Here is a 55,605-nt window from a genome sequence, read left to right on the forward strand (position 1 = left end):
TTGCGGCCTTCGGCGAAGATCTCGATGCCGTTGGCGAAACGGTAGGCGATCTTGGCGTCGATGAAGCGGGTCGAGTCCTTGAAGTTAGGCGAACCCGGGTTGAACGGGGCGATCGTGTTACGGGTGACGCCCGGCGAGCTCGGATAGTTGTTCACCGTGTTGGCGCCGCAGGCGGCGATACAGGTGAACTGCTGCGCCACGAACTGCAGCGCTACGCGTGCCGAGAACGCACCATCGTCATACCACAGCGCGGCATTGTACGAGTACTTCGACTCGCGGGCCGGCGGCAGCGGCGTGCCGGTGATCAGGTCTACCACATTGACTGCCGAAACAGCCGAGCGCAGCTTGGTGTAGTTCGCGTCCAGGCCGGTGTACTTCAGGACCGAAGGCAGGAAGGTGAACGCGGTCTTGCCTTGGAACTCCACGCCCTTGCGGGTAGTTGCCACGCCGTTGTCGTAGGTGCGATAGTTGAAATCCAGGTCGCCCAGCGATTTGCCGGTGACCGGGTCGACCAGTTCGGTGCCTGAGAACAGCTGGACGTTGCTGCGGCTTACCGGTTCGTTCGGTCCAATGATGCCCTTCTGATGGAAGTAGGACGCGTTGAACGTGGTGTCGCGGTTAGGGTACCACTCGAGCGAGAAGTTCTGGTTCCAGTTGGTCTGCGGGCGCAGCGCCGGATTGCCCATGGTGCCGGTGCAAGTCTGGTCCAGTTCAGTACCGGTCAGCGTGTCGATCTTGCGCTCGTCGTAGGTGCAAGTACCGGCTGGCAACAGGCTGGTGACCGGTGGGCGAGCCACGGTCTTGGCGCGGTTGTAGCGCAGCACGACCTGGTCCGGAATGGCCCACAGCGCCAGGTTCAGCGATGGCATGTAGTCCGTGGTGCTGGCGTTCAGCGTGGTCGGAACGATCAGCGTGTTGGTGATGATGCCGCCGGCCGCGTCCGGGTTGGACGGATTAAACGAAGGCGATTTCTGGATGGTCTGGAGGCCAAGGTTGCCAGTGCCGGATACTTTGGTGTTGACAATGCGATAGCCGAAATTGCCTTCCAGTTCCAGGTTGAACGGCAGCGCCTTGGTGGTGCCGGGCACGTGATCGATGGTGAAATCGGTCATCAGATAGCCGGAGCGCACTTTCTCGTCGAACTTGTTGGACGGCTTTTTGTAAACCTTGCCGTCGCTGGCCAGGCACTCTTTCACGCAATCATAATTGACGTTAGGCACACCGGTCAGGGCGAACACTTTTTCCACGTCGATCTGGGTCCAGCCGTTCAGCAGATTGGAAGGACGGTCTTTGGCGCCGTTGAAGAAGGTGGTGGTTGGCGTGGTCATGGACTGCGTCAGGATGTCCAGGAACTGCTTCTGCGTCATCACGAGTTGGCCCGAGCTGGTGGTGCTGGGATTGACGCTCGGGTTGTAGCCGTATTTGCACGCGGCGCCGCCAGCGCCCAGGGAGCCGGCGGTGTTTTCGCAGCCGACGAAGGACGAGCGGACGATGGTCTGCGGCATGTAGACGCCGGGTATGTAGGCCGCCGTTCCAAAAGTGCCTACCGGCGCTTTGATCACGTAGTCGCCGTTCGGTACCCAGCTTTCGCCGAAGGTGTCGCGCAGGTTGATACCGGTCTTGATGCGCGACAGGAAGGGCACTTGGTCGTTCAGCGCATAGGTTAAGTCCACCTTGGCAGTGCGTTCGCCGCCTTCGTTCAGGCGCGGCGTGAACTGCAGCGACGGCGCCTGGGTCAGAAGCGGCTGCTGGTTGATCGTGTAAGCCGGGATAGCGGTTGGCTGGGTGGCTGACGCATTTACCGCCGCCAGCGCCGCGACTGCGGGCCGCGCTACGGCGAAGTTGGCTGGGTTGGACGAGTCGAAGGTGCTGCCCTGCGGGAAGGTATGGGTCCACAGGCCGTTTGGCAGTACTTCCAGCGTGGCCGGGCCGTAGTTGTAGCTCCACGAGGTACGCTTGTCGCCGCGCGAGAAGTCGGACTTGGCGTTACCAATGAAGAATTCCGCCAGCAGCGGGCCGTTGCGGTAGGTACCGCCGGTCTGGAGATAGGTGCTGCTCGTCTCGATGGTGTTGTGAATCTGGTCCACGCCGACGTTGCCGTCGCTGATAGTGAACTTGGTCACGTGGTGGTTTGCGTCCACCGTCACCGAGCGCGGATCTACGTTGACCGCAGTACCGGCGATCGGGAACAGGTTGCTTCGGAAGCTAGGCGTGTCGTAGGTATAGTAGCCGGAACCCGGAATGGCAACACGCGAGCCGGTGGTGTCGCTGAAGGTGGCGCCGGAGTAGGCTGGCGTGGCGGTGCTGGCCGCATTGGTGGTCAGGCCGCCCAGATTGTAGGTCAGGAAGTTGTCGTCTACCTTGCGGCGCTGAATGCTGCCCTTGGCGTACACGGTCAGCTCATTGTTGACCTTGAAGTCCAGGCGCAGGTCGCCGGAGCGGCGTTTGTCGACCTGCGATTTTTCCAGGTAGCGCACCAGCGACGGCGTGTAGTCGTTCCACTGGTTCAGGCAGGTCAGCAGTTCATTGCCGCGCTGGACGATGGCGGCGTTGCGGGCAGTGGTGCCGTTGATAGCGTTCTGCTGCGCGGTGGTCAGGTTGGGGAAGGCCGCGTAGCAGTCGGCCTTCGAGTTGGCGTTGGCCGAACGCGTCACCAGGTCCAGCGGGGTGGCGGCGTTGAAGAAGCCGCCTGCGGTCAGCGGGCTGGCCAGCAAAGTGGTGGTGGACAGCGGGTCCGTGGTGGACACGGTGCTTGGATTGAACTTGAAGGTCTTTTCCGGCGAGTTGTCGAAGTCGACAGCGCGCGCGTAGCCTTGGTTGGCACTGGTGGCAACCTGGGCCGAGTGGCCCTCGTTGCGGGCCTGCGAGGTGGACACGTTCAAAATGACGCCCAGGCGGTCATCGAAGAACTTGTTGGCCAGGATCAGGTTGGTGTCCGGCGTCCATTTCTCGTTCAGCGAGTTCTGTGCTGCGGCTACGCGCAGCGAAAAGAATGGTTTCTTGAAGTCCAGGCCGGTGCGGGTCTTGATGATGATGCCGCCGCCCAGCGAGCCTTCGGTCATGTCGGCGGTGGAGCCTTTGACCACGTCCACGCTCTTGATCAGGTCGGACGACATTTCGCGGAATTCCACGCCGCGGCCGCTGCCGCCGCCGTTCAGGTCGGTACCGCCGCCTGCTTGCACGCCCTGGCCGTCGATCTCGACGCGGGTCAGGTCGGCGGAGTTGCCGCGCACGGCCACGCTCACGCCCTCGCCGAAGTCGCCTCGGTCCAGTGCAATACCGGCGATACGGGAAATGGCTTCACCGATGTTACGGTCAGGCAGGGCGCCGACGTCTTCGGCTACGATGGAATCCTGTGCGGTGGCCGCGTTCTTTTTGCGGTCAATGCTGCTTTGCTGCGAAGCCCGGGTGCTGCTGACCACAACTTTTTGGACCACTGGGTCTTTGGCCGGCGCGTCGGCCGCTTTCGGTGCTTCCTGTGCGATGGCCATGTTGCTGGCAAGTGCCAGAGCAATGGCGTAGCTCAAACGTTTTGGCCGAAGCTGGCCGTTTGCGATGATGTGCATTCTCTCCGTCTCCCTTTGAGGAATTATTAATTGCGAACTGAGTTTATTGTTGGAGTTTGAATGTGTGTTTGTCGCTCAGGAAATAATCACCCTATTGATTAAGATTGTTGTTTTTGTAGGATTTAGCTATATCGAATCGGGGAATTGCTATATCGGAAGGGCATAGCGGCAAGCATTCAATCAGCAGATTGATTGTTTGATCGGCAAGCTGCTTAGCGGGGTGCAGCCAGTACCTGGGTCCAGTACATAAGCCGCCGGCCGGTATTGAGGGAATAAGCCGCGCCCATTTCGGTGAACGTGGGATTCATGATGTTGGCGCAATGGCCGGGGCTTTCCAGCCAGCCTGACACCGCTTCCTCGGCGGTGTTGATGCCGGAAGCGATGTTTTCGCCGACGATGCGCCAGGCGTAGCCAGCGCGTTGCACGCGGTCCGCCACATAGCTTCCGTCGCGGGCCTGGTGGCTGAAGTAGTGCTTGGACGCCATGTCACCGCTGTGCGCCAGGGCCGCCTTGGCCAGCGCCGGATTGAGCGACAGGGGCGGCGCCGCTGCGAACAGACGGTCCCCGCACAGCCGGGGTGCGGCGCGCGCGGCATTGCTTGCCGCCAGAGCAGCCAAGGCTGCCAAGTCCGCATCGGGCAGTGGAATGGGATGCTGCGGTTCGGCCAGCACCACCTGCCAGGTATCGCCGTCGCGGGCGGCGCCCACGGCGGAGAACTGCGTGCTGAGCAGCTGGTGGCAGTATTTTTCACGCAGTACGGCCATGGCGGCGTGGGCGTCAGCGGCGTTAACGACATAAATGACTGCAGCATGCTCGACCGGGAAACCGGCCCGCTCCAGCGCCAGTTCGATGAAAGCGCCGGTGCCCAGCCGTACACGTGACAGGGCCGGGGGCGATGCCATCGGCGCCATCGGGGATGCGGGCATATCACCGCAGCGTTGCGGCTGGGCGCGATAGCTGTTGATCAGGCCAAGCAGTGCCGGCTGCGGTACGCCCGGCGCCGTGGCCGCCGCAATAGTGGGGGCGGCCAGGGCGGCAAGCATGGCGCTTGCATACAGCGCCGCCCGTAGCCCGGATCGGCTTTCTGGTGGATAATCGGAGAACATAAACAATATTACAACATCCTTCTGACTCCATATTAAGGCGCCTATGCGTTACATCCCGTCCCTGGTTCATGCCGCACTGCTGTTCGCCATAATGATGTCTTCGGCCATAGCCGATAGCCGTGGCTTGCTGTTCCGGGCCACGCTCGACGGGAATACGATGCTGCTATATGGCACGGCCCATTTGGTCAATCAGCAGAACAGCAAACTTGATAGCACGCTGAACCAGGCTATGGCTCGGGCGACGTCGCTTTCCCTGGAAATCCACCCGGACGACAAAAGCGGCTTGACGGGGTTGTTATGGCAAAGCGTGAGTTTTAGCGACGCGCCGGCCTTGAAATTGCTGTCGGAAACAGATCAGGCCCGGCTTGATCGGGCATTGCGCAAGCACGGGATTTCCGCGTTTGTGGCGCGGCATATGAACACCTTTATGCTGGTTGCCTTGCTGACGGCCAAAGAACTGGAACTCAAGGGTTACGACAGCAAATTCAATCCGGATGCGCAATTGCTCAAGCTGGCGAAGCAGCGCGGATTGCCTGTGTACGGGCTGGAGCGTACCGAGGATCAGGCCGCCATCTTTGCCAAAGTCTCGCCCGAGCAGCAGGCGGTAGCGCTTAGCGCCATGCTGGGTGGCTTCGAAGACGGGACCGTGCTGTCGACCTTTACGGACTCGATTAAGCTGTGGGAACAGGCCGACGAGGCCGGCATGGCGGCGAACTTGACAAAAGAAGATGCGGTGCCCGGCAGCGACAAGTTCATGCTGGCGCTGGGCCCGGAGCGTAACAAGCGGATGGCTGAAAAATGCTACGCCATGCTGAAAAACGGCGACGGCGCGCTGGTGTCCGTTGGCGCCGCGCATCTGCTGGGCAAGGACAGCGTACTGGCGCTGCTGGCCGCGCGGGGCGTGAAGGTGGAGCGGGTGGCTGCGCCAGCGCAGCCGTTGTCTGGATCGGCTTTCTAGTGGATAATTGACGCCCATGAACGATACCACCACCCCACCACCACTGCCGGACCGCCTGTCGGTTGATCCGAAAAGCCCACACCACCACCTGCCAGTGCTGCAGCACGACATCGGCATCAAGTTCAACGACAAAGAGCGTCTGGACGTCGAAGAGTACTGCATCAGCGAAGGCTGGATCAAAGTTGCCGCCGGCAAGTCGCTGGACCGCAAGGGCCGCCCCATGCTGATTAAACTGACCGGCAAGGTCGAAGCGTTTTACAAGTAATGTCTCACCTGGCCACGTGCGCAGTCAGCGCGTGGCGTTCTTCCTCGAACCACACTGGCGTGCCCAGCAGCTGGTCGTAATCCCAATATTCCCACTGATTGCCGCCGAGCTCGCGCGCGCCGGCGGGATGGCGCACGGCCCAGCCTTCTGGCGCCGCATAGCGCACCCGGCAAGGCCCGTCGTGCGGCGCCACACGCAGGTAATTTCCCCCGAGCACAATCGAATTGGACTCCAGCCGCAGCGCGGCCATGCGGTAGGACAAGCCCAGCGCATTCGAACGCTGCTGTGCCGTGTAGCACGACCAGCCGTGGCGGTGGATTTCGATGGCCGTGCCGCTGGCGGGATCGAAGGCGCGCACCTCGCGCACGGCGCGGCTGAAACGCTCAAAATCGTAGTCGCCCGGCGCCAGGCCCGGGGCCAGCAGCGTGGTTTCGCGCGGCGTGAGCCCGGCAATGTGCAGCTGCACGCGCAGTTCCAGGAGCCCGGGGTCCAGTTCCACCTGATAGACCGGCTGCATGCGCATCCTCAGTAGCCCAGGTGGTAGGCCGGGTCCAGCCATTGCGGGCGGCGCAGGCCGAAATGCTCCTCCAGCATGCGCTCGGCGGTGCAGAAGGCGCCTTCCACCCAGCCCTGCTGGTCCGAATAGGCCTCGCCCACGATGTGGACCGCTTCGGCGCGGTCCGGCTTGCGCATGAAGGGCATCACGCGGTCCACCGCGTAGCCCGCCTGCCAGGCGTGGTAGCCGCCGCCGTAGGGGTCGGCCGACCAGTCCTTAAACCAGGTGACATAGGGCTGCGGAATGCTCACGCCGCTGCCGTGCAGCTCGCGCAGCTCCTTCATCACTTCGTTGACCATGCGCTGCGGCGCCTGCACGTTCTGCAGGCCTTGCAGCTCGGCGGGCGCCACCAGCGCCGTGGCGCGCGGCTGGAAGCGCTCGGGATGGCGCGCCAGCACCTGCCAGAACGGGGTGGCGCGCATGTCGTTGTAGCTGCCCAGCAGCAGCGAATGGCTGTTGGACGGGTCGGCGCCGAAGTAGTAGCACTGGCGCAGCGGCAGGTCGGTGATGGAATGGCCGGCCTGCGCGCCAAAGCTCTGCTGCCACCAGGGCTGCTCGAAGCCCATCAGTATCTTGTAGGACGGCTCGGGGATCACGGCGGCCAGGTTGCGCTGCAGCTCGTCGTTGCGGAAGAAGAAGCTGTCCTGCGCTAGCAGTTCCAGCGCGCGGCGCGGCATGGCCAGCACCACGCTGTTGGCGTGCACCGCCCACGGCGCGCGGCCCGGACGGTTCAGGAAGTGCAGGGTGTAGCGGTAGCCCGGCTTGCTGGAGCGGGTGAAGCCCAGCAGCTGGTTCTCGCGCCAGATGCAGGCGCCCGGCGCGGCCAGGTAGGCGTCCGCCAGGGCGTAGGCGATGCCGTCGTAGCCGCCGGCGATGGTCTTGTAGGCGGTGCCGGCATTGGAGAAGTCGCCCACCATATAGGGCAGCGCCTCGGCTGCGTTCCAGTTGATGGTGTTGGAGTAGTAGCCGCCGGCGTCGGCCAGGAAATTGTAGCCCTCCTGGCCCACGCGGTCCTTCAGCATGTTCCAGAAGCCCAGCTCGTTCACGAGCACGTCCTGGTAGGGGCCGGCGAAGCAGTAGCGCAGCTGCGGCTTGATGCGGCTCCAGTCCTCGGCGCTGAGCAGGAAGGTGTAGTCGTAGGCGCCGAAGTGCTTCACCTTGTCCGCGTAGCGCGCGTTGAACCACGGGTCGGCGGTCAGCACCTCGTACACTACCTTGTTGAACAGCTGGTCCGCGCTGTAGCCGATGTCGCCCTCGTTCAGCATGTAGCGTGTGAGCTGGCGGTCGCCGCGCGCCTGGGCGCGCTGCCAGGCGTCCGCGCGCAGGTACTGCTTGCGCAGGAAGGCGAACAGATGCGCGTTGTCGCCCATGGGGAAGGGCACGCTTTGCAGCGTTGGGCTGAACACCTGCTCGACCAGCGTGGCGATGATGCTTTGCGAAGCCATATAGCGCATGCCGCCCAGCTCGCCCACCACGTCCATGCCCGGCAGGGTGACCGATTCCAGGCGGCCGCCGATGCGGTCGTCCATTTCAAACAGCTGCACCTGGGAGCCGGGCAAGTCGCCATCGGCCACCATGCGCCACGCACTGTACAATCCAGCAGCGCCGCCGCCGATGATGGCGAGCTCGGTGCACAGGCCGTCCTGATAAGTGCTGTTCAGTGGCAGATTGGTCAGTTCGCTACGTGTTTTCATGTTGCTGCTCCTGCAATTCATCATTACTGGATGTCAATAGCAATCCCCATGCCTGCACGCAATATGGACAAACTGACCTGATTTGCATATTGCAACCCTTTCATTCCGTTAATTGACATGTCAAGCGGCGGGCTTTACATTGTCATTTACACTAGGAGAGAACTTTGGCTGCAGGCTTGAACGATTCCGATTACACGCTGACATCCCCACTGCGCGACGCGGAAGTGACGGGCGGGCCGGTGCTGGCGCTGACGGTGTTGTGGCATCCGGACCCGGCGCGAATCGGCGAACAGTATCTGGACGGCAGCGGCGACGGCGTGATCGAGCTGGGCCGCTTCATGCCCATGTTCAGCCGCCCCGGCAAGGACAGGCTGCCGCTCGGCTACGGCGGCATCTCGCGCCAGCCGCTGCGCATCGCGCGCACGCCAGACGGCGGCGTGGTCATCATGCCGCCGGACAGCCGCATGATCGTGGAGCTGGACGGCGAGGAAGTGTGCGGCGCGCAGCAGCTGGGCGCCGAGCGCGTGGCCGAGGGCGCCGTGCTGGGCCTGGGCCGCGCCGTGCTGCTGTGCCTGCACTGGGCCACCTCGCTGCCGCGCAACAACCCGGTGAAGGGCCTGCTGGGCGTGGGCAGCGCCGCCATCATGATGCGCGAGCAGGTGCGCGCGGCGGCGCAGACCAATATGCCGGTGCTGCTGCTGGGCGAAACCGGCAGCGGCAAGGAAGTGGCGGCGCGCGCCATCCACGCCATGGGGCCGCGCGCGGCAGCGCCGCTGGTGGCGGTGAACATGGCCACGCTGAACGAATCGCTGGCGGCGGTGGAGCTGTTCGGCGCCGCCAAAGGTGCTTATACCGGCGCGCAGACCGTGCGCGTGGGCCTGTTCGGCGAGGCCGACGGCGCCACCCTGTTCCTGGATGAAATCGGCAACACCCCGGCCGTGGTGCAGCCCATGCTGCTGCGCGTGCTGGAAAGCGGCGACTACCGGCCCGTGGGCGCGGCGGGCGACCGCCACAGCAGCGCGCGCCTGATCGCCGCCACCGACCAGGACCTGTACGGCGGCGCCTTCAACCACGCGCTGCTGCGGCGCCTGGAAAGCTATGTGATTCCAATGACGCCGCTGCGCGAGCGGCGCGAAGACATCGGCGTGCTGATCCAGCACTTCCTGGCCGAAGGCGGCGCGGCGCCGGAGGAATTCCCGTTTGCCCTGGTGAGCGACTGCGCCTGCTACGACTGGCCGGGCAATGTGCGCCAGCTGGCGCAGGTGGTGCGGCGCGCGCTGCTGTCGGTGCGCATGGGCGAGGTGCCGCTGCTGACCGCGCTGACGCGCAGCGTGGCGGCGCCGCAGGGCAGCGCAGCCCGGCTGGCTGCTGCTGCGGCCGCGCAGGGCGACGATAATGCTGCGGAAGCGGGCGCGTATCGCGGCGGGCAAGGACGGGTGGGGCAGGGGGCGGCAAGCAATGGCGGCGCCAGCCCGGCCGGGAATGGTTCAGCGGCGCCAGCGGAAGCCAAGCGCGGACGGCGCGCGATGCCGGATCACGCGGAAGTGTTGGCCGCAATGGACGGCAACGGCTGGCGCATCCTGAGCGCCGCGCAATCGCTGGGGATCTCGCGGCCGACCATGTACAAGCTGCTGGATGAACATCCGCAGATCCGGCGACCCGAGCGGATTGCCGAAGAAGAACTGCGCAGCGCGCTGACGGCCTGCGACGGCGCCGTCGACCGCTGCGCCGCGCAGCTTAAAACGCCTGCCGAGGCGCTGAGGCGCTACCTCGGGGCGCTTGGCATTGCGTAGGGATTAGGTGCCGTTACCAACTTCGAGTTCAGGGCCGCCCGCAACTGCGCGCAATTCGTCTTCCGTCAGTGGGCGCATTTCAGGCGCAATATTTTTTGCCGACGTTTCGCCAGCAAAGACTTTGCGAATGCTGGAGAAAATGGATTCGTGTTGTGTGTTTTGCATATTGAGTCCTTAAAATTGATAAGTAGGAACACAACATCATACAGCGTTTTGCGCTAAGGAAATACACACATTGTCATCGTTATTGGCGGCTACGCTATCGAATTCCGATGGCTACATGGTTGCAGTCCCGTTCGGTCACGAATGTGGTGCTGGATGAACGTCAGCAGATCCGGCGACCCGAGCGAGTCGCTGAATTAGAACTGAGCAGCATGCTGGCAGCCTTTGAAGGTGCTGTTGGCCGTGCGCCGCGCAGCTTAAAACGCCATCAGAGGCGCTGCAGCGTTACTTCTAAGTGCTCGAAGTTGCTTAGGTTTTTACTTGAATCTCCGAAGTTGAGCGGTACAATGCGCCACCTGCCTGCAGCTGTACCGCTCTATCTTTACCAATGCCTAAGACACTTGTTCAGATCCTGTGGACTTAACGTTAGACACCGTTTCCGACTTCGAATTCTGGGTCGAATGCGAAAACTCGTTGTTCGCTTGTGGCCAGCCCACCTTGGTTTCGGACTATGGTGGTCGTTATTACGAAAGACATCTCCCAGCGACCAATATTGTCACACTGCATTGGAACATTCGATTGCCACTGTTTTGCAGTGGTTTTGCCAAATCCTTCACATTCGCCGCTACCGAGATCTACAACAGCACCGTACTCGTTAAACGGCGATGGTTCAGGGAACTCGCCGGCTCGCTCAGGATTTTCACGTTTAGTAAACGCACGTGGAATGGTAATCAAATGGCAGCCATCGATATGGACGCTGCCCAGCGGATCTTGTTCGCTCGTGGCGATAACAGTCACGCTCAACTTGTCGTCTTTCTGGAATGCCAAGAGTCCCGTTTCTACTCCTTGACCGGAGATGGGCTTGCCATCCACGGTAAACGCCCAGCTCAGTAGCTGAGAGTCTTGGTCTATATCAAAGATTGCTGTCAGAAGGACATTTCTCATTACTTAACTCCATTCGGTTGGGGGGACAAGTAGCGCGGATCCCTGCGTAATTCCACCAAATCCGGCTCAGATTCGATAGCGCTCACGGGATAGCCATTTTGTTTTGCTCGCGCGATATTACTGAGCGCAAGTTCTCGCTTTCCAAGCAATTCGTATGCCAGCCCGGCGCGAAATTGAATATCAGGGCTATTTGGTGCTAGAGATGTTGCCGTTTTCAGCAGTTCCATGCTGCGCTCGTTTTCCCCAGCGCGCGCAGAAAATAATCCCATGCGGGACATTAAGGTTGCGTCTTTGGGCGCGCGTTGCAGGAGAGGCGTCAAGAGGGTTAATGCTTTCTGGTAAGCCTCACGCGCCTGTGCGGAACGGCCGGGTATCCACAGCAATGTATCTCCCAAATTAGCCCAACGCAGATAGTGATTCGGATTGCCTATCGGAGGAGTGACGGAGCGCTGATAGGCGTCGGCGGCACCGACATAGTCTCCGCGCAGGAATAGTGCCGTGCCCAAGGATGCGTACAGTCCGCCATTTGGTCGTACTTGTAATCCTTGTTGCAGGACCTGTAAGCCCTCGTCCCGGCGATCCTGGCGCTGTAAGGCGGCATTCAAATTGGCGTAAGGTAGTGGTGAATCTGGTTGCAGTTCTATACTGCGGCGGAATGCTTTTTCGGCACTGGCGTAGTTGCCTTGCTCATAAAAAAGAGTTCCTAGTGTATTGGCAAACGCCGGTTCGCCTGGCTGACGCTGTATTGCCTGTTCGGTCCATTGTTGTGCCTCTTCGTACCTGCGTAGTTTGGTTAGTACGGTTGCTTTATTAAGCGTTGCAAAGAAATGACCTGGCTCTAGTGCCAAGGCGCGCTCGCACTCAGCCAGTGCCTCTTCGGATTTTCCTTGTTTGAGGAGTACTACGGCTTGGGCAGCATGACTTAGTGCCAGTTGACTGTCCAGCTTCAATGCCTGCTGTGCGCTCGCGGCGGCGCGTTGTAGCCAAGTTTCATCTTGTTGATCGTTGGCATAGCGGAAGTTGTAGACCAGCGCCATGCCGGCCACTGCAGCGGCATTGTTTGGATCCGCTTCCAAGACGGCACTGAAGTTCTTTGCTGCTTCGTCCAAGCGGTCGGGTTGAGAAAATTGTTGTAGCGTCGTCAGTGCGCGAGAAATAGCCTGGGCTTTGGAGAAGCTGGGAGTCGTGGTTGTGAAAAATGGGGTGCCAGATACAAATAGCCAGCCTCCAGCTGCGAGCATTAGTATTGTCGCAGTAGTGCCGATAATTATCCCGCGCCGTGAGTGGAGCTGCCTTTGAATACGGCTGACCAATCCCTGCCTGCTGCGCCGCCCAAGACCAGTCGAGGTTCCTGTTGACGTTGCTGCAGTGCTATGTGTCAGTTGTTCTGTGCATTTAGTAGTGCGTTGGGCGACTTGTTGCATGGTTGCCAGGCGCTGGTCCAAACGGCGGGCTGTCATGGCGCGGATCAGCTGGACTATTTCTTCCGGCAGCATATCCGGGAACGTCCAGTCGTTGGAACTCGACTGCATCTGCGCCGCAGCCAGGGCCAAGCCGCTCATGTTGCCGAAAGGACGGGCGCCGGTGGCCAGTTCGAACAGGATCACGCCCATGGCATAGATGTCCGACTGCCGGCCCGGCGCGGCGCCGAGCAGCACTTCGGGTGCCATGTAGGCGATGGTGCCTTGCTGCTCCAGCTGCATCACCGAAGTGGTGGCTTGCGCGTCGTCGTGGAAGGCCAGGCCGAGGTCGAGGATGCGGACTTTGCCGGACGGGTCCAGCATCAGGTTGGACGGTTTCAGGTCGCCGTGGATCAGGCCGGACTCGTGCGCCGCTTCCATGGCCACGGCCAGCTGGCCCATCCAGGCGAGCACGGTGGGCAGGTCGAGCGGATGTTCCTTGTCCTGCGCCAGCTGGCGCCAGGTCTGGCCGGCGATCAGCTCCATGACGATGGCCCAGCCCTCGTCGTCCTGCTCAATCGAGTAGATCTGTGCGAACGCCGGGTGGTGCAGCGACGCCGTCATGCGCGCTTCCTTGACCAAGCTGGCCGGGTCGCGCAGCGGGTCGAGCGCGCGGTGGCGCTTGATGGCTACCTTGCGGCGCAGCCGGCTGTCCCAGCCTTCGTACACCTCGCCGTGGCCGCCAGCACCCAGGCGGGCCAGAATTTGATAGTGCTGAAACTGCGGTACGTCTGGCGGCGGGCTGGTGACTTCGGCGGCTTGGTTTTCCATATCTTTCCGTGGACGGCACGGCGCTTGCGTTGCCGAACCGCCTTTCAATAGCAGATATGTGAGTCTCGCATAGCGGACGCAGCTTCGCTAGTGAAATATTGTACTTAGGGAATGATTACGGGGCTGAATGTCAATTTTCATGTAAAAAACCGCCTTGCGGCGGTTGCTTTACACGTCAGTGTTGACAGTCTTGCGTCGCACGGCGATGGCAACAGCGATGCTCAGCGCACCGAGCAGCCAGGAGGGGCGGTCGTTCTTTTCGGCACGCGTAGCTGCTGCGTGGGCAGCAGGCGCCAGCGCCAGGATAGCTCCGGCCACCAGGGCAGTGGTGACGGTCTTGCGGACTATTTCAGTGTTCATTTCCCACCTCGGTTACATACAAAGGCAACAGCGCCGACAGGGGTAATGCAGGATGCATGCCAGGCAAATCAACACTTCATTGCTGAACAGACTTGAAATGGCTGGGACTGGCTAAATATGGGGGCTAGATTAACCAACAAGAAAGTTCCCATGTCCGATCTGCTCGAAGTACTGAAATGGCGCTACGCCACCAAGAAAATGGAACCCGCCAAGGTGGTTCCGCAAGAAAAAGTTGATCGCATCCTGGAAGCGGTGCGCTTGACGGCCAGTTCCAGCGGCCTGCAGCCGTATGAAGTATTCGTGGTCACCAATCCGGAACTGCGCGAGCAGATCAAGCCGCATGCGTGGAACCAGGGCCAGGTGACGGACTGCTCGCACCTGCTGGTGTTTGCCGCCTGGGACAACTACACGGCCGAGCGCATCAACCAGATGTTCGACCTGGTGAACGAAGAGCGTGGTATCAAGAACGAAGGCTGGGAAGCCTATCGCCAGCAGCTGCTCAACACCTACCCTCAGCGCGACGCCGAGACCAACTACGCGCACGCAGCGCGCCAGGCCTACATCGGCGTGGGCACGGCGCTGATCGCCGCCGCGCAAGAGCAGGTGGATTCGGTGCCGATGGAAGGCTTTGATCCAGCCAAAGTGGACGAGATCCTGAAGCTGCGCGAACGCGGCCTGCGCTCGGTGGTGATGCTGCCGCTGGGCTACCGCGCCGGCGACGGCGACTGGCTGGTCAACCTGAAAAAGGTCCGCCGCCCGCGCGAGCAGTTCATCACCGAACTGAAGTAAGCGCCTAAGCCGGGGTCTAAGCCGGGGTCAGTTCTACCATCACGTCAAATGACGCGATGGTAGAACTGACCCCAATTTTATATTGACCCTGGCTGGGGTCAGGGGCGGGGTTGGGGTAGGGCGGGGGGGACGATGATGGTGTCGTTCAAGCGCAGGAATTTGAAGCCGGCGAGCTTTTGGCCGTTTTTGCCTTCGGCGGCGTTGCGCGCTTCGCGCTCGGCGGTGCGGGCGAGGAATTGGTCGAAGCTTTCTTCGCGCACCTTGGGCTCGGCGGAGTTGAGGAACATGCGCTTGCCGTCCGCCGCCGTGACCACCAGCCCGACGTGCGAGGCCCAGTAGGCGCCGTCGCGCGTGGAGATGATGTTGACGAAGTCGCCGTCACGCAGCTTGCCCAGCACGTCGGCGACGCGCTCCTTGGGCACGTAGTATTCGGTGCTGTCCTGCACCGGCATGCTGACCTCGGTGTTGTGGCGCGTTTTCAGGAAACGCTGGCGGTCTACGTGCAGCGGATACGAGGCCACGAAGTCGCCCGCCAGCTCGCGCGTGGCGTCCGTCAGCAGCCAGCCGTTGTTGATGTTCCAGTCCTGCTCGGTGTAGTGGTTGCGCGTGGCGACCCCGATCACGCCGTCCTTGTAGCGGATACGCTGCAGCATCCAGAAGAATTCTTTCCAGTTGCGCGACAGCGCCATGGCGTAAGTGTGTTCGGCGAACACCACGCAGTCGCTTTGCGTGAGGCTGAACATGGGCAGCGTGTCGTGCAGCTCGTAGGGGTATTCGCCCAGCAGGTTGAGCATGTAGGGCTGGCCGATGTTGCGGCGGCCGATGGCGGCGATGCGCTTGCGCAGGTCAGGCTCGGCTTGCTGCATCTGGGCGATGTAGCCGTCCGCTTCCTGCGGCGTCATCTGGTACAGCTGCTTGGGCTGCGGCGCGGTGGCGACAGGCGGGGTGGGCACGCTGGCGCAGCCTGCGAGCATGGCGGCGACGAGTAAGGCGGCGATTCGGGTCATGAGGTGGCGCTCGCAAAAAAAGCTCTACGGTATACCGAATCGTGCAAATAGAAAAGGCCCCCGGAGGGGCCTTGGTGCTGCGTGCTGCGGGGAGGCTTAGAACTTGTAGCGCAGGCCGACCAGGTATTCGCGGCCGGTGACGTTGTTGACCACCACGCTGTTGCGGGCGCGGCTGACGAACTGGTCGTTCGGCTCGTTGGTCAGGTTCACGCCTTCCAGCGTCAGGTCCAGCTTGTCATTGACCTTGTACGAGAACGAGATGTCGACGTTGGTGGACTTGTTCTTGCCTTCCACGTCGTTGTTGTTCTGGCCCGGTACGCGGGTGACGAAGGAGGCGCGCTGCGAGGCCGACAGGCGGGCGCTGAGCTTGCCGTCGTCGTAGTACAGCGTGGTGTTCCACGAGCGCGGCGACAGGTTCAGCAGGTCGTCGGTGATGGTGGTGTTGCTCGTCGGCGAGACCAGGTACTCGATCTTGGACTTGACGAAGGTGTAGTTCATCAAGGTGCCGAAGTTGCGGCCCCAGCTTGGCAGGAAGGTGAACGGCTGCTGGAAGTTCAGCTCGAAGCCTTTCAGCTTGCCGCCGTCGGTGTTGACCGGGGCGGTGACCTGGAAGATTTCCTCGCCGCTGAAGTTGCTCGGCAGCAGCGACATCGGCAGGCCGGTGTCCTTGAAGGCGACGTTGGTGCGCAGGCTCTGGATGTAGGTGCCGATGTTCTTCTGGAACAGGCCCAGGCCGATGAAGGCGTTCTTGCCGTGGTACCACTCGAAGCTGGTGTCGAAGGTCTTGGCGCGGAACGGTTTCAGCAGCGGGTTGCCGGAGGTGATGGTCAGCGTGCCGGTGGTGGCCACGGTGCCGCCCGGCGACAGGTTGCCCAGCTGCGGACGGGTCATCACCTTGGCGGCGGCCAGGCGCACGATGAAGTCCTTGCTCAGGTTGGCGGCCACGTTGAACGATGGCAGCACGTCGGAGTAGTCGTTGCCGACCGTCACTTCGGAGCCGCCGCCGGCCGACTGGTAACCGGTGGCGTTCATGGCGGTGCGCACGTAGCGCGCGCCGAAGTTGCCGCGCAGCGGGATGCCGCCCAGCTCTTCGGTGAACTCGCCCATCAGGTAGATGCCCTTGTCTTCTTCGGTGACGGAGCGGTTGTTGCCGCGCGCGTTGCCGTTGGTGATGGAGGACAGCGTGAAGTCGCCGGGGCCGCCGGCCGGGCCGCTCTTGATGCAGTTGCAGTAGATGTCGTAGGCCTTGGCGATGGCGTTCAGGTCCGGGATCACCCACGAGGTCGGCGTGCCGGCCGGCAGGTTCTGGCCACGGCCGAAGCCGCTGATGGTGGTCATCAGGCTGGCCATGCTGGTGCCGGCGGCCGGCGCGAAGATGGTGTCGCCCTGGTTCACGCGGCGCGACTCGTAGGAGTCGAAGGTGTATTTCTTGTAGTTGGCGCCGGTCTTGAAGCTCAGGCGGTCCGGGAAGGCTTCCCACACCAGGTCGACCTGGCCCACGTCGTTGGTGTTGGTGGCGCCTTGCGGACGGATGCGGATTTCGCTGGTGGTGGTGTTGGTCACGGCCGCCGGCTGGGTGCCGCTGGTGACCACCGGCACGCCCACGATGCCCATCGCCGCGCCCGGATTGGCCGGGTCGAACGGGTAGGTGATGGACGGCATGCGGTCGTTCTGGCGGAAGTCGATGGTGTAGCCGTTGACGTTCAGCGCGTCCAGCGTGGTGGTGGTCTGCACCGGGTTGCGGAACTTGGACTTGGCGCTGCCGACCTTGGCCAGCAGGCGCAGCGAGTCGCCGATGTCCTGTTCCAGCGTCAGCGTGGGCTGGGTGAAGGTGGTGGACAGTTCGTCGTAGCGCGATTCGGCGCGGATGTCGACGCCGTTGAACTTACCGTACAGCAGCGAGCCGTTGGGCGCGAACTGGGCTTCGACCACGCTGGTCTGCGGCTTGCCGCCCTGGGTGGCGGTGCGGCTGAAGGAGATCGCTTCCAGGAAGTCTTCCTGGCGCGTGGCGTCCAGCTTGGAGTACAGCATGTCGAAGGTCAGCAGGGAGCCGCGCGCCGGACGCCACTGGAAGGAGCCGGTCAGGCCCAGGCGGTCCTGGTCGTGCGTCAGGCGGCCGTAGCGCGGCAGGCGCGGCACGAAGTTCTCGGCCTTGCTCGCTTCGTTGTAGGCGGCGGTGGCGGCGGCCGAGGCCGGCAGGCGCGGCACGCCTTGCGCGGCCGGGCCGCAGGTGGTGGCGGTGGAGGTGGTCGGGTTGGCCGGGGTCACGCCGATGGGGGCGCACCAGCCGCCGGACGAGGGGCCGTTATCCCAGCGCACGGTGGAGAAGCCTTCTTCCAGCACCTGGCGCTTGGAGTAGGCGCCGGACACCAGGAAGCCCAGGGTGCGGTCGGCATTGGTGTTGGAGATCAGGAAGCCCAGGCGCGGGTCGGTCTTGCGCGACAGGTCGTTGTACTTGCCCTTGGCCATGACGGTGGCGTTGAAGCCTTTCAGGTCGAAGGGGCGGGTGGTTTGCAGGTCCACGGTGGCGCCCAGCGAGCCTTCGTCGATGTCGGCCGAGGAGCTCTTGCGCACCGTCAGGGAGTTGAACAGCTCGGACGGGAACACGTTGAAGTCGAAGCCGCGCGAGCGGTTGGCGCCGCCCGAGCTGTCGGTGCCGCCGGTGGTGGCCAGACCCTCGATGCCGTTGATGCGCACGCGGGTGAAGTCCTGGCCCAGGCCGCGCACGGTGATGCTCCGGCCTTCGCCGGCGTCGCGGTCGATCACCACGCCGGGCACGCGCTGCAGCGACTCGGCCAGGTTGGTGTCGGGGAACTTGCCCATGTCTTCGGCCTTGATGACGTCGACGATGCCGTTGTCCTCACGCTTCTTGTTCAGTGCGCTTTCCAGCGCGGCGCGCATGCCGGTCACCACCACGGTGGTGGGTTCCTGCGCTGCGGGCGGCGTGCTTTGCGCGTATGCCGGAGCATAGGCGGCGCCGATGGCCAGGGCCATCGCGGTGATCGAGGTGGAGCCTGCCAGGCGCACGTTGAAGCGTGCCGGGCGGCGGGTTGGTTGTTCGCTGTTGTCCATACTGTCTCCCTGTTTAGTTATGTATTTCGAGTACGACGGCGTTTTGAAAATCTATTTGCTGTTACTTTTGCCAGCTCACTTTCACCGGGTTGCGGGCGCGCGCGGCCACATTGCGCACATAGGCTTCCCACTGGGCTTGCGAGGTGATGTCGCCGGAACGCTCCCAGGCGCCGCCCACGTAGTAGGTCAGCGGCTGGCCCGAGGTGGCGTTGGCCACGATCAGTTCGTTGAGCTTGTCCTCGGTGTAGTCGGTGGCGCTCGGCAGCACCATGGCCACGCCGAAGGAGCCCTTGGTGGCTTGCTGTATCCACTGCAGCACGGCGGTGGAGGCCTTGTCCTTGACCACGGCGATCTTGGGGTCTTCGCCCTTGTCGGTCGGCGTCTTGTTCAGGCCGATGGCGATGGGCAGCGTTTTCGGGCCGGTGAAGGTGAAGGTGCTGTCGACCCGGTCCATATAGTGGCCGGCGTCCACGGTGAAGCGCTTCACTTCGCTGACCTGGGTGCCGTTGGCGTTCCAGGCCGTGTAGTTCAGCTCGAAGATGGTGCGCACCGGGCCGTTGGCCAGCACTTTCCAGCTGGCGTAGTTGCTGCTGGTGTACAGGGTGCCGCCCAGCCACACGCCGGCGCCGCCGGCGCCGCGCGACTTGCCGACGTTGTACATGTCCATGCCTTCACCTTCGTCGTGGTGGTAGTGGTCATGGCCCTTGTTGTACCAGCGGTCGACGATGGGATAGTTCACGCGCTTGAACCACAGGTCCAGGCCACTCGTCTCCAGCACTTCCTTGCCGCTGCCCGGCGCGGCCGGGGCGGCCAGCGCGGGGCCGTAGGTGCGGTGCGCCAGCTTGTCGTTTTCCCAGGCGAAGTCGTCCAGGCGTTCCGGCACGTAGCGGGCCGAGGACTGGCTGGGGAAGGGCGGCGCCAGCGCGTCTATGGTTTCGACGGTGTAGCTGGCCGATTTTTCGCCGGCCTTGAAGCTGTGCTGGAAGATCAGTTCGCCATACGCCACGCCTTCGTTCTTCGGGTCCTTGGCCTGCGGCGCCACATTGGTCACCTGGTGCGGCACCACGCGGCCGGACGCGTCCTTCACGGCCAGGCGCTGGATCAGCGCGCCGGGCAGCTGCTTGTTGACCTCGACCCAGGGTATGGTCACGGTTTCGGACGGACGGGCGATATCCAGGTCATGGCTGAGCTTGACGGTGAAGGCGGCGCCCTGGGCCATCGGCGCCAGGGTGGCCAGCATGGCGGCCAGCAGCGGAGTAGTGGTCATGTTCATGGCGTATCCTTAGTGGTGTTCGCGGTAGTCGGTCTGGCCGCTGGTCTTCGGCATGTAGTGGTAGGTGCGCACGCGGTGCTCCACGGCGATGTTCGGGTTCTTCAGCAGCTTGATCATCTCGGCGCCCGCCAGCAGGGTCGGGCCGTAGCCGTGCAGCGCGTTCACGCTGGTGGGGCGGTGGTAGTAGTAGGTCTGGTCGCCGGCCAGCGTGGTGCCCACGCAGATGCCTTCGATCTCGCCCTTGGGCGTGACCTTGGATACCAGGCCCGCCCAGCCCGCTTGTGCGATGGAGCCGTAGGTGGTGGGGCTGATCCAGCCCTGGTTGATGGCGTGCGCCGTTACGTAGACGAACATGGCGCTGGCCGAGGTCTCCAGGTAGGAGTCGTTGCGGTCTATCATCTGGTGCCACAGGCCGCTGCCCGATTGCAGCTCGGCGATGCCTTTCAGGCTCAGGCGCAGCTGGGCCAGCACTTTCGGGTAGCCGGGATGGTCCTTGGGCAGCACGTCCAGCAGGTCGGACATGGCCATGACGGCCCAGCCGTTGGCGCGCGCCCAGTAGAAGCGCGGCGCGTCCGGGATGTTGGCGTGCCAGCCGTGGGTGTACAGGTTCAGCTGCGGGTTGAACAGGTAGTTCGACATTTGCAGCGCGTTCTTCACGGCGTCGTCGAAGTGCTCGCGCTTGCCGGTCATGCGGCCCATTTCCGCCAGCGCGGGTATGCTCATATACATATCGTCGCCCCACAGCGACACCGCTTGCGGACGCTTGCGCGCCATGGTGCCGTCCGGCAGGCGGAACTGCTTGTTGGCCACCCAGTCGCTGCAGGTGGCGATCATGCCGCTCAGGTCAGGGCCGATCTTCAGCGCGCGGGCGCGCATCAGGGCGGCGCACATGGAGCCGGAGTCGTCCAGCGCGCGCGGGTCGAGGAAGCGCGAGAAGCTGTTGTTGCGCTCCAGCTTGAACTGCTGTTCCTGGGCGCGGAAATAGGGCTGCATGTCGGCGAAGAACTGGAAGTGGCGCTTGGTCATGTCGGTGAAGCGCGCGTCGCCGGTGGCTTCGGCCGCCTTGAACAGGCCCGCGTGCACCACGCCCATTTCATACACCATGATGCCGTAGTCGCCCGCGCTGGGCGCGAAGATGGCGTCTTTGTTCGGCTTGCTGAAGTCGGTGATCTGGTTGCCGGTCTTCTTGTCGATCACGCGGGTGGGCGTGGACGCATCCATATAGCCGCGTATGCGGTTCAGCACCTCGGTGATTTCGGACACCACCGGCATCTTGTACGGCACCGGATACGTGCCCTCGCCGGCGTCGGTCAGGCTTTTGTTGTCGGGATTGCGGTAAGGACCTTCGGCGTGGGCCGAGCCCAGCAGCAGGGTGAGGGCGGCCGCGCTGGCCAGCAGTTTCTTGGTGGGGTACATGTGTCTCCGTCGGCGCTTATTGAGATGGTGCGTCATTTGGTCAGGCCATTCTAGTTTGGTCTGACCAAATGTGCAAGGCGGACTAGCCGCCTTGTTGCGCCATTTACAATTTAGGGACGGAGACTGTTGGGTTTAGCCGCGCGAGAAGGTGCGCGTCACGCGTTCCAGGTGGGCACGCATGGCCTGGCGGGCGCCGGCCACGTCGTGCGCGGCGATGGCTTCCAGCACCTTGCGGTGATCCTGCAGCGTTTGCTTGCGCAGATCCTCGGTCTGGAAGTGCTCCTTCAGCTTGTGCCACAGCGTGCCGCGCTGGTTCCACAGGTATTCAATCACGCCCACCAGCGCCGTGTTGCCGGTGGCGCGCGCGATGGCCAGGTGGAAGTTGCGGTCGGCTTGTTCGTTGCTGGTGCGGTCTTCGTGGTGCTGTTCCATCTCCATGACCGCGCGCAGGATGGCGTCGACATGGGAATCGGTGGCCACCTTGGCGGCGATGGCCGCCACTTCGGACTCGATCAGGCGGCGCGCGGCCAGCACCTCGAAGGGGCCGGGGCCGACTTCGGGCATCTCGGCCGGGGTTTCCACCAGTTCGGACACATACACGCCGGAGCCGCCGCGCACCTCGACCATGCCGCCCAGTTCCAGCGCGATCAGCGCTTCGCGCAGCGAGGCGCGGCTCACGCTCAGCTTGGCGGCCAGTTCGCGTTCCGCAGGCAGGCGCGAGCCAGGCTGGATATCTTCGTCCTTGATCAGTTGTTGGATACGGGAGGCTACGACACGGTACAGGCGCGGCTCGGCCACAGTGGCTTCGCGCGGCGCAGGAGGTTTCTTCATTGGATGGACGTGTCCGAGAGAGGTGTTAAAGATGCAAGGTGGACAGATTTTAGTTTGGACAGGCCAATCTTGCAAGGCGGACCAGCCAATACCGGCGCGCCTGCGCTACACTGGGCGCCCAGTTCGGCTGCATTTGAGGACAAATGATGAAAAAAGTATTGATCGTTACCGGCGCCGGGCGCGGCATCGGCGCCTGCATCGCCCTGCGCGCGGCGCAGGACGGCTATGCGGTGGGCGTCAATTACCACAGCGATGTGGCAGCTGCGGCCGGGGTGGTGGATAGTATCGTTGCATCGGGCGGCAGCGCCATCGCGGTGCAGGGCGACGTCGGCGTGCCGGCGGACGTGGCGCGCCTGTTCGCCACGGTGGAGGCGCAGCTGGGGCCGGTAACGGCGCTGGTCAACAACGCGGGCATCACCGGCGGCCTGGGGCGCTTCGCGGACGCCGACCCGGCCGGTATCGCCGCCGTGTTCCAGGTCAACGTGCTGGGGCTGATGGACTGCTGCCGCGCGGCGATCGCCTCCTTCAAGCGCAGCGGGGTGAAGGGCGTGATCGTCAACATCTCCTCCACGGCGGCCAGCAGCGGCAGCGCGGGCGACTATGTGCATTACGCGGCCAGCAAGGCGGCGGTGGAGGCGTTCACCATGGGGCTGGGGCGCGAACTGGCGCCGGACGGCATCCGCGTGTGCGGCGTGGCGCCGGGCATGACGCTGACCGAAATCCACGCCCGCGGCGGCGACGCCTACCGCCTGGAGCGCGCCGCACCCGGCATACCGATGCGCCGTCCGGCCAATCCGGAGGAGATCGCGGAACCGGCGGTCTGGCTGCTGTCCCCGGCTGCCTCTTATATTACCGCCACCACGCTCACGGTCGGCGGCGGCAAGTAAAAAAAAAGCCCGCTACGGGAGCGGGCTAAATCTAATCTCTTGGAGGAGAATAGAGGAGACAGGTGCATCATCTCGCACTGCAGCATATGCGTCTACTTTATCTTCGTGATGAGAGAAATATCTTTTGTGAATGGCGCGGCTGGATCAATTCTCAAATATGCAGCCGACGTAGGCCTTGGTGATGGTTTGCATGCGGTCGGTGTCGCCGATCTGGCCGGGGTAGCGCTGGGCGGTGGCGGTTGCGCAGAGGTCTTCGCGTTCGTGCAGGCGCGCGATGCAGGCACTTTCGCTCAGATTGTATTTGTTGCGGGCGCAGGCTTTTTCCAGGCGGCCGGACAGGCTTTTCAGCATGCTGGTGTCCGCGCCGGATATTTGCAGCGCGGTGTTGGCAATGGCTACGCCGGCGCCGGACTCCGATTGTCTTTCCTCGGCCACGGCGATCTCTGCTTCCGGAGCCACTCTGGACCTGCGATCAAGGGCGGCGTTCAGGCCCCAGCCCAGCGCGACCAGCAGCATGGCTTTGAACAGCCAGCCGAGATTCCAGCCCGTGTCGGCCTGCGCATACGTTGCGCTTGCAGGCCGCACCGGTTCGGCGCCGGGCTTCTGGAACTTGGCGTAGCAAATGCCGCAGGCGGGGCATTGCCAGTCGGGATTGGTGGCGTCGGGTGGCCGCACATGGCTGCATTTCGGGCAGATCACTGTCATGGGTATAAAGATGGCTGCTAGGGTAGGGCGAGTATAGCGGCCGTCGCAGCGGGGAAAATGCGCGGATTGTCACATGCGGCTATCTGAAAAGACAAAAAGCCCCCGGGGCTCACCCCGGAGGCTTTCAGGCACGGCTTCTAGCCGGAATCAGGACCTGGCGAAGGCCAGCAGGTCGGCGTTGACCTTGTCCTTGTGGGTGTCGGTCAGGCCGTGCGGCGCCCCGGGGTAGACGATGAGCTTGGCGCCTTTGATCTGCGCCGCCGAGGCGCGGCCCGCCGCGTCGATCGGCACGATCTGGTCGTCGTCGCCGTGGATCACCAGCGTGGGCTTGTCGAACTTTTTCAGGTCGGCGCGGAAGTCGGTTTCCGAGAAGGCCTTGATCGAGTCATAGGTGTTTTTATGGCCGCCCATCATGCCCTGCATCCACCAGGCGTTGATGATGCCTTGCGATGGCTTGGCGCCCGGACGGTTGTAGCCGTAGAAGGGGCCGCTGGCGATGTCCAGGTAGAGCTGCGAGCGGTCTTTCACCGAGCCGGCGCGGATGCCGTCGAACACTTCGATCGGCAGGCCGCCCGGATTGTCGGCCGTTTTCAGCATCAAAGGCGGCACCGCCGACACCAGGGCCAGCTTGGCCACGCGCTTGGTGCCGTGGCGGCCCACGTAGCGCGCCACTTCGCCGCCGCCGGTGGAGAAGCCGACCAGGATGGCGTTCTTCAGGTCCAGCGCTTCGATCACGGCGGCCAGGTCGTCGGCGTAGTGGTCCATGTCGTTGCCGTCCCATGGCTGGCTGGAGCGGCCGTGGCCACGGCGGTCGTGCGCGATGACGCGGAAGCCGTTGTTCGCCAGGTGGAACATCTGCGCTTCCCAGCTGTCCGAATTCAGCGGCCAGCCGTGGCTGAACACGACCGGCTGGCCCGAGCCCCAGTCCTTGTAGTAGATGTCCACGCCGTCCTTGGTGGTGATGGTGCTGGCGGTCTTGCGGACCGGCTTGCCGGCCGGCGCCGCTTGCGCTTCGCCGGTGGCGGCCAGCGGCAGCATGGCGGCGGCGGCGATGGCGGCCAGGCCGGCGCCGCCGGTCAGGGCGCCGCGGCGGGCGGTGTTGATCTCATTCACAGCTTGATCCTGGGTCTTGGTGGACATGATGGGTTCTTCCTTTTAGTGTATGGAGGGTTGAAAATCGCTGTGCTACATTAGGCAAGATGCTGTTTGAAGAAGGCTGCCGTGCGGCCGTTCGCCAGTTCGGCCGCGGCTGCGTCGTAGTGGTTGCCGCCGGGACGCGCAAAAGCGTGGTTGCAGCCGGGGTAGGTGTGCAGTTCGATGTGCTTGTTCCGGCCCAGCGCGGCGTTGATGGCGGCCTGCGCTTCCTTGCCGATGTATTCGTCCTCGCCGGCCAGGTGGTACAGCAGCGGGTCCTGCACCTTGCCTGCTTCGGACACGAACTTCTCGGTGCCGCCGCCGTAGTAGGCCACGAAGGCATCGGCGCGGCCGCGCGCCGCGCTCAGGTAGGTGAGCAGGCCGCCCAGGCAGTAGCCGGTGACGGCGACCTTGCCGCTTGCGCCCTGCATGGTGCGGGCCGCTGCCACGGTGGCGGCGATGTCGCGCACGCCCTTGTCGAAGTCGTAGGCGCTGTACAAGGCGAAGCCTTTGGCCCAGTCGCCTTCGCTCGCCTCGGACATGTCCAGGCCCGCTTCGGCGCGCCAGAACAGGTCGGGGGCGACGGCGATGTAGCCTTGCGCCGCGTAGCTGTCGGCAATGCTGCGGATGCCGGCGTTGACGCCGAAGATCTCCTGCAGCACCACGATGACCGGGGCCGGCGCGGCGCCGCTGGGACGTGCTACGTAGCAGTTGAAGCTGCCGTCTTCTGCCTGGATGGAAATGCCTGGTTTCATCTGTTTTCTCCCTTGTGTAGTGCGCTTCGATGGATGCATCTTAGGACTGAAAACGCGGCAAGGGAACGGACAAAGCTGCAATGCCGCTTTGTAAAAATGCAGATCTTTCGATAGGGATAGGGGAACAAGCGACGAATGGCTAACGACTTTGACTGGAACGATATTCCGCTGATCTTGTCGCTGGCGCGCACCGGCAGCATGAGCGCCAGCGGCCGCGCGCTGGGGGTGGACGCGTCCACCATCAGCCGCCGCATTGCCGCGGCCGAGAAGTCGCTGCAGCTGCGCCTGTTCATCCGCGATAACACGCGCTACCAGTTGACCGAGGCGGGCCGCGTGTTCGTGGAATACGGCGAGGCGGTGTACGGCAATGTGCAAAGCATGCTGCTGGCGTCGTCGCGCGAGGCCGAGGCCATTAGCGGCACGGTGCGCATCACGGCCATCGATTTCCTGTTCGACTATTGGCTGCTGCCGCAGCTGCCCGGACTGGCTGCGCAGTATCCGCAGCTGGACGTGCATCTGCTGGGCGGCAACGACAACCTGTCCTTCACGCGCCGCGAGGCGGACTTTGCGCTGCGCCTGGCGCAGCCGGGCGAGGACGCGGCGCTGGTGATGCGCAAGCTGGGCGATATCGGCTGGACCGTCTACGGCAGCGCGAACGCGGAACCGGTGCCGCGCGCGCAGTGGGGCGAGCAGCCCTGGATCATGTACGGCGACGAGCTGGCGCATGTGCCGGAGATGGCGTGGATACGCAGCCTGGGGCCGGGCGTGCGCGGCCCGGTGCGGGTGAACAGCCTGACCACCATGCTGCGCGCCTGCGAGTCGGGACTGGGGCTGGCGCTGCTACCCTGCCTGATCGGCCACCCGCCCGGCCTGCGGCGGCTGGGCGGCGAGGCCGAGCTGCAGCGCGAGCTATGGCTGCTGAGCCACCGCGACGCCGGCTCCATCGCGCGCTTCAAGGTGGTGGCGGCCTGGCTGGCCAAGCTGTATGCGGACAGCCAGGAAGTCATGTGCGGCTAGGCCGCGCGGCGGCCACATTGGCACAGGTTGTGGCAATGGTCGCAAACCAGCGCATGGCGTTTTGCTACAGATTAATATTTACATAATCCAAATAAGTAGTTCTACCGAGAAAGTGATCGACAGTTACTGGCGGCTGCGATAAAGTGCCGGGTTCACGCTGGATTCCCCATGACAGGCCCCATCCCGCCTGCTCTCGCCCGGTTACCTTTGGTTAGCCTCCGCCCCCGGCGGCTGGCATGTTGCACTATCGCAGAAAACAAATAATCGTAATGCTGAACGCCTTTTCCGTCCGCCGCCTTGCTGCCAGGCTGCTGTTCTGCCTGCTTTGCGCATGGCAGGGGCAGGCGGGCGCGCGCGAACTGGTGGTGATCGTGTCGGCCAAGAGCCCGGTCATGGCCCTGCAGGCGCGGCAGGTGGCGGATATTTTCCTGGCCGAAGCGGCGCGCTATCCCGCCGGCGGCGAGGCCGTGGCGCTGGACCAGAAACTTGGCTCGGCGGCGCGCAATGAGTTCTACAGCAAAGTGGCCGGACGCACGCCGGAGCAGATGAAGGCGCACTGGACCAAGATGATGTTCACCGGACGCGGCCAGCCGCCGCGCGAAGCGGCCGGCAGCGCCGCCGTGCGCCGCATGGTGGCGGCCGACCCCGCCTTGATCGGCTATATCGACCGCGCCGCGCTCAATGCCAGCGTGCGCGTTGTGCTGGTGGTGAAATAATGGCGGGCGGGAGCAACTGGAGCAAGGCGGGCGCAGCCGGCGGCGCCAAGCGCAAGCGCTGGCTGCGGCTGCTGCTCGAGACCTATGTCTCGCTGCCGTTTTTCACCGTGCTGCTGCTGGGCGCGATCTGGGCCGCCACTTTCCACTTCATCGGCATCGAGCGCGAAGCGGCCGGCAAGGGCGCGGCCGACTCGGTGCGCGAACTGGTGGACACTTACGAAGCCCAGGTGGCGCGCAACCTCGGCGGCATAGACCAGAGCCTGAAAGTGATCGCCTACGCGGTCGAGCGCAGGGGCGCGGCGGACGCGCTGGCGGAACTGAACCAGCACGGCCTGCTGCCGTCCGCGCTGGTGTACTCGATCAGCATCGCCGACGCGCAGGGGCGCGTGGTGGCGCGCAATCCGGCGGCGCGGCCGGTGTCGGTGGCCGGCCAGCCCTATTTCAAATTCCACCAGGAGACGCCGGGGCACAGCGCCATCGCCGGCGTCACCGTGCGCGACGCGGCCAGCGGCGACGCCCGCCTGCATTTCACGCGCCGCCTGGACGACGCGGCCGGCCAGTTCGCCGGCGTGGCCGTGATGGAAGTGGACCCGGCCTATTTCACCAGCGGCTACGAGCGCCGCCGCCAGGGCGAGCAGGGCATGCTGGCGCTGGTGGGCAACGACGGCGTGGTGCGCGCGCTGCGCGTGGGCGACAAGGTGAGCTGGGGCCAGCAGCTGGACCTGCGCGCCGAAGTGGGCGCCGGCCTGGCCAATTCCTGGGACGGCGTGGCGCGCTACACCATGGCCCGCCCCATGCACGGCTTTGCGCTGACGGCGCTGGCCGGCCTGGCCGAGCACGAGCAGCTGGCCGGGTTCGAGCGGCGCCGCGTGGCCAGCCTGTGGGAAGCCGGCGTGGCCAGCGCCGTGGTGCTGCTGGTGGCGGCCTTGCTGTGGATCTGGACCTGGCAGGGCGCCATGGCGCGCCGCCGCATCCGCAACGCGCAGGAGACCTACGCCGCCGCCTCCGAGGGCAGCATGGACGCCTTCTTCGTGCTGCGCGCGGTGCGCGACCGGCGCGGCATGGTGACGGACTTCGACATCGCGGACGCCAACGGCCGCGCCGAAGCGCTGTCCGGCCTGACGCGCGCGCAGCTCAAGGGCATGACCTTGTGCGGCTGGCTGCCGCAGGTGCGCGTGAGCGGCAAATTCGAGACCCTGGCGCACATTGCGCAAGTGGGCGGCGTGTACCAGGAAGAGCAGCGCAACGGCATGCCGCAGCTGCACGCCAACTGGCTGCACTGGCAGGTGGTGGGCGTGGACGGCGGCGTGGTGGCCATCGTGCGCGACATCAGCGAGCGCAAGCTGGCCGAGGAGCGCATCGTCCACCTGGCGCACCACGACAGCCTGACCGGCCTGCCCAACCGCAGCCTGATCGCCGACCGCTTGCAGCAGGCGATACTGCACGGCGAGCGCAACGACCGCGAAGTGGCGGTGGCCTTTATCGACCTCGATAGCTTCAAGCTGGTGAACGACGGCCTGGGCCACACCGCCGGCGACCAGCTGCTCACCGAGGTGGCGGCGCGCATGGTGGGCTGCGTGCGCCGGCACGACACCGTGGGCCGCTTCGGCGGCGACGAATTCGTGCTGGTGCTGCCGGAGCAGCGCGACAGCGAAGGCGCGCTGATGCTGCTGCTGGAGAAGGTGCGCGAGGCGGTGATACGCCCCGTGGTGCTGGGCGGGCAGCCGGTGCAGGTGAGCTGCAGCATAGGTGTGGCCATGTATCCGCGCGACGGCTGCGACGCCGACACCTTGCTGATGAACGCCGACGCCGCCATGTACCGCGCCAAGGACACCGGCAAGAACAATGTGCAGTTCTACACCATGGAAATGAACGCCAGCCTGGAGGAAAAGCTGGAGCTGATGGACGGCCTGCGCACCGCGCTGGCCGAGGAGCAGTTCCGCGTGTTCTACCAGCCCAAGGTGAGCCTGGACACCGGCCGGGTGTTCGGCGTGGAAGCGCTGCTGCGCTGGCAGCATCCGCAGCGCGGCATGATGGCGCCGGACCAGTTCATTCCGCTGGCCGAGGAGAGCGGCGCCATCGTCTCCATCGGCGAATGGGTGCTGCTGACCGCCTGCCGGCAGGCGCGCGCCTGGCAGCTGGCCGGCCTGGCGCCGGTGACCATCTCGGTCAACGTGTCGGCGCGCCAGTTCGACGACGCGCGCCTGGTCATGCGGGTGCAGCGCGCGCTGGAGCTGAGCGGCCTGGCGCCGCGGTGGCTGGAGCTGGAAGTGACCGAAAGCCTGATCATGCGCGACCTGCAGCAGGCCATCGCCAAGATGCGCGAACTGAAGGCCATGGGCATTTCGCTGTCCATCGACGACTTCGGCACCGGCTACTCCAGCCTGGCCGCGCTCAAGTCCTTCCCCATCAGCAGCCTGAAGATCGACAAGTCCTTCATCCGCGACCTGGATGTGAGCAGCGACGACCAGGCCATTGCGCGCGCCATCATTTCGCTGTCGCACCAGCTGCAGCTGCGCGTGATCGCCGAGGGCGTGGAAACCGTGCAGCAGCGCAGCTTCCTGCAGGAGAGCGGCTGCGACGACATGCAGGGCTATCTGTTCAGCCGTCCGGTGATGCCGGAGCAGATCCAGGGCATGCTGGAAGCGCAGGGCGAAGCGCTCGCCACTTAGTTCAGGCTCCCGCTCCGGTTGCATGCGCTACAATTGCTAAATCGCATCTATTAAGATTTCAGCAGCCATGAGCCAACAATTCTCCGACGATATCTACACCGAACCGTCCGACGTGGACGTCAACACCCTGGCCAACCTGGGGCCGCTGACCGCGATGGCCGGCATTTTCGAGGGCGAGCGCGGGCTGGACATCAAGCCCAAGAAAGACGGTCCGCGCAAGCAGGCCTACGTCGAGCGCATCGAACTGCAGCCCATCGACCCGGTGACCAACGGCCCGCAGCTGTTCTACGGCCTGCGCTACGTCATCCTGATCACCAAGCCGGACCAGGTGAAGACCTACCACGAGCAGGTGGGCTACTGGCTGTGGGAACCGGCCACCAACACCGTGATCCAGACCCTGGCCATCCCGCGCGGCCAGATCGCCATGGCGTCGGGCACCGCCGCGCCGGACGCGAAAGAGTTCGAACTGGTGGCCTATCGCGAGTCGGACACCTACGGCATCCGTTCCAATCCCTTCCTCGAATTCGGCTTCAAGACGGTGGAATACCGCATCAAGGTCACCATCAACGACGACGGCACCTGGGGCTACGAAGAAGACACCGTCATGCTCATCCGCGGCAAAGAGGACGAGCCCTTCCACCACGTAGACCGCAACCTGCTGCGCAAAGTGGCCGACGCCACGCCGAATCCGCTGGCGCGCAAATAAACCGGGGCGCAGCATGAAAACCCAATACTACGCAGCGACCAGCCTGGACGGATTCATCGCGACCGAGGACGACTCGCTGGACTGGCTGTTCCCGCTGGGCGAGATCGGCCAGTCCAGCTATCCCGAATTCATTGCCGAAGTGGGCGCGCTCGCCATGGGGGCGACTACCTACGAATGGATGATGCGCAATGCGGACAAGGTGACCGCCGAGGTAGGCTCGCCCTGGCCCTACACGCAGCCGACGTGGATCTTCACCAGCCGCAAGTTGCCCGCCATCGAGGGCGCGGACCTGCGCTTTGCCAGCGGCGACGTGCGCAGCGCGCACGCCGACATGCAGGCGGCGGCAGGCGGCAAGAATATCTGGGTGGTGGGAGGCGGGGATCTCGCGGGCCAGTTCTACGACGCCGGCTTGCTGGACGAGCTGATACTGCAAATTGGTTCGGTCACGCTGGGCCAAGGCAAGCCGCTGTTCCCGCGCCGGGTGCTCAGCCCTGTGCTGCGTTTGACTTCCATGCGCCAGATCGGCACGAGCATGGCCGAACTGCGCTACGACATTCACAAAGACGGCTGAGGCCTGCGTCTATTCCTGGTCCTGCTGCTTGCGGTAGACCAGCCAGCCCGCGACGGCCGTGAACGCGGCCACGATGGTGGCCACCACCCAGAATCCCGACGGATCGTTCGCCATCGGCACGCCGCCCACATTCATGCCCAGCAGGCCGGCGATGATGTTGATGGGCAGGGCCAGCACGGTGACGATGGTCAGCACATACAGGCTTTGGTTGTTGCTCTCGTTGACCTGCGCCGCGATCTCCTCCTGCAGCAGCTTGATCCTTTCCTGCAGCGACGCCATATCATTCAGCACCACCGCAAATTCCTCGGTCGCCGCGCGCAGCTCCTCGCTGTCCACGTCGGCCACCCAGCCGGGCGGCTTTTGCAGCAGGCGGAACAGCGCCGCCGGTTCGGGCGCCAGCAGGCGGCGCAGGCGCACCAGCACGCGCCGCAGCGCGCCCAGATCGGTGCGCTTGCGTTTCAGCTTCCCTTGCAGCAGATTGTCCTCGATGCCGTCCACGCGGACGATGGCGTCGCGCACGATCTTGACCAGCGCGTCCGCCTGGTCGCGCAGCAAATGCGTCAGCAGCTCCACCGGCGAACGTATCGGCTCGCCGCCGCGCACGGCCTGGCGCAAGCCCTCGATGGCCTTGAGCGGCTGGCGCCGCGCGCTGATGACCACTTGCCGGTCCACGCTCAGCCACAAGGTGGCGATGTCGGACGGATCGAAGGAAAAGTCGTGCACCACGTCGTTGACGACTGCGATCAGCGCATTGTCGGCCAGTTCGATGCGGGTCGAGCGCTGGCCCTCGTGCAGGCTCTCATAGAACTCCTCGGCCAGCGTCACGTGCTCCTTCATCCACTTTTCCGTGGCGGTGTTGGCCAGGTTGAAGTGCAGCCAGATGAATTCCCCCTCGTGGTGGCCCGGCTGCGCCAGCCATTCCTGCGCGGCGCCGGCTTCGATCGGCAAGGGCTGATGGTCGCGGCCGAACAGATAGCCGCAAACCAGGCCGGATTGGTCCGATCCGTAGGCGGGCGCGTTGATCAGCATGGGCATCTCCTGGGTTGAGTGCCGCAAGCATAGCAAACGGATGTTACCTGTGGAAGTCCACCTGGAAGCGCACCGGCCCGATCACCTCCACTTCATGCTGGATGCGCGGCTCGACGATGCCCGGCTGCTGCGGCGTGAGGCGTATGGTTTCGCGTTCCGGTTCGCTGATGTGGTACAGCAGCTCCCCCTCGAGGACGGTGATGCGGCCCCACACGCCGGCGGCGGTATTGTGGTTGCGCTGCAGGGCGCCGGGCACGGTGTGCTCGGTGAAAACAGGGGTGCTCTTGTAGTGGGCGACGTGGTCGGGCAGGGTCTTCATCATGGGCTCCTGGTTGAGGTTTGAACCCATTGTAGACCAAAATCATTAAACATGTATTTTAAATGCTTGATTTATTGATGAGGCTGGACTACGATGGCTTGCATGGAAACCTACACCACTTTATTGCTGGCCGCCGCCGCCGTGGCGGGTGTTTTGCTGCTGATATCGCTGATACGGATCTGGAACGCGTCGCAGCGCTTGCAGCGCATGATCGACTCGGCGTCGGACGCCATCATCACCATCGACGCGCGCGGCATCATAGAAACCGTCAACCCCAGCGCCGAGCAGATGTTCGGCTACCGCGTCGACGAAATGAAGGGCAGCAACGTCAAGCTGCTGATACCCGGCCCGGACCACGGCCAGCACGACCAGTACATCGGCCGCTACATGCAGACCGGGGAGTCTAAGGTGATGGGACACCGGCGCGACGTCTGCGCGCGCCGCAAGGACGGCACGCGTTTCCATGTGCACCTGTCGCTGGGCGAACAGGCCGAGCGCGGCGAGCGCAAGTTCACCGCCATCATGCGCGACATCTCGGCGTTGAAGGCCACGGAGGCCGCGCTGCAGCAGGCCAAGGAGACCGCCGACGCGGCCAACCGCGCCAAGAGCGCCTTCCTGGCCACCATGAGCCACGAAATCCGCACGCCCATGAACGGCGTGCTGGGCATGCTGGAGCTGCTGGGACTGAGCCGCCTGGACGCGGAGCAGCGCGCCACGCTGGAACTGGTGGAGCACTCGGGCAAGGAGCTGCTGCGCATACTTGACGACATCCTGGACTTCTCGAAAATCGAAGCGGGCAAGCTGGAAGTGCAGGTCGAGCCGGTCGCCATCGGCGAGGACGTGGTGGAAAACATCTACCGCACCCACCTGGGCAGCGCGGCCAGCAAGGACCTGCTGCTGGCGCGCCACGTGGACCCGCGCATCAGCCCCGCGCTGCTGGCCGACCCGCTGCGGCTGGGGCAAATCCTGCACAACTTCACCAGCAACGCCATCAAGTTCACCGCCAGCGGCAGCGTGGAGCTGCGCGCCGAACTGCTGCGCGCGGAAGGCGGGCGCGAAACGGTGCGCTTCACCGTCAGCGACACCGGCATCGGCATCGCGCCCGAGCAGCAGGCGCGCCTGTTCCAGCCCTTCGTGCAAGCGGAAGGCGACACCGCGCGCCGCTACGGCGGCTCCGGCCTGGGCCTGACCATCTGCGCCGGCCTGGCGCGCGGCATGGGCGGCGCCATTGAAATGGACAGCGCGCCGGGCAAGGGCACGCGCATGTCGCTCACGCTGGCGCTGGCCGTGGCCGACCCGAGGCAGCGGGACGTGGCGCCGGCCGCCGCCGCGCCCACGGCGCCGGTGGCCGCCGTTCCAGCCCGCGCACGCAGCGGCAGCCCGGTGCTGGTGGTGGACGACCATCCCACCAACCGCAAGGTGCTGCTGCGGCAGCTCGAAGCGCTGGGCTTGCAGGCGGAGACCGCCAGCAACGGCGTGGAAGGGCTGCGCAAATGGCGCAGCGGGCGCTACGCGCTCACCATCACCGACTGCGAAATGCCGGAAATGGACGGCTACGCGCTGGCGCGCGCCATCCGCGGCATCGAACAGGAAGAAGGGCGCGCGCGCATGCCGCTGATCGCCTGCACCGCCAACGCCTACGCCAGCGAGATGAGCATCTGCTTCGCCGCCGGCATGGACGACTACCTGGCTAAGCCCACCGCCATCGCGGCGCTGGCGCGGATACTGGACAAATGGCTGCCGCAGCAAGCGCAGGACGAGCAGTTGCTCGACGCCGCCATGCTGGCCGAACTGGCCGGCGGCGACGCTGCCGCCAGCGCCGAGATCCTGGCCGAATTCGCCACCGCCAACGACAGCGACCACGCCGCTCTGGAGCGCGCCTTTGCGCGCGGAGATTTGCAGGCCATCGGCCGCATCGCCCACGCCATCAAGGGCGCGGCGCGCACCATAGGCGCCGTGCCGTATGCGCGCGCCGCCGAACTGCTGGAACGCGCCTGGCGCGACAACGACCCCGGCGCCGCCGAGCGCGCCCGCGGCGCGTTTGAAGAAGCCTACGCGCAGCTGAACGCCCGCCTGCCACAAGCCGTCAATTAGGAAGAACCGCCATGCCGACCGAAACCCTCAACTTCCTAGTCGCCGAAGACCACAGCTTCCAGCGCAAATCGCTGGTGCGCATGCTCAAGCTGCTGGGCGCAGTGCAGGTGGCCGAAGCGGGCGACGGCGCCGCCGCGCTGGAAGTACTGCAGCGCGCCGCCATCGACATCGCCATCGTCGACCTGAACATGCCAGGCATGGACGGCATGGAGCTGATACGCCACCTGGCGGAGCTGCACAGCCCCGCGCACATCATCGTCTCCAGCGCGCTGGACCGGGCCTTGCTGGCCTCGGTGGAAACCATGGCGCGGGCCTACGGCGTGCACCTGCTGGGCGTGATCGAAAAGCCCGCCACGCCGGACAAGCTGCGCCAACTGATCGCGAGCTACGGCCCGGTGGCCGAAAGCCAGCGCGCGCGCCGCGCCGCGTTCAGTGGAGAAGAAATCCGCGCAGCGCTGGAACGGCGCGAATTCCTGCCGTACTTCCAGCCCAAGGTGCGGCTGGCCGACGGCGCCATCGACAGCGTGGAAGCGCTGGCGCGCTGGCAGCATCCGCAAGCCGGGGTGGTGGCGCCGGGCGCGTTCATCGGCACGCTGGAAGCGCTCGGCCTGATCGACGAACTCACCTGGCAGATGCTGGAGCAGTCGGCGGCGGCCTGGAAGGCGTGGGCGGCGCAAGGCTTGCTGCTGCGGATCTCGGTGAACCTGTCGCTGTCATCGCTGGAGCAGCCGGGGTACGCGGACCGCATCATCCACTACCTCGCGGGGCAGGGCATCAGCAGCCGGCATTTTGTTTTTGAGATTACCGAATCGACCGCCATGACCGACTTGCCGCACTGTCTGGAAAACCTCACGCGGCTGCGCATGAAAGGCTACGGCCTCTCGATAGACGACTTCGGCACCGGCTACTCCAGCCTGCAGCAGCTGGCGCAGATTCCGTTCTCGGAACTCAAGATAGACCGCTCCTTCGTCATGGGCGCCTGCGCCAGCGAAACCACGCGCACCATGCTGGCCAGCAGCCTGGATCTGGCCGGGCGGCTAGGTCTGAGCTCCGTCGCCGAAGGCGTCGAGACACGGCAAGACTGGGCGCTGCTGCAGCGCATGGGTTGCGACTACGCCCAAGGCTACTTCATGGCGCGCCCCCAAAGCGCCGCCGAGCTCCCCTGCGCCATCACGCGCTGGAGCGAAACCCACCGCGCCCTGACCGTCGTCGCCGCTTAGCCCTCCCAATCCGGGGTCAGTTCTCGCATCACGTCATGCCTGAAAGCATGACGTGATGCGAGAACTGACCCCAATTTTATATGGCGTGATGACAGAACTGACCCCGGCGGGGCGAAGGTTTATTGGGCGACGACTTTGCCGAAGTAGCCGTATTGCAGGCTGGCGGCGATGCGGCGGGCGACGGTGAGGAATTCGTCGGCGAGCGCGGGGACGAACAGGCGAGCGGCGGTCATTTCGAACAGGGTGAGCCAGCGGCGGAAGTGCTGCGGCTCGATGCCGCTCAGCTGCATGTGCGTGCCGAAGACGTTGCCCTGGAATTGCTTGGTGCCCATCATGACCGTGCTCCAGAAGTCGACCATGCGCGCCAGGTGCGGCTCCCAGTCGCCGCCAATGGCGGCGTCGAATACGGGCTGGAGCTCGGGGTCGGCGCGCACGCCGCCGTAGAATTCGTGGACCAGGGCGGTGATGGTGGCGGTGTTCAGTTCTTGGTACTGCATGGCTTAGTCTCGGACAGGGGCGGGCGGGGTGGGCGCGTTCAGCGCGGGGAAGCGGTAGATGCACCACCCTACGGCGGCGGCCACGGCGACGATGATGAGGAAGGCGCCCGTCAGCGCCTGGTCGTCTTTCAGGTAGGCGTTGCAGAGCTGCTCGGGCACGTCCTGGTAGAGCATGCCGCCGATGGCGGTCATGGCGCAGTAGTTCCCGAGGAAGAACAGCTGGATGATGATGTTGGCGCGCGCAATGGAGCCGGGCAGCACGGCGCCCAGCAGCGCCCAGGAGGCGAATTTGGCCGCTTCGTAGCCTGGCATGGTGAGGCTGAATTCAAGCGCGCGCGGAATCATCCAGTAGCTGCTGATGAGGAGCAGCGCGGTGAGGCCGGTCAGGCCGTGCCTGTCGTAGCTGGCCAGCACGGCGCTGTTGCGCGCGGCGCGCCCGAACAGCAGCAGGCCGCCGAGGAAGATCATGGGCAGCTGCGCGACCATGTGGCCGAGCATGGTTTTTTCCAGCTGCGCGCGGAACAGGAAGGCGCCGGCCAGCAGCAGGGCGCCGCAGATCTGGCCGAACAGCTGCAGGCGCGGGCGGCCGCGCCGCTCGGGTGCGTTGCCGATGGCGCTGCTGCGGCTCATGGCGCACCTCCGGCCATGGCGAGGGCGGTGTCGAGCGCGCCTTTGCCGTCGGTGAAGTCGATGATGCGCGCCAGGCGGCCTTGCTGGTCGATCAGGTGGAAGGCGGCGTTGTGCTCGAATTCGCCCAGCGGCGCGGGCAGCACGACGATGCCGAAGGCGTCCAGCACTTGCCGGCGCTGGGCGGCGTCGGGCAGGGCGAGGAATTGCCAGGTGCCGGGCAGCGCTTTTTGCTTGCCGGCGTAGCTGGCCAGCAGTTGCGGCGTGTCGCGCGGGTCGAAGCTGATGCTGATCAGGCGCACCTTGTCCTGCAGGCCGCGCTGGCGCAGGCTGTCTTGCATCTGCTGCAGTTCGGAGCCGAGCACCGAGCACATGGCGTTGCATTGCGTGTAGATGAAGGTGACGATGGCGACGCGCCTGTCGTCGCGCAGCGCCTGCTCCAGCGTGGCGGGCTGCGGCTGGCCGCTGGCGGCGGCTACCCGCGCGACGGGCAGCGCGCGCGGATGCTCGGCGATGTCCAGGCGCCGCCCGGCTTCCGTGGAGATGACGCGGAAGCCGGAGGTGCCGGTGTATAGGGCCGCCGTGCCGGCGGCCGCCAGCAGCAGCAGGGCGGCGGCGGTGCGGTATTTACTTAAGTTTTTCCAGCTCGTCATCACCATTCCATGGGTCTTTGCGCTCTTTGCCTTCTTCGCGCGCGGCTTTCACCGTGTCGGGACTGACCTTGGGCGCGCTGTTGCCGAACTGGCTGCGGATGTGGCTCAGCACCGCGGCCACTTCGGCGTCGCTCAGCTTGTCTTTGAAGGCGGGCATCTGGCCATTATAGGCGCTGCCTTTGACGGTCAGCTTGCCGGTGATGCCGTGCAGGACGATGTTGGCGGCCAGGCTGTCCTTGCCGGTCACCCATTCGGAGGCGGCCAGCGGCGGGAACACGCCGGGCAGGCCGGCCCCGGTGGCCTGGTGGCAGGCTACGCATTGGGCGCCGTAGATCTGCGCGCCGTCCACCGCGCCGCCGCCGGCCTCGGCGGTCTTGCCCATCAGCGTGGACATGGTGCGGCGGTCGCCCAGTGCGGGGTCGTCGTCGCGCTGGGTGGTGAGGATGTAGCCTATCGCCCAGGCGAACACGGCCGTGACGACCAGCAGCACCAGCTTGGGCACCGGGCGGCCTTGTTCGTGCGGGTCGGCGTTTTCGCGCGCTTGCGCGTCGTGCTGCGGCAGTTCGGTTTTCATTTGGCCGCTCCTTTCGCCGCCGGAGCGGGCGCGGCAATCACCGGGTAAGTGTGGTCCAGCCCTTGCAGGTAGCTGACCAGATCGAGCATTTCCTGCTTGGCGACGACGATCTTGCCGGCCGGGTTGTAGCCGGGCGGCAGGTTGACCACGCGGTCGCCCGGCTCGGCGGCGTCCTTGATGTCGAACAGATAGGGGTAGGACGGCATGATGGAGCCGGGCGTGTAGGCGCGCGGCTGGTACAAATGGCCCAGGTGCCAGTCGGCGCTGGGCTGGCGCGCGCCGATGTTGAACAGGTCCGGCCCGGTGCGCATGGTGCCCAGCAGGTGCGGCTTGTCGTAGAAGTAGTCGCCGGCCACCGAGGCGCGGCCCCAGCCGCGCTTGTCGTCCGGCGCCTGCGCCTTGTCGCGCGGCTGCTGGGAGTGGCAGTACACGCAGCCGTTGCGGATGTAGGATTCGCGTCCGCGCAGCTGGGCGCTGGTGTAGGGCTTGAGCCCGGCCGGCGCTTCGAGTTTGCTCAGCTGGATGTGGGGCACGACCACCAGCGCGGAGGTGGCGAGGGCCAGCGTGACCATGGCGCCGCCCAGCAGTTTCAGTTCGTCTTGCATGCTTATGCTCCCGCCAGGCTGGTGGCCGGCGCGCCGGCGCCGCGGGTGTGCAGCAGGGCGGCGCCGATGCGGCGCGGGCCGTTGCGCAGGGCCATGGCGGCGAAGTGGCCGGCGAATACGATATGCCCCAGCGTCATGATGGCGCCGCCCAGCGAGCGGCTTTGCAGGTAGGGGATGGTGACGGCGACCGAGTCCATAAAGGACTTGGAGGCATCCAGCATGGCCAGGCCTTGCAGCCAGCCGCCGGTCGTCAGGCCGATGAAGTAGATGGAGAAGCCCAGCACCACCAGCCAGAAGTGCACCGCGATCAGGCTGGGGTATGGCCATTCCCAGGCCATGATGCGCGGCATGACGAAGTAGATGGCGCCGAACATGACCATGGTGAAGAAGCCGTACAGGCCGAGGTGGGCGTGGGCCACCGTGAAGTGGGTGAAGTGGGCCACGGTGTTGACGGCGCGCAGCGCTTCCACCGAGCCCTGGATGGAGCTCAGCGTGTACATCATGCCGCCCAGCACAATGAAGCGCAGCGTGGGCGAGTAGATCAGCTTGGAGAAGTAGCCGCGCATGGTGAGGTGCTGGTTGATGGAGAAGGAGATCACGGGCACCACCATCATCACGCTTTGCACGATGGACAGGGTGATCAGCCAGCCGGGCACGGGGCCGCCTATCAGGTGGTGGCCGCCGACCTGGCCGTAGAAGAAGGCCAGGGTCCAGAAGCCGAGCAGCGACAGGTTGTAGGACTGCACCGGGCGGCCGATGATCTTGGGCAGGAAGTAGTAGACCGAGGCCAGCGCCATGGGCGTGTAGAACAGGCCCAGCACGTTGTGGCCGAACCACCAGTTCATGGCGGCCTGCTGCACGCCGAAGTGGACGGCGGGCAGGTTGCCAATCAGGAACAGGATGGGGAACCAGAACAGCGCCGCGCCCATATACCAGACCGACACGTAGAGGTGGTGCACCTTGCGGTTTTGCAGCGTGTACACCAGCGGGAAGCCGACCAGCGCGCCGCCGGCCACCAGCAGCACGTCCACCTGCCAGGGGATTTCCAGCCATTCCATGCCGTCGTTCAGGCCGGCGGCGATGCAGCCCAGGCCGGCGATCAGGCCGGCGTTCCACAGCATGCAGCCGAGGACGGCGTAGCGCGCGCCCACCAGCGGCGTCTTGAGCAGGCGCGGCAGCAGCCAGATGGCGACGCCGAAGGCGGCCATGGGCGCCCAGCCGTAAGCCACGGCGTTCAGGTGGATGGTGCGGATGCGGCCGAAGGTGAGCCAGGCCTGCTGCACCAGCCAGTCCGGTTCGTGCAGCTTGATGGAGCTGGTGAGCCCGGCCAGCGAGGCGACGATCAGCCACACCATGGCGCAGGCCAGGAAAATGAAGGAGGTGAAGGCGCTGGAGCGGTCCGCTTCGATGCGCTCGGCCAGCTCCTGCTGCTGCGCGGCAAGCTGGGCGCTGCTCAGTTCGGGCTTGGTCTCGCCGGCCACCGGCTTGGCCAGGCCGGCGCGCTGGGCGGCGTTGGCGGCGGGTTCTTCGCCGTGGCCGAGTTCGCCGGTGGAGAAGATCACGTGGGCGGCGGCCGAGTCCTTGTCGAACATGCGCTTGCGCAGCGACCAGATGAACACCAGCAAGCCGGTGACGGACAAGATAAACGAGGAGAGCAATATGGTCACGGTGTCCATGATGGGCGTCAACCTTTCCTGATTTAAACTACAACAAGTGTCACAGAAAACGGTGTCCGTGTCTTTATTGAAAATGGGAGAACAATGAGCTACGCAAGCAATAAGCTATATAATGAATGCTACATTAGGGCTGGACTTAAAGCAATACTTTGCATGCATGTTTAAATTCTGGATGGCCACGCCATGAGACTGACTTCGTTTACTGATTACACGCTGCGCTCGCTGATGTATCTGGGTATGAACCGCGACAAGCTGGTCACGATCCAGGACATTGCGGACTTGCACAAGATTTCCAAGAACCACCTGACCAAGGTGATCCACCAGCTGGGCGTGATCGGCCTGGCCGAGACGGTGCGCGGGCGCAACGGCGGCCTGCGGCTCAAGCGCGAGCCGGCCGACATCAACATCGGCGCCGTGGTGCGCGGCAGCGAGAGCGATTTCTACATGGCCGAGTGCTTTGACGGCGAACACAACACCTGCGTGTTCAACGGCGCCTGCTTTTTGAAGACCAAGCTGGAGGAGGCGACGGACGCCTATCTGAAGGTGCTGGACGGGGTGACGCTGGCCGACTTGCTGCCCAAGCGGGGCACGCCGGCCGAACAGCAGCTGCACCCGGTGCAGCTGCATCTGGCCAAGGTGGAAGCCTAGACCAGCATGGTCGCGTTCATGGCCTCGGCGTCCTTGCCGGCCTGGGCCAGCAGTTCTTCCATCATTTCCTCGTCGATAAACAGGTCGATCACCGATTCGGAGTGGGGCGGCAGCTCGCGCGGCGCGGCCTGCAGCGGGGACGCCACCGGCGACAGGTGATTGGCCAGCAGCAGGGTGTCGAGCAGGGTTTCCGGCGGAATCTGCAGGAAGCTGTCGCGCATGCCCTGGATGGCGGTGCTCACCGGTTCCGGGATATTGAGTTTCTTGAGCACTTCGCGGGTGATGATTTCCTCGCTGGCGGGCTGCCAGTTTTCCGGGTCGTCTTCCAGCAGGCCGGGGAATTCGTCGGCGCGCGAGAGCAGGTAGAAGTTGCCCACCTCGTGCACGATGGCGGCGAACAGCGCCGTGTCCGGATTGGTGTAGGTGACGTCGCGCGCGATGATGCGGGCCAGGCAGGCCACGTGCACCGTGTGCTGCCACAGCTGCTCGGCCTTGGCGCGCAGCTCGGGGTCGGCGATCTTGCTGCCGAACTGGCGCACCACCATGGCTGCGGCCAGCGCAAACAGGTTGTGGTAGCCGATGCGCATGATGGCGGCGCGCACATTGGTTACTTCCGGGCCGCCGGTGCGGTTGAACATGGCCGAGTTGGCCAGCGCGACGGTGCGCGCGGCCAGCTGGGGCTCGGCCAGCACCAGGCGGATCGCTTCATCGATGGGACATTCGGGGTCGTCGAGCGCGAGCTGAACGCGCAGCGCCGCGTTGACACTGGTGGGAAACACCAGGTCGCCGCGTATCGCCAGGGCGGCGATGTGGCCGTAAGCTTCTAGTTTATTCATGTAAAAAATTATACGCAGGGCGCGTGGGCCGCACAACGGCCAATCGCACCCGGCGTCCGCCGGTGGTGCCGGCACAACGGCGAGCGCGGCAGTGATAGAGCCGCCAGCCTGCCGTAGGGCGGGTTAGCACGGAGTGCGTAACCCGCCGAGCCGTGCCGCTCAGGCGTTCGCCAGCTGCGGCGCGCGCTGCCCCGGCTGCTTGCTATAGCGGCTGACCGACAGGTCATCGGCAAAAATCGCCGGCCGCTTGGCCGAAATAATATCGGCCAGCAGCTGCGCCGAGCCGCAGGACATGGTCCAGCCCAGCGTGCCGTGGCCGGTGTTGATGAACAGATTGCGCACGGCGGTGGGGCCGACCACGGGCGTGCCGTCCGGCGTCATCGGGCGCAGGCCGGTCCAGAAGCTGGCCTTGGCGGTGTCGCCGGCGCCGGGGAACAGGTCGTTGACCACCATTTCCAGCGTTTCGCGGCGGCGCGGGTTGAGGCGCTTGTCGAAGCCCGCGATCTCGGCCATGCCGCCCACGCGGATGCGGTCGTCAAAGCGGGTGACGGCGATCTTGTAGGTTTCGTCCAGGATGGTCGAAACCGGCGCTTTGGCGGCGTCCACGATAGGCACGGTGATGGAGTAGCCCTTCAGCGGGTAGACCGGGATCTTGACGATGTCCTGCAGCAGCTGGGTGGAGTAGGAACCCATCGCCACCACGTAGCTGTCCGCCTGCACCAGGCCGGCGCCGGTCAGCACGCCCTTGATCTCGCCGCCTTCCATGACCAGGCTGTCGATCTCGGTGTTGTAGCGGAACTTCACGCCCAGCTCCACCGCCATGGCGGTCAGGCGGGTGGTGAACAGCTGGCAGTCGCCGGTTTCGTCATTGGGCAGGCGCAGGCCGCCGACCAGCTTGTCCTTGTCCAGGCCGGGTTCGGCGCCGAGCAGCTGTTCGCGCGTCAGCAGTTCGTAGGGCACGCCGGTTTCCTTGAGCACGTCGATGTCCTTGGCGGCGCCGTCCAGCTGCTGCTGGGTGCGGAACAGCTGGGTCGTGCCTTTCTGGCGGCCCTGGTATTCGATGCCGGTGGCGGCGCGTAGCGCCTTGAAGCAGTCGCGGCTGTACTCGGCCAAGCGCACCATGCGTTCCTTGTTCACGGCGTAGCGGTCGGCATTGCAGTTCTGCAGCATCTGCCACATCCATTGCAGCTGGAACAGGGTGCCGTCGGGCGTGATGGACAGCGGCGCGTGGCGCTGCAGCATCCATTTCATGGCTTTCAGCGGAATGCCGGGCGCGGCCCACGGGGAAGCGTAGCCGGGGGAAATCTGGCCGGCGTTGGCGAAGCTGGTTTCCTGGGCGGAAGCGGGCTGGCGGTCCAGCACGGTCACGTCATGGCCTGCTCGGGCCAGGTAATACGCGCTGGTGACGCCGATGACGCCGCTGCCAAGAATGACGATACGCATAACGCTTCCTTTGTGGATGAGTTTTTATGGCTTGCGCCAGATATAACGCTATGATAAGTTTGTTCTACTAGTGTTTGTTACTATAAAAATTCAACAATTCAGTAAAAAATCATGCGAATTCAGAAGGATTCCGTCCGCATCCTGGACAAGATGGACCGCAAGATCCTGCGCATCCTGCAGGAGGACGGGCGCATTTCCATGAAGGATTTGAGCGAGCAGGTGGGCTTGTCCATCACGCCGGCCATCGAACGGGTGAAGCGCATGGAGCGCGACGGCGTCATCACCGGCTACCACGCCCGCATCGATCCGCCTGCGCTGGGCGCCAAGCTGCTGGTGTTCGTGGAAATTACGCTCAACACCAAGTCGGCCTCGATGTTTGAGCAGTTCCGGCGCGAGGTGCTGCGCATACCGGAGGTGCAGGAGTGCCACCTGGTGTCGGGCGATTTCGACTACCTGATCAAGGCGCGCATCCACGAGATGGCCGAGTACCGCAAGCTGCTGGGCGAGATGCTGCTGCAACTGCCGGGGGCGGCGCAAAGCAAGAGCTACGTGGTGATGGAGGAGATCAAGGAGACGCTGTTCCTGTCCACCGAAGCGGTCTAGCACACGATTGAGCGTTATCAAGGTTGCCACATTCTCCGGGCGAACTATAATGATTTCGACTGGGCGGCAGCCATGCCGGCCCTTGGATCCAATCTGAGCCGGTATGCCGGATGCCTTGAAATTGTTCTCACGAGTACTGGATGGATGCTGAAAAACCCTTAGAAATACGCACGCTGGACGAGCACTTGTCGTCCGACCAGAGCTTCGGCTCGGCGCTGGCGCGTACCGTGGGGGCGCTGGCCGCTGCCGATGGCACCGTCACCCTGGGCCAGTTTGCCGCCGTCGCCGACCTGGCGGGCGAAGGCAAGGCGTCCGCCATTTTCACCGCATTGGTACTGAACGCCATCGAGTCCGGCGTGAGCGTGGACTGGGCGCTGAATGCGCTGGCGCGCTGCGCGCCGGAGGTGGACCAGCAGACCCGCGACAGCGCCTACGCCATGCTGCGCCCGCTGGTGGCGCTGCAAGGCCCCAAGGCGCGCGCGCTGGCGCAGCGCGTGGCGCGGGCGCTGGGCGTGCATCTGCGTAGCGATGAACTGGCCATGCTGCCGCCGGAGGACGAGCGCGGCCTGCTCAGCAATATAGGCCAGCAAGCGCGCAAGCTGGTGAAAGGCCGCAGCCTGGCCGACGCGGTGGCGGACTTTGGCCGCAGCACCGGCCATGTTGAACTGCTGGACGGCGCGCGCCGTTTCCAGAGTGGCAAGCTGGGCGACGAGCAGCTGCGCGGCATGGTGCAGCAGGCCACGGCCACCATCGTGCAGGGCATAGGCGCCTACCAGGAACTGGCCGCTTCGCTGGCCGCGTCCGCCGCCAACGCCGAGCGCATGATGAGCGCCGCACACGAATTGCGCGACCAGGTGCAGCAGCGGCTGGCGCTGGTGGACGCGCGCGTGGCCTACGAGCGCAGCACGCTGTTCCAGGACATAGACGACGCCGTGCACGATGCGGGCAACGCCATCGAGCTGGCCATTGCCGACCGCCTCGCCACCGACCAGTGGAAAGAGGGCGAGGTGTGGGAAAGCATAGGCCGCAACCAGTTCGGACAGGAGATGGAGCGCCGCCTGGACCGCGTGGTGCGGCGCAAGGAGGAGGCGCTCAAGCTGATGCAGCACGATTTGCGCCTGTTCCAGTCCGGCATGCGCCTGGGGCAGACCAGCGTGTTCCAGCGCGAGCACCACGCGGCGCTGGCCAGGCTGATGCCCAGCCTGCGCATCGGCACGCGGATCGCGAACACGGTCGACACCGCCGCCAGCCTGACGCTGATGGGCGGCGCCGTGGCGGCGGCGGGCACCGGCACGGCGGCCTACCTGTTCGGCGTGGCGGTGGTGATGCCGGTGCTGGCGCCGGCCGCGCCCTTCGTGGGCGGGGCGGTGCTGCTGGCCGGGGCGTTCAAGTGGTTCACGGACGGCGGCAAGCGCAAACGCTCGGAAATCCGCGACAAGCGCCGCGCCTTCGAGGACGAGCTGCGCGCGCGCCTGAAGGTGGCGGAGCAGTCCTACCTGGCGCAGCTGGACCAGGTGGCGCAGGGCTTCCACGAGTCCGCCCGGCAGATGCTCACGCCGCTGCTGCTGGAGGCGGAGGCGGCGGGACGGGTGCAGGGCATGCGCGAGCGCATCGCCGGCAAGGTCATCGCGCAGTCGCAGGCGGCCATCGAACAGCTCGAGAACCACCTGCGGCAGCAGGCTTAGCGCACCGTTCAGTGCACCAGATTGCGCGCGATGATGGAGTCCGCCGCCGCGCTGGCCTGCGGTAGCGGCTGGGCCAGCGTGCTGGTGCTGTAGATGGGCGCTTGCGGCATCGGGCTGCCCAGCATGGCGCCATCGGTCTTGCTGATATCCACCTTCACCGTGGTCGACAGGCCTATGCGCAGCGGATGCGCGGCCAGTTCCCTGGCGTCCAGCGTTATGCGCACCGGCACGCGCTGCACCACCTTGATCCAGTTGCCGCTGGCGTTTTGCGCGGGCAGCACCGAGAACGCGCTGCCGGTGCCGGCCGACAGGCCCAGCACCTTGCCGTGGTATTCCACCTTGCTGCCGTACAGGTCCGCCTCCACCGTGGCGGGCTGGCCGATGCGGATGCTGCGCAGTTCCGACTCCTTGAAATTGGCGTCCACCCACAACTGGTCCAGCGGGACGATGGACAGCAGCGGCATGCCGGGCGTGATGCGCGCGCCCACCTGCACGCTGCGCTTGGCCACGTAGCCCGACACCGGCGCCACGATGGCGTTGCGGCGCGCGGCCAGCCAGGCCTGCATATAGTCGGCGCGCGCAGCCTGCACGGCCGGATGTTCGGCCAGCGCCACGCCCGCCACGCCGGCATGCGCGGCTTCGCTTTGTTTCAGCGCGACTTCAATGGCGGCCTGGGCGTTGGCCACGGCTTGGCGCGCATGTTCCACGTCCTCGCCGGAGACGGTATGGTCGGCCGCCAGCGGCAGGCGGCGCGCCAGGTCGTCCTGCGCGTTTTTCAGGGCCAGCTTGCGCTGGGTGACGGCGGCGTCGAACTGGCCCACGTCGGCGTAGCGCTGGCGCTCCTGGCGCACGGCCGCGCCGAGGCGGGCCTGGGCCAGTTCCAGCGCCACTTCCGCGTCCACCGGGTCGAGCTTGACGATTTGCGCGCCGGCTTGCACCAGCTGGGTTTCATCGGCGCGGATCTCGGCAACATTGCCCGCCACCTGGGAGGACAGCGTGACGAGGTTGCCGCCCACGTAGGCGTTGTCGGTCTCCTGCTGCTTGGACAGCACGGTCTCGTAGTAGAAGGCGTAGGCCGCGCCGGCGGCGATGAAGGCCAGGGTGATGCCCGCCAGGACGCGGACACGTTTCTTGTTGTTGGCTGGGGCTGGGCTGGGAGTGGCAGTGGTCATGGCTGGCTCGGCTTATTTCAGGGTGAATGCGGTATCGGCGCGGTAGCCGCCGCCGAGGGAATGGATCAGGGCGACTTCGGCTTGCAGCGAAATTTGCTGGAGCTGCAGGGCCGCGTCCTGCTGGCGCAGGGCGTTCAGGCTGGCGTTCAGCACGGCGCGCTGGCCGGCCAGGCCGCCGGCCAGCCGGGCTTGCGCGGAGCGCAGCAGGGCCTGGGCGCTGGCGCTGGCGGCGGCCTGTTCGGCGGTCTCGGCTTCCAGCGCCTGGACGGCGGCGGCGTCCTGCGCCACGTCGCGCACGGCGGCGACCACGGCGCGGTTGTATTCGGCCACCAGCGCGTTGCGTTCGCTGCGCGTGCCTTCCAGCTGCGCCGCCAGGCGTTTGCTGTCGAACAGCGGCAGCGTGATGGTGGGCCCGGCGAACAGCGTGCGGCTGGGCGCTTCCAGCAGGCGCTCGAAGGAGATCGAATTGAGGCCGGCGGCGGCGCTGATGTTGATGTCCGGGTAGAAGGCGGCCTTGGCGGCGTCGATGCGGCTGAGCGACGCCTCCACGCGCCAGCGCGCGGCCTGCAGGTCCGGGCGGCGGGCCAGCAGCTCCATGCCCAGGCGCGAGGGCAGCGCGTGCGGTCCGGCGGGCAGGGGGCGCGGCTTCAGCGCGGCCAGCAGCTGCGCCGTGCCGGAGGCAGGGCGGGCGCTGGCCTGGACGGTTGGCTGGCTGGCGTCGGCCGCAGGGGCGCTGGAGGCGCTGGACGCGCTGGACGCGCTGGACGCGCTGGACGCGCTGGATATGCTGGATGCGCTGGATGCGCTGGATGCGCTGGCGCCGGGCGCGTTGTCGCCGCCGAGCAGGGCGCGCAGGGCTTCGCGTTCGCGCAGGCTGTCGCCATCGAGCTGGGCGAGCTGCTTCTTGAGCTGCGCCAGCTCGCCGCTGGCTTGCCGCTCTTCGTCGCCCACACCCAGGCCGCGCGCGATGCGCTTGGCGGCGTCGTCGATGACCGCTTGCTGGGCGATGGCCAGCTGCGCCAGGTTGGCGCGGCGCGCCCAGCCGCCCTGCAGGCGGAAGTAGCTCTGCGCGATGGCGGCGGCCAAAGCGCGTTCGGCTTGCGCGTAGTCGGCCTGGTGGGCATGCACTTCGCCCGCCGCCGCCGCCACTTGCGCCTTGTTGCGGCCCCACCAGTCGAAGTTGTAGCGCGCTTCCACGCGCACGGTCTCTTCGCTGAAATAGCTGCCGCCTATGGGCGCGGGGAACAGGCCGGTGGCGGAGTAGCGCTGGCGGTTCATGCCGCCGTACACGCCGGCCTCCAGCCCTGCGGCCGAGCGCGTGCGGTCCAGCGTGGAATGCGCCGACGCGATCTGCGCGGCGGCGGCGTCCAGGTTCGGGTTGGCGGCCAGCGCGGCGGCGATCAGGCCGTCCAGCTGCGGATCGCCGTAGATGCGCCACCAGAGGGCTTCGGGCCAGCCGTCGCGGGCCAGCTTGATGTCGTCCGCGATGACGGTGGTGGCGGCGTCGCGCTGCGCCAGCGGTGCGCTGCGCTCGGCCGGCACGTGGGCGCAGCCGGCCAGTGCGCAGGCGAGCGCGGCCAGCGTGGCAAGGGTGGTGAGCTTGTGGAGGGTGATGTTTTTATTCATGTTCAATCCATGGCCGCATGGTCGATGGGAGCCGGTGCGGCGGTTTTGGCTGCCGGGCGTATCAGCAGCAATAACGGTATCACCGCCAGGGTCAGCAATGTCATCAGCCAGAAGTCGTCCACGTAGGCGATCATCGACGCCTGGCGCGTGACTTCCGCGTTCAGCATGGCCAGGGCGTCCGGCGCGGCGTCGCTGACAACCACGCGCTCGGCCAGCGCCGAGTGCACGGTTTGCGTATTCCGCACCAGCAGCGCCTGCACCAGCGCGATGCCCACGCTGCTGCCGATATTGCGCACCAGGCTGTAGATGGCCGTGCCTTCGGCGCGCATCTCGGGCGACAGGGTGGCGAAGGTGGCTGCGCTCAGCGGCACGAACACCAGTCCCAGCCCCAGGCCCTGGATCACGCCGGGCCAGATGATGTCGCCGGTCTGCAGCACCAGCGTGTAGCCGCTCATCTGCCACAGCGAAAACGCGGTGATGGCAAAGCCGAGCGCCAGCAGCAGGCGCACGTCGTAGCGGCCCACCAGGCGGCCCACCAGCATCATGGCCACCATGGTGCCGAGGCCGCTGGGCGCCGTGACCATGCCGGCCAGCTGCGCCGGGTAGCCCATCAGACCCTGCAGCAGCGAAGGCGTAAGCGCCCGCGTGGCGAACAGCACCAGGCCGACGATGAAGATGAACAGCAGGCCGCTCACGTAATTGGCGTTCTTCAGCAGGCGGTAGTTGAAGAAGGACTGGCCGGCCGGGGTGAGCGCGGTGTGCGCGGCGAACCAGGCGAAGCTGAGCGCCAGCACGATGGCCTCGATCCAGGTTTCGCTGGAGGCGAACCAGTCGTTCTGCTCGCCCCGGTCCAGCAGCATTTGCAGCGCGCCTATGGCCAGGCTGAGGGTGGCGAAGCCGAAGGCGTCGAAACGCATCTTGCGCGGCGCCGCCGTGGGGCGGATGTATTTCCAGATGCCGTAGAAGGCCAGCGCGCCCACCGGCACGTTGATGAAGAACACCCAGCGCCAGTCGTAGCTGTCGGTGAGCCAGCCGCCCAGCGTGGGGCCGAGGATGGGGCCTATCATCACGCCCATGCCCCACACCGCCATGGCCGAGCCGTGTTTTTCGCGCGGGTTGATGTCCAGCAGGACGGCCTGCGACAGCGGCACCAGCGCGGCGCCGAACACCCCTTGCAGCAGCCGCGCGGCGACGATTTCGCCCAGCGTGGCGGACAGGCCGCACAGCACCGAGGCCAGCGTGAAGCCGGCCACCGACACGAGGAAGACGTTTTTTTGCCCGAAGCGGTCGCACAGCCAGCCCGTCAGCGGGGTGGCGATGGCGGCGGCCACGATGAAGGAGGTGAGCACCCAGGTGATCTGGTCCTGCGAGGCGGACAGGCTGCCCTGCATGTGCGGCAGCGCCACGTTGGCGATGGTGCCGTCCAGCGCCTGGATGATGGTGGCCAGCATGATGGACAGCGTGATCATGCGGCGGTTGATCGGCGCCCCGGCAGTGCCCATGGATTTGTCGCCCGCTGCGGTCACAGCTTGGACTCGACGGCGGTCTGCAGCTGTTCCAGGAAGCCGGTGACGATGGCCAGCGTGGCTGGATCGGCGTCGCCCAGCAATTCCTGGCGGAAGGCGTTGGCCTCTTTCTTCACGCGGGTGTAGATGTCGTTGCCATCCGGCGTGAGCGACACCAGCTTGACGCGGCGGTCCTTGTCCGACGGCGTGCGCTGCAGGTAGCCGGCCTTCACCAGGCGGTCGATCATGGCCACCATGGTGGGGTCTTCCACGCCGAGCAGGCGCGCCAGTTCGGTCTGCGACAACGGCTGGCTCTTGGCCACGGCGGCGATCGCCATCCAGCTGGCCTGGCCCATGCCGAGGTCTTTCAGGCGCCGGTCCAGCGCCAGGCGCCAGGCGCGCGCGGTGGTGTGCAGCGCGAGCGAGAAGCGTTCTTCGAGTGTCAATTCCATGCTGAGCCATCTAATGGTTAGGTATCTAACGATTAGTGTAGCATGCTACTTTGCTCGTTAGCAATGGGGCCGGCATGGTAGGCTGGCGGTAGGAATGCGGCTTGAATGTGGCTTGAGTGTGGCTTACGTGCGGAGGGATGATGGGACTGCGGAAAACGATGCGGGTGGCCATGGCGGCGTGCGCCGTGGCGGGGGCGGGCGCGCTGGCGCCGGCCATGGCGCAGCAGGGCGCGGTCGCGGCGGCGGGCGGGCCGGAGCTGCCGCCGGTACTACCCTATCGGCCCTCGGTGTCCAGTCCGGCGCAGCTGCCGGCGCCGGGACAGCTGGAGCTGGAACTCGGCGGCCTGGCCAGCCGCGACGGCGGCGCGCGGCGCGCCAGCCTGCCTTACACCCTCAAGCTGGCGTTCAGTCCGGAGTGGGGCGTGCTGCTGGGCGGCGAGGCCTGGGTGGCGCAGCGCGATGACGGCGCTCCCCGCCTGCGCGGCGTGGGCGACACCCTGTTCGTCGTCAAACGCGCCTGGGCCATGGGGGAAGGCAGCGCGCTGGGGCTGGAACTCGGCGCCAAGATGCCCACCGCCCGGGACGGCATCGGCAGCGGGCGGCCGGACTACAGCGTGAACGGCATCCTCAGCCGCGACTTCGGCAGCGTGCACATGGACGCCAACCTGAACCTGGCGCGGCTGGGCGGCGCGGAACCCGGCCTGGGACGGGTGCAGACCGGCGCTTCGGCCTCGTTCTCGGTGCCGCTGGACGAGCGCTGGGGCGCCACAGCCGAACTGGCCGGCACGCACCGCAGCGGCGCGCCCGGCACCGCGCAGCTGCTGCTGGCGGCGGCTTACAGCCCGCATCCTAGGCTGACCATCGATTTCGGCCTGGCGCGCGGCATTACCCGCGCCGCGCCGGACTGGCAGTTCTTCAGCGGCGTGGTGTTGCCGTTGGCAAACTTTTGGTAGAGTTATGTGCGCAAGCGTACATACATGGGGCGGCTTGCGGTTTAAGATGCTTGCTGTGACACCCAAAACTAGAAGATAAAATCATGAAAAAACTCCTTATCGCCGCCAGCTTGCTGGCAATCTCCCTGACCGCCGCCGCTCAGAATGTTTCCATCAGCGTAGGCCAGCCAGGCTTTTACGGCCGTATTGATTTGGGCAACATGGGCCCGCCGCCGGTCATTTACACGGAACCTGTGATCGTGCACCGCCCCGTGCGCGTGATCGAGGAACCGCTGTACCTGCGCGTGCCGCCCGGCCATGCCAAGAAATGGTCGAAACACTGCGGCGCCTACAACGCCTGCGGCCGCCGCGTGTATTTCGTGCGCGACGACTGGTATGTGAACGACTATGCGCCGCGCTACCGCTCGGAGCATGGCCGCCATGACCGCGACGACCGCCGCGACGATCACCGCGACAAGCATGAAGGCAAGCACGACAAGCATGACAATGGCCACGGCAACGGCAACGGCCACGGCAAAGGCCACGGCAAAGACTGATTTTCCACCGCCTCGGGAGCGCCATGCATAGCAATATCGTGATCGTAGGCGGCGGGGCGGGCGGGCTGGAACTGGCTTGCAAGCTGGGCCGCAAGCTGGGGCCGGGGCAGGTGATGCTGGTCGACAGCCGCCTGTACCATATCTGGAAACCGTCGCTGCACGAGGTGGCGGCGGGCACGCTGGACATCCATCAGGAAGGCCTGTCCTACCAGATGCTGGCCCACGACAACGGTTTTACCTATGTGTACGGCGCGCTGACTGCGCTCGACGCGCCGGGCAAGCAGCTCACGGTGGCGGCCATCGCCACCGCCGAGCAGGAAGAGGTGCTGCCCGAGCGCCGCATCGGCTATGAATCGCTGGTGCTGGCCATCGGCAGCACGTCCAATTACTTCGGCGTCCCCGGCGCCGAGCAGCACACTATTTCCCTGAACGCCACCGAAGACGCCGAACGCTTCCGGCTGACGCTGCTCAAGCTGCTGACCAAGGCCGCGCTGAAAAAGAGCGCACCCGGGCAGGGGCAGGACGGCGTGGACATCGTCATCATCGGCGGCGGCGCCACCGGCGTCGAGCTGGCGGCGGAACTGCGCGAGGCCAGCGGCGTGTACGCCGCCTACGGCTTCGGCCAGCTGGAACCCATGAAGGATGTGCGCATCACCTTGCTGGAAGGGGCGCCGCGCATCCTGGCGCCGCTGCCCGAGCGGGTGTCGGCCGCCGCGCTCAAGCTGCTGCAGGAGCGCGCCATCCAGGTGGTGACGGGCACGCGCGTGACCGCCATCGACGCCGCGCAGGTGACGGCGGGCGAGGGCGGCCAGCCGGAACAGCATTATCCGGCCGACATCGTGGTCTGGGCGGCGGGCATCAAGGCGCCGGCGCTGCTGTCCACGCTGGGCTTGCCGACCGCCAAGGGCGGCCAGCTGGAGGTGGACGGCATGCTGGCCGTCAAGGGCCACGGCAATATCTATGCGTTGGGCGACTGCGCGCTATGCCTGGGAGCGGACGGCAAGGCAGTGCCGCCGCGCGCGCAGGCCGCGCACCAGCAGGCCGATTACCTGGTGCAGACTTTCCTGCGCCAGGCCCGGGGCAAGCCGCCGCAGAGCGTGCCCTATGTGTACAAGGACTACGGCTCGCTGGTGTCGTTCGGGCAGACTTCGTCGGTGGGCAGCCTGATGGGCTCGCTCAAAGGGCTGAACTGGTTCGTGGACGGCTTCGTGGCGCGCCTGATGTATGTGAGCTTGCACCTGATGCACCACCAGGCCGTGCTGGGCACGGTCCGCACCGGCGTGCTGGCGCTGGCGCGCTTCCTGATCAAGCGCAGCACGCCGCTGGTCAAGCTGCACTAAGGCTGGGTTGACGCCCCTCAGGGCTGCTGGGCCGCCGGCTTGGGCAGGATGACGGTCAGGATGGCGCCGCCGCTGCCGTTGGCCGACAAGGTCAGCACGCCGCCCAGATAGGCGGCCCGTTCGCGCAGCACGCGCAGGCCGTGCTTGGCGCTGTCGGCGCCGATGGCGTCCGCCGCTGCGGCCAGTCCCACGCCGTTGTCCTTGACGGTCAGCATGATCTCGTCTTCATTGTCGTCCACCACTACTTCCACCGCGCTGGCGCGCGCATGGCTGGCGATGTTGCGCAGGCCTTCCTCCAGCGCGCGCAGCAGCACCACGTTGTGGCTGCGGGGGCAGCGCGGCTCGTCGTCCGGCAGGCTGCAGCTCGCGGCCAGGCCGTGCTGCTCGCCGAATTGGGCCACCAGCTCGCCCAGCGCCACCTTCACGCCGAGAAACTCCAGCTTGTCGTTCCACAGCCGGTGCTGCATCTGGCGGTTGGTTTCTATGATGGTGTGCAGCAGGTTTTTCATCTGCGTGGTGCGTTCCAGCAGCGCCGGGTCGGGCGGCAGCTTTTGCGTCAGCAGGCCCAGATGCATGGTCAGCGCGGTCAGCGAGGAGCCCATGCTGTCGTGCAGCTGGCGCGACAGCGAGCGGCGCTCGTTGTCCCAGCAGGCGTTGACGTGGCCGAGCAGTTCGCTCAGCTCGGCGGCGCGCTGGCTGTCATCGGGGGCAAGATGTAACTGTGCGGACATAGTGGTCTCAGCGTAAGAAAGTCTGTTTTTATGCGGCGATCATACCTGAGGTTGATTTTGCTTGTCGCACCGGCGCAAGCGTATTCCTTATGCGTGTGCCTATTGGCGCTCGGTGGCCGAGCAGGAGCCGATGGCTTTCATCAAATGGTCGATGTCGACCGGCTTGACCAGGTGCATGTCAAAACCGGCCTCGAGCACGCGGCGCTGGTCTTCGGCCAGGCCGTAGCCGGTCAGCGCGATCAGTTTCATGCCGCGCGTGCCGTCGCCGGCGCGCAGGCGGCGCGCCACTTCGTAGCCGTCTATGCCCGGCAGGCCGATGTCGACCAGCGCCAGGTCGGGCCGGAAGGTGGCCGCCAGTTCCAGGCCCTGCAGGCCGTCGGCGGCATGCCGCACTTCGTAGCCATAGCAGCTCAGCATCATGGACATCATTTCGCGGCCGTCGTCGTTGTCTTCTATCAGCAGCACGGTGGGCTTGCCGGTTTCTATGGGGTCTGTCATCGCTTGCCTCGTTTCGGATGGCTGCTCGCAGCGCGGCAGCCGGATAGTGAAGATGCTGCCTGTGTTGGCGCCGGCGCTGTGCGCGGTCACGCTGCCGCCGTGCAATTCGGCCAGCCGCCGCACCAGCGCCAGGCCGATGCCCAGCCCGCCTTGCGCGCGGTCCAGCGTGCGCGTGCCTTGCACGAACACTTCGAACACATGGGGCAGCAGGCTGGCCGGAATGCCCACCCCGCTGTCCTCGACCGACAGCTGCACTTCGCCGCCGTCGGTTTCGCAGTACACCGTGATGGCGCCGCCCGGCGGCGTGTATTTCAAGGCATTGTCCATCAGATTGCAGAATATCTGTTCCAGCCGCGTGGCGTCGCCGTGCACCCAGCCCGCTTCGGCTTCCAGCGTCACCGTGTGGCCGGTGCTGCGGCCCGTGGTGCGGTAGGTCTCCAGGCAGGTGGCCAGCAGCCCGGCCAGGTCCAGCGGCGCGCGGTTGAGCAATATCTTGCCCGACATGGCGCGGCTCAGGTCCAGCAGGTCGTCCACGATGCGGCCCAGGTGGCGGCTCTGGCGCTGGATGATGTGCTTGGCGCGTGTGACCGCGTCGCCCTGCACGCTGGGCAGGGCGATCAGCGAGGCGGCGCTGCTGATGGCGCTGAGCGGATTGCGCAGCTCGTGGCCCAGCATGGCCAGGAACTCGTCCTTGGCGTGGTTCTGCCGCTCGGCCACCTGGCGCTCTTCGATCTCGCGCGTGAGTTTCTTGTTGGCGGCAATCAATTCCGTGGTGCGCTGGCTGAGCTGGCGCGCCTGCCGCTTCAGCTCCTCGTTTTTCACGGCCAGCGCCACGAACACCGAGATCTTGGCGTGCAGGATCTGCGGAATGATGGGCGTGAACAAAAAGTCGACCGCGCCGCGCTGGTAGGCCTTCAGGCGGTCCAGTTCGTCGGCCACGAAGGCGGTGACGAAGATGATGGGTATGTCGGCCGAGCGGGCGCGCTGGTGGATGGCCTCGGCGGTTTCAAAGCCGTCCATGCCGGGCATGTTCACGTCCAGCAAAATCACCGCGAAGTCGTGCATCAGCACATGGCGCAAGCCTTCCTCGCCGGAG

At 65.3% G+C, this 55,605-nt stretch carries 50 protein-coding genes (2 of these 50 only partly in view); 18 read left to right on the forward strand and 32 right to left on the reverse strand.

Annotation, left to right across the window (positions count from 1 at the left end; genetic code table 11):
- Together AC07S4_RS26855 and AC07S4_RS26860 are read right to left on the reverse strand one after the other, a co-directional pair.
- Positions 1-3,566: the 5' portion of a TonB-dependent receptor gene (locus AC07S4_RS26855; protein ID WP_494989517.1), read on the reverse strand. It extends 127 nt beyond the left edge of the window; only the first 3,566 of its 3,693 coding nucleotides appear in the window; the start codon lies at positions 3,564-3,566; its stop codon lies off the left edge, out of view.
- Positions 3,567-3,778: 212 nt separating this feature from the next.
- Positions 3,779-4,609 carry a CAP domain-containing protein gene (locus AC07S4_RS26860; protein ID WP_494989518.1) on the reverse strand — a complete coding sequence of 277 codons (831 nt, stop codon included), beginning with the start codon at positions 4,607-4,609 and terminating at the stop codon, positions 3,779-3,781.
- Positions 4,610-4,715: 106 nt separating this feature from the next.
- Here AC07S4_RS26860 and AC07S4_RS26865 point away from each other — a divergent pair, with 106 nt between their 5' ends.
- Positions 4,716-5,630: a TraB/GumN family protein gene (locus AC07S4_RS26865; RefSeq protein ID WP_494989519.1), complete on the forward strand. Its 915-nt coding sequence runs from the start codon at positions 4,716-4,718 to the stop codon at positions 5,628-5,630.
- Between the two features lie 16 nt (positions 5,631-5,646).
- Positions 5,647-5,895, forward strand: coding sequence for a DUF3297 family protein (locus tag AC07S4_RS26870; RefSeq protein WP_161075407.1), 249 nt, complete (start codon positions 5,647-5,649; stop codon positions 5,893-5,895).
- A gap of 4 nt (positions 5,896-5,899) precedes the next feature.
- Here AC07S4_RS26870 and AC07S4_RS26875 read toward each other — a convergent pair whose 3' ends face one another.
- Positions 5,900-6,412, reverse strand: coding sequence for a M61 family metallopeptidase (locus AC07S4_RS26875; RefSeq protein WP_494989520.1), 513 nt, complete (start codon positions 6,410-6,412; stop codon positions 5,900-5,902).
- Between the two features lie 8 nt (positions 6,413-6,420).
- The gene (locus tag AC07S4_RS26880) at positions 6,421-8,145 is read right to left on the reverse strand and encodes a flavin monoamine oxidase family protein (protein ID WP_494989521.1); all 1,725 of its coding nucleotides are present in this window, start codon (positions 8,143-8,145) and stop codon (positions 6,421-6,423) included.
- A gap of 176 nt (positions 8,146-8,321) precedes the next feature.
- Here AC07S4_RS26880 and AC07S4_RS26885 point away from each other — a divergent pair, with 176 nt between their 5' ends.
- Positions 8,322-9,938 carry a sigma-54-dependent transcriptional regulator gene (locus AC07S4_RS26885; RefSeq protein WP_494989522.1) on the forward strand — a complete coding sequence of 539 codons (1,617 nt, stop codon included), beginning with the start codon at positions 8,322-8,324 and terminating at the stop codon, positions 9,936-9,938.
- Positions 9,939-9,941: 3 nt separating this feature from the next.
- Here the strand turns inward: AC07S4_RS26885 and AC07S4_RS26890 are convergent, their stop codons facing one another.
- From AC07S4_RS26890 to AC07S4_RS26905, 4 genes are all read right to left on the reverse strand, one after another.
- Positions 9,942-10,103: a hypothetical protein gene (locus tag AC07S4_RS26890; RefSeq protein WP_494989523.1), complete on the reverse strand. Its 162-nt coding sequence runs from the start codon at positions 10,101-10,103 to the stop codon at positions 9,942-9,944.
- A gap of 423 nt (positions 10,104-10,526) precedes the next feature.
- Positions 10,527-11,045 (reverse strand): hypothetical protein, encoded by a 519-nt coding sequence (locus tag AC07S4_RS26895; protein ID WP_494989524.1) that lies wholly within the window; start codon positions 11,043-11,045, stop codon positions 10,527-10,529.
- Positions 11,045-13,276, reverse strand: a complete 2,232-nt coding sequence (locus tag AC07S4_RS26900) for a protein kinase domain-containing protein (protein ID WP_494989525.1) — start codon at positions 13,274-13,276, stop codon at positions 11,045-11,047. The genes AC07S4_RS26895 and AC07S4_RS26900 overlap by 1 nt, the downstream gene beginning before the upstream one ends.
- Positions 13,277-13,444: 168 nt before the next feature.
- Complete coding sequence (locus tag AC07S4_RS26905; protein ID WP_494989526.1) at positions 13,445-13,636, reverse strand: hypothetical protein; 192 nt, start codon at positions 13,634-13,636, stop codon at positions 13,445-13,447.
- Positions 13,637-13,786: 150 nt separating this feature from the next.
- Between AC07S4_RS26905 and AC07S4_RS26910 the strand changes: the two genes are divergently transcribed.
- A complete protein-coding gene (locus AC07S4_RS26910; protein ID WP_132137567.1) occupies positions 13,787-14,425 on the forward strand; it encodes an NAD(P)H-dependent oxidoreductase in 639 nt (212 codons plus the stop codon).
- Positions 14,426-14,523: 98 nt separating this feature from the next.
- On the opposite strand, the gene AC07S4_RS26915 is transcribed toward AC07S4_RS26910, so the two are convergent.
- The 5 genes from AC07S4_RS26915 to AC07S4_RS26935 form a co-directional block, all read right to left on the reverse strand.
- Positions 14,524-15,432, reverse strand: coding sequence for an N-acetylmuramoyl-L-alanine amidase-like domain-containing protein (locus AC07S4_RS26915; RefSeq protein WP_494989527.1), 909 nt, complete (start codon positions 15,430-15,432; stop codon positions 14,524-14,526).
- 96 nt (positions 15,433-15,528) lie between these two features.
- Complete coding sequence (locus AC07S4_RS26920; RefSeq protein ID WP_494989528.1) at positions 15,529-18,504, reverse strand: TonB-dependent receptor; 2,976 nt, start codon at positions 18,502-18,504, stop codon at positions 15,529-15,531.
- A gap of 61 nt (positions 18,505-18,565) precedes the next feature.
- On the reverse strand, positions 18,566-19,777 hold the full coding sequence (locus AC07S4_RS26925; RefSeq protein ID WP_494989529.1) for a BT3233 family polysaccharide utilization protein: 1,212 nt from the start codon (positions 19,775-19,777) through the stop codon (positions 18,566-18,568).
- Between the two features lie 9 nt (positions 19,778-19,786).
- Positions 19,787-21,193, reverse strand: a complete 1,407-nt coding sequence (locus tag AC07S4_RS26930; RefSeq protein WP_494989530.1) for a glycoside hydrolase family 88/105 protein — start codon at positions 21,191-21,193, stop codon at positions 19,787-19,789.
- 132 nt (positions 21,194-21,325) lie between these two features.
- Positions 21,326-22,024, reverse strand: coding sequence for a FadR/GntR family transcriptional regulator (locus AC07S4_RS26935; RefSeq protein WP_161073512.1), 699 nt, complete (start codon positions 22,022-22,024; stop codon positions 21,326-21,328).
- Positions 22,025-22,167: 143 nt separating this feature from the next.
- Between AC07S4_RS26935 and AC07S4_RS26940 the strand changes: the two genes are divergently transcribed.
- The gene (locus AC07S4_RS26940; RefSeq protein WP_494989531.1) at positions 22,168-22,911 is read left to right on the forward strand and encodes an SDR family oxidoreductase; all 744 of its coding nucleotides are present in this window, start codon (positions 22,168-22,170) and stop codon (positions 22,909-22,911) included.
- A gap of 144 nt (positions 22,912-23,055) precedes the next feature.
- On the opposite strand, the gene AC07S4_RS26945 is transcribed toward AC07S4_RS26940, so the two are convergent.
- The 3 genes from AC07S4_RS26945 to AC07S4_RS26955 all read right to left on the reverse strand — a co-directional run bounded on the left by AC07S4_RS26945 (position 23,056) and on the right by AC07S4_RS26955 (position 25,505).
- A complete protein-coding gene (locus AC07S4_RS26945; protein WP_494989532.1) occupies positions 23,056-23,616 on the reverse strand; it encodes a hypothetical protein in 561 nt (186 codons plus the stop codon).
- A gap of 147 nt (positions 23,617-23,763) precedes the next feature.
- Positions 23,764-24,756 (reverse strand): alpha/beta fold hydrolase, encoded by a 993-nt coding sequence (locus AC07S4_RS26950; RefSeq protein ID WP_494989533.1) that lies wholly within the window; start codon positions 24,754-24,756, stop codon positions 23,764-23,766.
- A 50-nt stretch (positions 24,757-24,806) separates the two neighbouring features.
- Positions 24,807-25,505: a dienelactone hydrolase family protein gene (locus tag AC07S4_RS26955; RefSeq protein ID WP_494989534.1), complete on the reverse strand. Its 699-nt coding sequence runs from the start codon at positions 25,503-25,505 to the stop codon at positions 24,807-24,809.
- Positions 25,506-25,640: 135 nt separating this feature from the next.
- Between AC07S4_RS26955 and AC07S4_RS26960 the strand changes: the two genes are divergently transcribed.
- The 5 genes from AC07S4_RS26960 (at position 25,641) to AC07S4_RS26980 (ending at position 31,187) form a co-directional block, all read left to right on the forward strand.
- Positions 25,641-26,522 carry a LysR family transcriptional regulator gene (locus AC07S4_RS26960; protein ID WP_494989535.1) on the forward strand — a complete coding sequence of 294 codons (882 nt, stop codon included), beginning with the start codon at positions 25,641-25,643 and terminating at the stop codon, positions 26,520-26,522.
- Between the two features lie 269 nt (positions 26,523-26,791).
- Positions 26,792-27,238, forward strand: coding sequence for a type 2 periplasmic-binding domain-containing protein (locus AC07S4_RS26965; RefSeq protein ID WP_494989536.1), 447 nt, complete (start codon positions 26,792-26,794; stop codon positions 27,236-27,238).
- On the forward strand, positions 27,238-29,910 hold the full coding sequence (locus AC07S4_RS26970) for a bifunctional diguanylate cyclase/phosphodiesterase (RefSeq protein WP_494989537.1): 2,673 nt from the start codon (positions 27,238-27,240) through the stop codon (positions 29,908-29,910). The genes AC07S4_RS26965 and AC07S4_RS26970 overlap by 1 nt, the downstream gene beginning before the upstream one ends.
- A gap of 67 nt (positions 29,911-29,977) precedes the next feature.
- Entirely contained in the window at positions 29,978-30,616 is a 639-nt protein-coding gene (locus tag AC07S4_RS26975; protein ID WP_494989538.1) for an FABP family protein, read from the forward strand.
- A gap of 13 nt (positions 30,617-30,629) precedes the next feature.
- Complete coding sequence (locus AC07S4_RS26980; protein ID WP_494989539.1) at positions 30,630-31,187, forward strand: dihydrofolate reductase family protein; 558 nt, start codon at positions 30,630-30,632, stop codon at positions 31,185-31,187.
- 9 nt (positions 31,188-31,196) lie between these two features.
- Here the strand turns inward: AC07S4_RS26980 and AC07S4_RS26985 are convergent, their stop codons facing one another.
- Positions 31,197-32,222 carry a transporter gene (locus AC07S4_RS26985; protein WP_187358761.1) on the reverse strand — a complete coding sequence of 342 codons (1,026 nt, stop codon included), beginning with the start codon at positions 32,220-32,222 and terminating at the stop codon, positions 31,197-31,199.
- Between the two features lie 37 nt (positions 32,223-32,259).
- On the reverse strand, positions 32,260-32,538 hold the full coding sequence (locus AC07S4_RS26990) for a TehB family protein (RefSeq protein WP_494989540.1): 279 nt from the start codon (positions 32,536-32,538) through the stop codon (positions 32,260-32,262).
- 99 nt (positions 32,539-32,637) lie between these two features.
- Here AC07S4_RS26990 and AC07S4_RS26995 point away from each other — a divergent pair, with 99 nt between their 5' ends.
- Positions 32,638-34,629, forward strand: coding sequence for a PAS domain-containing hybrid sensor histidine kinase/response regulator (locus AC07S4_RS26995; protein WP_494989541.1), 1,992 nt, complete (start codon positions 32,638-32,640; stop codon positions 34,627-34,629).
- Between the two features lie 11 nt (positions 34,630-34,640).
- Positions 34,641-35,849, forward strand: coding sequence for an EAL domain-containing response regulator (locus AC07S4_RS27000; RefSeq protein WP_494989542.1), 1,209 nt, complete (start codon positions 34,641-34,643; stop codon positions 35,847-35,849).
- A gap of 119 nt (positions 35,850-35,968) precedes the next feature.
- Here AC07S4_RS27000 and AC07S4_RS27005 read toward each other — a convergent pair whose 3' ends face one another.
- The 6 genes from AC07S4_RS27005 to AC07S4_RS27030 are packed head-to-tail and all read right to left on the reverse strand — an operon-like array spanning position 35,969 to position 40,481.
- Positions 35,969-36,346 (reverse strand): group III truncated hemoglobin, encoded by a 378-nt coding sequence (locus AC07S4_RS27005; protein ID WP_494989543.1) that lies wholly within the window; start codon positions 36,344-36,346, stop codon positions 35,969-35,971.
- A 3-nt stretch (positions 36,347-36,349) separates the two neighbouring features.
- The gene (locus AC07S4_RS27010; protein WP_494989544.1) at positions 36,350-36,976 is read right to left on the reverse strand and encodes a hypothetical protein; all 627 of its coding nucleotides are present in this window, start codon (positions 36,974-36,976) and stop codon (positions 36,350-36,352) included.
- Complete coding sequence (locus tag AC07S4_RS27015; protein WP_494989545.1) at positions 36,973-37,626, reverse strand: SCO family protein; 654 nt, start codon at positions 37,624-37,626, stop codon at positions 36,973-36,975. The genes AC07S4_RS27010 and AC07S4_RS27015 overlap by 4 nt, the downstream gene beginning before the upstream one ends.
- Positions 37,601-38,200 (reverse strand): c-type cytochrome, encoded by a 600-nt coding sequence (locus AC07S4_RS27020; RefSeq protein ID WP_494989546.1) that lies wholly within the window; start codon positions 38,198-38,200, stop codon positions 37,601-37,603. The genes AC07S4_RS27015 and AC07S4_RS27020 overlap by 26 nt, the downstream gene beginning before the upstream one ends.
- Positions 38,197-38,805: a cbb3-type cytochrome c oxidase subunit II gene (locus AC07S4_RS27025; protein WP_494989547.1), complete on the reverse strand. Its 609-nt coding sequence runs from the start codon at positions 38,803-38,805 to the stop codon at positions 38,197-38,199. Before AC07S4_RS27025 ends, AC07S4_RS27020 begins: the two co-directional genes overlap by 4 nt.
- Before the next feature lie 2 nt (positions 38,806-38,807).
- Complete coding sequence (locus tag AC07S4_RS27030) at positions 38,808-40,481, reverse strand: cbb3-type cytochrome c oxidase subunit I (protein ID WP_494989548.1); 1,674 nt, start codon at positions 40,479-40,481, stop codon at positions 38,808-38,810.
- A 183-nt stretch (positions 40,482-40,664) separates the two neighbouring features.
- Here AC07S4_RS27030 and AC07S4_RS27035 point away from each other — a divergent pair, with 183 nt between their 5' ends.
- Positions 40,665-41,129 (forward strand): RrF2 family transcriptional regulator, encoded by a 465-nt coding sequence (locus tag AC07S4_RS27035; protein ID WP_494989549.1) that lies wholly within the window; start codon positions 40,665-40,667, stop codon positions 41,127-41,129.
- Here the strand turns inward: AC07S4_RS27035 and AC07S4_RS27040 are convergent.
- On the reverse strand, positions 41,126-41,965 hold the full coding sequence (locus AC07S4_RS27040) for an HDOD domain-containing protein (protein ID WP_494989550.1): 840 nt from the start codon (positions 41,963-41,965) through the stop codon (positions 41,126-41,128). The two genes, AC07S4_RS27035 and AC07S4_RS27040, sit on opposite strands and share 4 nt — an antisense overlap.
- A 159-nt stretch (positions 41,966-42,124) precedes the next feature.
- On the reverse strand, positions 42,125-43,408 hold the full coding sequence (locus AC07S4_RS27045; protein WP_494989551.1) for a D-amino acid dehydrogenase: 1,284 nt from the start codon (positions 43,406-43,408) through the stop codon (positions 42,125-42,127).
- Positions 43,409-43,519: 111 nt separating this feature from the next.
- Between AC07S4_RS27045 and AC07S4_RS27050 the strand changes: the two genes are divergently transcribed.
- Both AC07S4_RS27050 and AC07S4_RS27055 read left to right on the forward strand, forming a co-directional pair.
- Entirely contained in the window at positions 43,520-44,011 is a 492-nt protein-coding gene (locus AC07S4_RS27050; protein WP_161073540.1) for an Lrp/AsnC ligand binding domain-containing protein, read from the forward strand.
- Positions 44,012-44,151: 140 nt separating this feature from the next.
- Positions 44,152-45,696 (forward strand): hypothetical protein, encoded by a 1,545-nt coding sequence (locus tag AC07S4_RS27055; RefSeq protein WP_494989552.1) that lies wholly within the window; start codon positions 44,152-44,154, stop codon positions 45,694-45,696.
- 8 nt (positions 45,697-45,704) lie between these two features.
- Here the strand turns inward: AC07S4_RS27055 and AC07S4_RS27060 are convergent, their stop codons facing one another.
- Genes AC07S4_RS27060 through AC07S4_RS27075 form a run of 4 tightly spaced genes read right to left on the reverse strand, consistent with a single transcriptional unit; the run spans position 45,705 to position 50,451 of the window.
- Positions 45,705-46,868, reverse strand: coding sequence for an HlyD family secretion protein (locus AC07S4_RS27060; protein ID WP_494989553.1), 1,164 nt, complete (start codon positions 46,866-46,868; stop codon positions 45,705-45,707).
- A 12-nt stretch (positions 46,869-46,880) separates the two neighbouring features.
- Complete coding sequence (locus AC07S4_RS27065; protein WP_494989554.1) at positions 46,881-48,494, reverse strand: TolC family protein; 1,614 nt, start codon at positions 48,492-48,494, stop codon at positions 46,881-46,883.
- Between the two features lie 2 nt (positions 48,495-48,496).
- The gene (locus AC07S4_RS27070) at positions 48,497-49,996 is read right to left on the reverse strand and encodes an MDR family MFS transporter (RefSeq protein WP_494989555.1); all 1,500 of its coding nucleotides are present in this window, start codon (positions 49,994-49,996) and stop codon (positions 48,497-48,499) included.
- 20 nt (positions 49,997-50,016) lie between these two features.
- Complete coding sequence (locus tag AC07S4_RS27075) at positions 50,017-50,451, reverse strand: MarR family winged helix-turn-helix transcriptional regulator (protein ID WP_494989556.1); 435 nt, start codon at positions 50,449-50,451, stop codon at positions 50,017-50,019.
- A gap of 140 nt (positions 50,452-50,591) precedes the next feature.
- Between AC07S4_RS27075 and AC07S4_RS27080 the strand changes: the two genes are divergently transcribed.
- The 3 genes from AC07S4_RS27080 to AC07S4_RS27090 all read left to right on the forward strand — a co-directional run bounded on the left by AC07S4_RS27080 (position 50,592) and on the right by AC07S4_RS27090 (position 53,280).
- Positions 50,592-51,404: a transporter gene (locus tag AC07S4_RS27080; RefSeq protein ID WP_494989557.1), complete on the forward strand. Its 813-nt coding sequence runs from the start codon at positions 50,592-50,594 to the stop codon at positions 51,402-51,404.
- An 83-nt stretch (positions 51,405-51,487) separates the two neighbouring features.
- Positions 51,488-51,940: a hypothetical protein gene (locus tag AC07S4_RS27085; protein ID WP_494989558.1), complete on the forward strand. Its 453-nt coding sequence runs from the start codon at positions 51,488-51,490 to the stop codon at positions 51,938-51,940.
- A gap of 23 nt (positions 51,941-51,963) precedes the next feature.
- Positions 51,964-53,280, forward strand: a complete 1,317-nt coding sequence (locus tag AC07S4_RS27090) for an NAD(P)/FAD-dependent oxidoreductase (protein ID WP_494989559.1) — start codon at positions 51,964-51,966, stop codon at positions 53,278-53,280.
- A 17-nt stretch (positions 53,281-53,297) separates the two neighbouring features.
- Here the strand turns inward: AC07S4_RS27090 and AC07S4_RS27095 are convergent, their stop codons facing one another.
- Positions 53,298-54,011 (reverse strand): sensor histidine kinase, encoded by a 714-nt coding sequence (locus tag AC07S4_RS27095; protein ID WP_494989560.1) that lies wholly within the window; start codon positions 54,009-54,011, stop codon positions 53,298-53,300.
- Between the two features lie 99 nt (positions 54,012-54,110).
- Positions 54,111-55,605, reverse strand: the 3' portion of a protein-coding gene (locus AC07S4_RS27100; RefSeq protein WP_494989561.1) for a response regulator. It continues 122 nt past the right edge of the window; 1,495 of the gene's 1,617 nt are visible here — the last part of the coding sequence; its start codon lies off the right edge, out of view — the gene reads right to left on this strand; its stop codon occupies positions 54,111-54,113.

Source organism: Pseudoduganella sp. GW821-FHT05F09 (assembly GCF_059419605.1).

Bases quoted from the DNA above. Each gene is read 5' to 3' on its own strand.
- AC07S4_RS27025 (WP_494989547.1), bottom strand. From the start codon at position 38,805: ATGCAAGACGAACTGAAACTGCTGGGCGGCGCCATGGTCACGCTGGCC.
- AC07S4_RS27065 (WP_494989554.1), bottom strand. From the start codon at position 48,494: ATGAATAAAAACATCACCCTCCACAAGCTCACCACCCTTGCCACGCTG.
- AC07S4_RS27085 (WP_494989558.1), top strand. From the start codon at position 51,488: ATGAAAAAACTCCTTATCGCCGCCAGCTTGCTGGCAATCTCCCTGACC.
- AC07S4_RS26995 (WP_494989541.1), top strand. From the start codon at position 32,638: ATGGAAACCTACACCACTTTATTGCTGGCCGCCGCCGCCGTGGCGGGT.
- AC07S4_RS27070 (WP_494989555.1), bottom strand. From the start codon at position 49,996: ATGGGCACTGCCGGGGCGCCGATCAACCGCCGCATGATCACGCTGTCC.
- AC07S4_RS26900 (WP_494989525.1), bottom strand. From the start codon at position 13,276: ATGGAAAACCAAGCCGCCGAAGTCACCAGCCCGCCGCCAGACGTACCG.
- AC07S4_RS27055 (WP_494989552.1), top strand. From the start codon at position 44,152: ATGGATGCTGAAAAACCCTTAGAAATACGCACGCTGGACGAGCACTTG.
- AC07S4_RS26945 (WP_494989532.1), bottom strand. From the start codon at position 23,616: ATGACAGTGATCTGCCCGAAATGCAGCCATGTGCGGCCACCCGACGCC.
- AC07S4_RS27035 (WP_494989549.1), top strand. From the start codon at position 40,665: ATGAGACTGACTTCGTTTACTGATTACACGCTGCGCTCGCTGATGTAT.
- AC07S4_RS26895 (WP_494989524.1), bottom strand. From the start codon at position 11,045: ATGAGAAATGTCCTTCTGACAGCAATCTTTGATATAGACCAAGACTCT.
- AC07S4_RS27020 (WP_494989546.1), bottom strand. From the start codon at position 38,200: ATGAAAACCGAACTGCCGCAGCACGACGCGCAAGCGCGCGAAAACGCC.
- AC07S4_RS26920 (WP_494989528.1), bottom strand. From the start codon at position 18,504: ATGGACAACAGCGAACAACCAACCCGCCGCCCGGCACGCTTCAACGTG.
- AC07S4_RS26915 (WP_494989527.1), bottom strand. From the start codon at position 15,432: ATGACCCGAATCGCCGCCTTACTCGTCGCCGCCATGCTCGCAGGCTGC.
- AC07S4_RS26910 (WP_132137567.1), top strand. From the start codon at position 13,787: ATGTCCGATCTGCTCGAAGTACTGAAATGGCGCTACGCCACCAAGAAA.
- AC07S4_RS26930 (WP_494989530.1), bottom strand. From the start codon at position 21,193: ATGTACCCCACCAAGAAACTGCTGGCCAGCGCGGCCGCCCTCACCCTG.
- AC07S4_RS26890 (WP_494989523.1), bottom strand. From the start codon at position 10,103: ATGCAAAACACACAACACGAATCCATTTTCTCCAGCATTCGCAAAGTC.
- AC07S4_RS27000 (WP_494989542.1), top strand. From the start codon at position 34,641: ATGCCGACCGAAACCCTCAACTTCCTAGTCGCCGAAGACCACAGCTTC.
- AC07S4_RS26925 (WP_494989529.1), bottom strand. From the start codon at position 19,777: ATGAACATGACCACTACTCCGCTGCTGGCCGCCATGCTGGCCACCCTG.
- AC07S4_RS26975 (WP_494989538.1), top strand. From the start codon at position 29,978: ATGAGCCAACAATTCTCCGACGATATCTACACCGAACCGTCCGACGTG.
- AC07S4_RS26980 (WP_494989539.1), top strand. From the start codon at position 30,630: ATGAAAACCCAATACTACGCAGCGACCAGCCTGGACGGATTCATCGCG.
- AC07S4_RS27040 (WP_494989550.1), bottom strand. From the start codon at position 41,965: ATGAATAAACTAGAAGCTTACGGCCACATCGCCGCCCTGGCGATACGC.
- AC07S4_RS26970 (WP_494989537.1), top strand. From the start codon at position 27,238: ATGGCGGGCGGGAGCAACTGGAGCAAGGCGGGCGCAGCCGGCGGCGCC.
- AC07S4_RS26905 (WP_494989526.1), bottom strand. From the start codon at position 13,636: ATGAACACTGAAATAGTCCGCAAGACCGTCACCACTGCCCTGGTGGCC.
- AC07S4_RS26880 (WP_494989521.1), bottom strand. From the start codon at position 8,145: ATGAAAACACGTAGCGAACTGACCAATCTGCCACTGAACAGCACTTAT.
- AC07S4_RS26990 (WP_494989540.1), bottom strand. From the start codon at position 32,538: ATGATGAAGACCCTGCCCGACCACGTCGCCCACTACAAGAGCACCCCT.
- AC07S4_RS26875 (WP_494989520.1), bottom strand. From the start codon at position 6,412: ATGCAGCCGGTCTATCAGGTGGAACTGGACCCCGGGCTCCTGGAACTG.
- AC07S4_RS26965 (WP_494989536.1), top strand. From the start codon at position 26,792: ATGCTGAACGCCTTTTCCGTCCGCCGCCTTGCTGCCAGGCTGCTGTTC.
- AC07S4_RS26860 (WP_494989518.1), bottom strand. From the start codon at position 4,609: ATGCTTGCCGCCCTGGCCGCCCCCACTATTGCGGCGGCCACGGCGCCG.
- AC07S4_RS26870 (WP_161075407.1), top strand. From the start codon at position 5,647: ATGAACGATACCACCACCCCACCACCACTGCCGGACCGCCTGTCGGTT.
- AC07S4_RS27050 (WP_161073540.1), top strand. From the start codon at position 43,520: ATGCGAATTCAGAAGGATTCCGTCCGCATCCTGGACAAGATGGACCGC.
- AC07S4_RS26985 (WP_187358761.1), bottom strand. From the start codon at position 32,222: ATGCCCATGCTGATCAACGCGCCCGCCTACGGATCGGACCAATCCGGC.
- AC07S4_RS27095 (WP_494989560.1), bottom strand. From the start codon at position 54,011: ATGTCCGCACAGTTACATCTTGCCCCCGATGACAGCCAGCGCGCCGCC.
- AC07S4_RS27005 (WP_494989543.1), bottom strand. From the start codon at position 36,346: ATGCAGTACCAAGAACTGAACACCGCCACCATCACCGCCCTGGTCCAC.
- AC07S4_RS27030 (WP_494989548.1), bottom strand. From the start codon at position 40,481: ATGGACACCGTGACCATATTGCTCTCCTCGTTTATCTTGTCCGTCACC.
- AC07S4_RS26865 (WP_494989519.1), top strand. From the start codon at position 4,716: ATGCGTTACATCCCGTCCCTGGTTCATGCCGCACTGCTGTTCGCCATA.
- AC07S4_RS26935 (WP_161073512.1), bottom strand. From the start codon at position 22,024: ATGAAGAAACCTCCTGCGCCGCGCGAAGCCACTGTGGCCGAGCCGCGC.
- AC07S4_RS27045 (WP_494989551.1), bottom strand. From the start codon at position 43,408: ATGCGTATCGTCATTCTTGGCAGCGGCGTCATCGGCGTCACCAGCGCG.
- AC07S4_RS26940 (WP_494989531.1), top strand. From the start codon at position 22,168: ATGATGAAAAAAGTATTGATCGTTACCGGCGCCGGGCGCGGCATCGGC.
- AC07S4_RS26960 (WP_494989535.1), top strand. From the start codon at position 25,641: ATGGCTAACGACTTTGACTGGAACGATATTCCGCTGATCTTGTCGCTG.
- AC07S4_RS26955 (WP_494989534.1), bottom strand. From the start codon at position 25,505: ATGAAACCAGGCATTTCCATCCAGGCAGAAGACGGCAGCTTCAACTGC.
- AC07S4_RS26950 (WP_494989533.1), bottom strand. From the start codon at position 24,756: ATGTCCACCAAGACCCAGGATCAAGCTGTGAATGAGATCAACACCGCC.
- AC07S4_RS27075 (WP_494989556.1), bottom strand. From the start codon at position 50,451: ATGGAATTGACACTCGAAGAACGCTTCTCGCTCGCGCTGCACACCACC.
- AC07S4_RS27010 (WP_494989544.1), bottom strand. From the start codon at position 36,976: ATGAGCCGCAGCAGCGCCATCGGCAACGCACCCGAGCGGCGCGGCCGC.
- AC07S4_RS27015 (WP_494989545.1), bottom strand. From the start codon at position 37,626: ATGACGAGCTGGAAAAACTTAAGTAAATACCGCACCGCCGCCGCCCTG.
- AC07S4_RS27060 (WP_494989553.1), bottom strand. From the start codon at position 46,868: ATGACCACTGCCACTCCCAGCCCAGCCCCAGCCAACAACAAGAAACGT.
- AC07S4_RS27090 (WP_494989559.1), top strand. From the start codon at position 51,964: ATGCATAGCAATATCGTGATCGTAGGCGGCGGGGCGGGCGGGCTGGAA.
- AC07S4_RS27080 (WP_494989557.1), top strand. From the start codon at position 50,592: ATGGGACTGCGGAAAACGATGCGGGTGGCCATGGCGGCGTGCGCCGTG.